This is a genomic window from Pseudoalteromonas peptidolytica, assembly GCF_012641745.1.
Classification (GTDB): Bacteria; Pseudomonadota; Gammaproteobacteria; order Enterobacterales; family Alteromonadaceae; genus Pseudoalteromonas; species Pseudoalteromonas peptidolytica.
Map to the genome: position 1 here is coordinate 1 of NZ_WEHZ01000026.1, position 57,671 is coordinate 57,671.

Consider the following 57,671-nt stretch of genomic DNA (forward strand, 5'->3'; position numbering starts at 1 on the left):
CTCAACTAACTTATTCATGCCTGTTCCTTACTGGGTCACTTTCTTTTTTGGTCGAAAGATCTGATCTTGGAACAGGCATATAGTTCCCTAGTTTTTAAATTCTTATCCCGAGCTGGGGTTAATTAAGAAAATTGGTATTATTTTGTCATAAGTTGACGAATATACTTCACCGGGGCACTGCCAAAGCTTAAAAACTCTTCATGAAACGCCTTAAGGTCGAATGCTTCACCAAGCTCCTTTTTCTGTGCTTCACGGAAGTCGTAAATCTCACGATAGCCAGAGTAATAGCTGGTCAGCTGTACTTGACTTAATGTTGCGCGACGCCATTTACCTTCCGCTTCAGCGCGCTCTTGGAAAGCACCATTCATTAACAGGTCTAAGCCCGCTTCTTTGTCTATGCCATTGACTTGAATGTCATAATCTAAAATAGTGTTACAGATAACGCGCAGATTCCATTTGTAGTACATTAACCACATTTCAGGCTCGAAATTGCCATAGCCTTCTTCTAACATCATTCGCTCAGTATAAACTGCCCAGCCTTCGACCATGGCACCATTACCTAAAAGGCTCTTGATCAAAGAAGGGGATTCGTTAGCGTAAACTAACTGAGTATAGTGACCCGGTATTGCCTCATGAATATTGAGGATCTGTAGGATCCAATGGTTGTACTCACGCAAGTATGACTCAGCTTGTTCTTCACTCATTGAGTCAAGGGGAGTGACGTTATAATAGGTGTTTTCTTTTTTGTCATACGGCCCTGGTGCACTGATCGAGGCGCCAGCATAACCACGCATATATTCTGGTGTTTCACGCACAACCAATGGCTTTTCAGGGTCGAGCGTGATTAAATCTTTTTCCTTCACGAACTGCTCAAGCTCTGGAATTTGTGCCTTAATTTCAGAGACAAAATCCTCACGTTTAACGTGTTTGACTGACAGATGTTTGATAAGGGTTGCAATGGCATCTCTGTCTGACTGTGGGCGAGGTGTATCGGCAAAATATTTCGACCACAACTGATCTGTGATCTGCACCATTTCCCCGGTAATGCGGGCTTTATCAGCAAGTGCTTTTTCATACATTTGTTTTGCTGTATACCCTGACTGTATATCAAATGCGAACTTTTCTTCGTATAACTTTTCACCAATTCTAAAGGAGCGCGCGTTGCCGCTTTCACTTAACTCTTTTTCAAGGTTAGTGAGGAAAGAAACATAGCCGTTGATCGCTGATTTGGCAGCTGCAAAGCGTTGTTTGAATAGTGCTTTATCTTCTGCGCTAAGCAATGAAGTCGCTAATTTATCAAGTAACTCATCATTTAATACGCTAAATGCTCCTTGGTTTTGTGAAATCGCAAGTTGGGTATATTCAAGGGTTGGATTATGAATATTACTCTGTGCAGCTTCATAATAGGCGGGAACATATTGAAGGCGCTTTAATACCAGCTTTAACTTTTCATCGTCACTCTTAAAGCGGCTGTTCAAAATAGTAGCAAAGCCATAGGAAACATTGTAAGAAGAAGGATTCCACTGCCAGCTTTTAAACGTTTCGATGTGCCAAATATCGCGCTGTAGGCGATTTTCAATCAAGTGATAGTCGATTTTTTGACTGTTGCTAAGCTGTGATAGGTCGAATTGCTGTAATTTTGCCAGCTGTGTTTTTGAAAACGCAGCATTGGCGTCGCGGCTAGCCTGTGTTGGTATGGTAATTAAGTCGTCATATTTACCGAAACCTGCCCACAAGGAGGCTTCAGGATATTGTTGCCAAAGTTCGTCAATAAACTGCTCTGAAAACTGAGCAAATTGTTGGTTTTTCACCACAGTTTGTTCTTCCGTGAGTGCTACTGTCTTTGTAGAAGAAGACGGCGCGGTGCAGCCAGCTAGGCCCATTGCCATGGCAAGTGCCATACACAAGGCAGTTTTTTTCATTGTTGTGTCCTATTTATTAGTTTTCGTTATCATAACAAGATTTCGCTTTATTTGCTTTGTCTGGCTCATCTAACCACACGGCACCATTGGCCTGTGTCGCAACAATATCGCCCGGGTTATAGATGGGGCAGGACTTCATCGATAAACAGCCACAACCAATACAGCCGTCCACATAGCTACGTAAGCGCTGCATATAGGCGATTTTTTCATCTAGTTTCATTTGCCATGCTGTTGATAATTTTGCCCAGTCTTCTTTGGTTGGTGTTCTTGAATCGGGCAAGGTATCTAACGTATCTTTTATTTCACCAAGGGTGATCCCCATTTTCTGCCCAGCTTTAATAATGGCAATACGACGTAGCACGTCTTTTTTGTAGCGACGTTGATTACCATTGTTACGCCAACTGCGGATCAATCCTTTGTTTTCGTAAAAATGTAATGCAGAAACGGCAACATCTGCTCTGGTTGCAACCTTACCAACACTCAAGTTTGGCTCATCTCTTAATAATTTTTCAGTTTTCATAAAATAGTACTTTACCTCAACTTAAGGTGAGGTTTTAAGGTAGCACCCAATTTATTAATAGTGCAACTGGAATTGAACATTATGAAAACAATCGTTATTTACTCAAGCTCAAACCCAAATGGAAATACTTACCAATCAGCAAAAGCGTTAGCAGAAGAAAAAAGTGCTGAGCTTATCTACCTAGACCGTTACAAAATAGGGGAGTATTGCTACAAACATTCTCACAGCGATGATGACTTTATAAACCTATTTAGATGGGTGCTCGGGTTTGATCATATTATTTTTGCATCACCTGTTTATTGGTATGCCGTAACGCCAAGGATGAAAGCATTTGTTGATAGGATCACGGACTTTATGGATATTGAAGCGCTTAAACCAGAATTAAGAGCCTTGCGCGAAAAACATTTTTCGATCTTATCAACTTCATGCCAAGCACAAGCGCCAGCACCATTTACTGAGATGCTGGTGGGCACATTTGAATATTTAGGTATGACACTACAAGAGCAGCGTCACGTGCATTACCCTTATGCTGATTAATTTTTGTAGATTTTGCTGGGCTAATAGTTTAATGACAGGTGTGTATATCAAGAAGTGTGAGGGTTTTTTAAAGATCGCTGCGTAAAGCAGCTTCTTTGGTGTGGATCTAATCCGATAATAGGCGGTTTATCCGCCGAGCCGTTTTTCTGATTGGGTATTTCATCACCGTGGTTGTGCTTTCGCAACAATGAGTTGGAACATTCCTTATCCAGACCTCAAGTTAAATTATTTTATGCGCGCAAGTGTGTGCTTCCGCGTATGTGGGCAGAGATCAAACTATACCTTAAATTCACTGACCATCTGCGATAGTCGCTGCGACATTTCGCTTAATTGTTGACTTGATGCTTTAGTATGCTCAGCGCCAAGAGCAGTTTGGTTTGCGATAGTTGCAATGCCGCTAATATTGGTTGTCATCTCATTGATGTCTTCAGATTGCTTTTCACTCCACTTGGCGATATCGAGGTTAATATCATTTACGGTTGCGATAGAGTGGTTTATTTGCTCTAGTGCTTGCTTACATTCCAAACTGACTTTAAGGCTTTTCTCGGAAGCTGTACGACAGTTTTGCATCTCTTCAACGGTCGTGGCGACGCCATGGTGTAGACTATTTATAATGGCTTGAATATCATCGGTAGATTGTTGTGTCCGTTGAGCGAGTGTTCTTACCTCATCAGCAACCACGGCAAAACCACGGCCTTGTTCTCCGGCTCTTGCTGCTTCTATGGCTGCGTTTAATGCCAATAAATTGGTTTGTTCTGCTACTTTTTTAATGACATCAAGTACCACACCTATCTCCGTTGATGAGCGCTGCAGGTCTAGCACTGCTTGTTGTGCTGAGTCGACGCTCTGAGAGGCATGGTCTATGACTGATACGTTTTCGTCTACATGCGCCAGTCCTTTAGTGGTAAGTTCTGTTGTTGCCATTACTTTATCAAGGGCGCGTTTAGATTCATGATTGACCGATTGGGCTACCTGATTCAAAGAAAGCATCTGATTTTGTACCGATTCTGTTTCAGTATTTTGCTGGGCAATTCCGGCTTGGATTTGCTCGGTAATACAGGATAATTCCTCTGCTTGAGAGGCTAAAGAGTGCGTATTTCCATTAATATCGTGAAGCACATCACGAAAGTGTGCATTCATGTGGTTAAATGCAATGGCCATTTGTGTAAGTTCATCTCTGCCTTCACTTTTAAGTAAAATTGTCAGATCTTTTTGTGACGAAATGATCCCCATAGTACGGGTAAGCTTGTCCAAAGGCTTGGTAATATTTTTGCTTATCAAGCTAGAGAGGAAAATAAGCAATATAGCGTAGCCGAGGGTTTCCGCGGTCATGGAAATAAGCTGGTCATGAAACTGTGCTTCGACGTCTTCAAGGTAAATGCCAGTGCCGATAGCCCAGTTATAGTGGTTTAGATTAGCAATAAAAGAAAGCTTACTCTCCAGCTTTTGAGTCCCCGGTTTTGGCCATTTATATTGTGCAAACCCCTGTTTGTTTTGATTAGCAATCACAACAAACTGACTAAATGCTTCGCGAATAAAACTCTTGTCATGCCGTACCATCGATGCACCATTGAGTGTTGGCTTGATAGGATGCGTCACCATGTTGCCATGTAGGTCAAACAAGAAAAAGTAACCTGAGTCACCATAGCGCGCTGCATTAATGAGCTTTTTGATTTTTTCTTTTCTTTGTGTTTCGCTAAGAGTTGTCTCAGTGGCAACCATATTAAGTTGCGAAATGGTATTCTCTATTAGATTTTTTGCATGAGTACGTCGTTCTTCAGTTAAACTATCTCGTAAAGCAAGCGCTGAAGAAAGTTTAACGAGGGCAATGATGACAACAGATAAAATTAGGCTAAGCCTGAGTTTACTGGGCACTTTCATTAAACCTAATAATTTATTCATCTGCTTCATGAGATCCCCTAATAACAATGGTTTGATAGTTTTGACAGCGATGTCAATTGGTGGCCGATCATACTGAGAGCAGCGCAAAAATAAATACTCTGAGTAAAGAAGTAATAATCTATCCAGTCACAGAGGTGACTATCTATTTGATAGATAGCTCAAATGTTAACAATGATTTTTTGTAAAGGATTGTGAATGTTGACTGTTGCGAAAATTGGTATAAAGGGGGTTGTTAAGTTTATTCAATAAAAAACTGAGCAGTGAGCTAAAGCAGGATAAATTGATGTAGATCATTGCATAAAGCGCTTGAATCACATTTCGACTTTGTTATACTTCGACGCGAATTTTCAGTTTAAACTGAAAGTTCAAAACTAACTAAGCCCAATTAAAGATCAGGACTATCCGTGCCCTCACACAGCTTTGCTACAGATAAACCAGTCGTTAGTGATACTGCCGTTTCAGGAAGTACCACGTCGCGTGTTTGGTTATTTGGGCGTGTTGCTGCGGTACTTAGCCTGTTAATGGTAGCCAACTCAGTATTATTATTCAGTGGTATGTTAGGTGATGTAGCTGAATTAGAAGCATTATTTGCAGATAATTCGTTACCAGACTCTCTTGTGGTGATGCTCGGAGCGTTTTTGGCTCAGCCTATTTTATCATTACACTTGCTGGTTGGTATTTATTGGTTAGTTTTCCATACTATTTTGCCTACACGCGCTGGCATCGTGCTACGCAAAATGGTATTCGCCTCTACAGAGGCTATACACCCTCAACCGGCGCCCAGCGCACATGGTTGTCGTGCTCCTCCTTTTAGATACCGCTGTCTGTTTGCGTAATCGCAATATTTATACCAATTAGACTTAATACTTGCTCAATTTGAAAGCATAAATCTGACGCCTACAGCGTAAAATTTCTTATTTAGAACAACTAAATAGTAAAATTTTTGCCTTGCCTATATGGATGTAGGTACCTTAGCGACAGCAGGACGCGGTAGCTGAGTTATGGACAAGATTTTCTCGCTTAAAAATAGACCACTTAATCAAGATAATTGGTATTAGATCCAATGTGCTTAATATCAATTTGTCTTAACGCTTGTTCAATTTGAACGAGGACTCCTGACGCTAATTGCGTTAAAAATTGTTTATTTAGAACAACTAAATAGCAAATTTTTTGCGGTGTTATCGACAAAGTGCTCTCGTCTCTAAATCGATCACTTAATTAATCAAATTGGAACAATTTGCACTTTGCAGATCAGCAGTCAGCAATTCACTTTCAATTACATTAATCGGCTACTTATCGTCCTTTTAGAGCGAGTTGTAGGCTTGGTTATGTGATTGTCCGTTTACTGTATCAATCAATTATTTGGTAAATAGGTTAGTGACTGGTATCAACGAAGCGTTTCCCTTCACTAATATATTTCCTAATAGATACAGTGCAATTCGAACTTGTGCAGCGTAGCTCGCACAAATAGATACTCAGCGTGCTTTATAAATAAGCCGCAGCTTATCGTTGAAGGGTAATCAATTGAATAAACGTAGTGTCGTGAATTATGCGCTCGCTTCATTGGGGCTAATGCTCACCGGTTGTAATGGTGGCATTTTGGATCCCAAGGGGCAAATTGGCATGGATGAGAAGTCCTTGATCATCATTGCCACTGTACTGATGTTACTCGTTGTAGTACCAGTTATTATTCTTACCTTATATTTTGCGTGGAAGTACCGAGATGGTCGTGACCACGAAATCTATGCACCTAAATGGGCCCACTCTAACAAAATAGAAGCCGTGGTTTGGACCATTCCGATTGTGATTATTATTGTACTTGGGGTGATCACCTGGCGTTCTACACAATCGCTTGATCCATACAAGCCGTTGGAGGGCAAAGGAGAACATCTCACCGTTCAAGTGGTATCGCTAAACTGGAAGTGGTTATTTATCTATCCAGAGCAAGGCATCGCCAGCGTGAATGAACTGGTGTTTCCAGCGAATGTCCCGGTGGAGTACAAAATCACTTCCGAAAGCACCATGAACTCTTTCTTTATTCCGCAGCTTGGTAGTCAAATCTACTCGATGGCAGGGATGGAAACGCAGCTTCACCTGATTGCTAACGAGCCGGGAACGTTCAACGGTTTTTCTGCCAACTACAGTGGGGCGGGTTTTTCTGGAATGAAGTTCAAAGCCATTGCCACCAAAGACAAAGCAGATTTTGATAACTGGGTTGCCGATGTTAAAGCAAACGGCGACGCCTTAACCGCAGATCGTTACGCGCAGTTGGCAGAGCCTTCAGAATATCACCCCGTTGAGTATTTTGGCTCGGTAGAGCAGGGCTTATTTCACACCATAGTTATGAAGTACATGCAGGGTCATGGCGAAATGAACTATTACGCCAAACCAGAGCATGCTGCGCATTCACATCACGGCAAGGCTGAGGAGTAATTATGTCGTTGTTTGGTAAATTATCCATCGAGGCAATCCCCTATCACGAACCCATCATTATGGTGACGTTAGCCGTGGTGGCGATTGTTGGTCTAATCGTGGCGGCAATGATCACAAAATACAAAAAATGGGGCGTGCTGTGGCACGATTGGATCACTTCAATCGATCATAAACGCCTAGGCGTGATGTACATTATCTTGGCATTAATTATGTTACTGCGTGGTTTTGCCGACGCCATCATGATGCGTACACAGCTGGCCATGGCCACAAGCGGCGCAACCGGTTATCTGCCTCCAGAGCATTATGACCAGATCTTTACCGCACATGGGGTGATCATGATCATCTTTATGGCGATGCCATTTATGATTGGTTTAATGAATATCATCTTGCCACTGCAAATTGGTGCTAGAGATGTTGCCTTTCCGTTTTTGAATAACCTTAGCTTTTGGTTGACAGCGGGTGGGGCTATTTTGATCAATTTATCATTGGCATTTGGTGAGTTTGCAAAAACCGGTTGGGTGGCATATCCGCCCTTGTCGGAGTTGTCGTTTAGTCCGGGTGTTGGGGTTGATTACTATATTTGGGCACTGCAAATATCCGGGCTTGGGACATTGCTCACCGCCGTGAACTTCTTGGTAACCGTATTTAAGATGCGTGCACCTGGCATGACGCTAATGAAAATGCCTATTTTTACTTGGACTTGTACTTGGGCAAATATTCTAGTTGCGGCGTCTTTCCCAATCCTTACTGCATTGCTTGCGATGCTAACGCTTGACCGTTATATGGACTTCCATTTCTTCACCAATGAAGCCGGTGGTAATGCCATGATGTATATCAACCTGTTCTGGGCATGGGGTCACCCTGAAGTGTATATCTTGATCTTGCCTGCGTTTGGGATTTTCTCAGAGGTTATTTCGACTTTTACAGGTAAACGCTTGTTTGGCTATAAGTCGATGGTGTATGCCAGCGGTGCGATTTCTATTTTGGGCTTTATTGTTTGGCTACATCACTTCTTTACTATGGGTTCAAGCGCCAATGTTAATGCTTTCTTTGGGGTCATGACGATGGTCATTGCGGTGCCAACGGGAGTAAAACTCTTTAACTGGCTATTTACCATGTATCGCGGTCGGTTACGGATCACAGTGCCTGTCCTTTGGACGTTAGGGTTTATGGTGACTTTTACCGTAGGTGGGATGACTGGCGTACTGCTTGCAATTCCTGGCGCGGACTATGTGCTGCACAACAGTCTTTTCCTAATTGCACATTTCCATAACACCATTATCGGTGGGGCAGTGTTTGGTTATCTGGCGGGATTTGCTTACTGGTTCCCTAAAGTAATGGGTTACAAGCTTGATGAGCGTTGGGGTAAAGCCTCATTTTGGTGCTGGCTAGTTGGCTTTTTTGTGGCCTTTATGCCGCTTTATGTGCTTGGCTTCTTAGGCATGACACGTCGCCTTAATCATACCAACACGCCAGAGTGGAACATTTGGCTATACATCGCGTGCATTGGTGCCTTTATCATTATGTTTGGGATAGTTTTCCAAGTGGTACAGCTAGTGGTGAGCTACAAAAACCGCGAGCAATTGCAAGACACCACAGGCGATCCGTGGAATGGGCATACGCTTGAGTGGTCTACGGACTCTCCCCCACAGTACTACAACTTCGCGACAACTCCTGTGGTTGACGATATTGACGCTTGGACAGAAATGAAAGAGCAGGAACAGGCATACCAAAAACCTGCACACTATCAGCCTATTCACATGCCAAAAAATACCCCCGCAGGAGTGCTTATCAGTGCGTCATTGACCGCGTTTTGCTTTGCCATGATTTGGCATATTTGGTGGTTAGCGGCGGTGGGATTAGTCAGTGCTATCGCGGTATTTATTAAACGTTGTTACACCCGCGACGTTGATTATTATGTTCAGGTTGACGAGATTGAGCAGATTGAGTCTGCCCACCTTTCTCGTGCATTACAGGAGGGTTAATTCATGAGTGCTATTACTCCCGCTACGCTGCATGCGTTAGAAGATGCTCACGAGCATGCAGACCATGACACAGGTTCAAATACCGTATTTGGTTTTTGGCTATATCTGATGACGGATTGTTTGTTGTTTGCTTCCTTCTTTGCCACTTACGCTGTGTTGTACATGAACACCGCAGGTGGCGTATCTGGCAAAGATATCTTTGAGCTGGGTTTTGTTGCAGTTGAAACCGCAGCCTTACTGTTAAGTAGTATTACTTTTGGTTTTGCCATGATAGCGGCAAACAAACAGAAAAAGTCGCAAACCTTATCTTGGCTTGCGGTGACATTTGCCTTTGGTGCGGTGTTCATTGGCATGGAAGTATATGAATTTCATCACTTAATAGTACACGGTCATGGACCGCAAAATAGTGCTTTTCTGACTTCTTTCTTCTCATTAGTGGGTCTGCACGGCATGCACGTGACGGCAGGCTTGATTTGGATGAGTGTAATGATGATTGAAGTGACACGTCGTGGTCTTAAGCCACAAACGGTAACACGTTTGAGCTGCTTAAGCTTGTTCTGGCACTTTTTAGACATTGTTTGGATCTGTGTATTTACTGTTGTTTATTTAATGGGGGCAATGTAATGAGCCATAGTGGATCTCAAGCGTTAGCACAGACTGATGTTCATAAGCATGAACACGACAGCCACGGTAGTGTGAAGTCGTATCTAATTGGTTTTGTGCTATCCGTTATGTTGACAGCCATTCCTTTTGCTGCCGTGATGAGTGGCAGCTTGTCATCTAGCACGACATTTTGGACGTTAGTGACAGCGGCGTTAGTGCAAATTTGGGTGCATCTAAAGTACTTTTTACACCTGAATTTTGTTACCGAAGAAGGCAAGGCAAGCACGCTTTCCTTTATCTTTAGTGCGTTGATTATTGTGATGGTAGTGGGGCTGTCGGTCTGGATCATCTACGAATCGAACGCCATGATGATGTATTAACAGGAGAGTAGTCATGCTGCGTCGTTATTTTCAGGTGACAAAACCTGGGATCATTATGGGAAACTTGATTTCAGTCGCAGGAGGCTTTTTATTGGCCTCTCGAGGTGAAGTTGATTGGCTGCTATTTACATTGACTCTGCTAGGGCTATCTTTAGTCGTTGCGTCAGGTTGTGTAGTTAACAATGTCATCGACAGGGATATCGATGCGGCAATGGCTCGCACTAAAACTCGCGTGACAGTAACTGGGGAAATTTCCTCAGTTGCTGCACTGTCACATAGTCTGGTACTCGGATTATCTGGCTTTGGGCTCTTAGCCTATTTCACCAATTGGATTGCGCTGGGTTTTGCCGCATTTGGGTTTTTTATTTATGTCGGTGTTTACAGCTTATACATGAAGCGAAACTCAGTGTATGGCACTGTGGTTGGTAGCCTGTCAGGGGCAGTGCCTCCTGTGGTTGGTTACTGCGCAGTAAGCGGGGTATTTGACTCTGGCGCTGCCATTTTATTATTGATGTTTTGTCTTTGGCAAATGCCGCACTCTTACGCCATTGCGATTTTCCGTTTTGACGATTACCGAGCCGCGAATATTCCGGTGCTGCCAGTCGCGCAAGGTGTTGAAAAGGCCAAGCATCATATTGTTTTGTATATCGCCATTTATGCACTGGTGGTGATGTTACTACTGCTTAGCGGCTACACCGGTGTAGCATTTATGGCGGTGGCCTGTACAGCCAGTTTTTGGTGGTTATTGATGGCGCTAAAAGGGTACCAAAGAGACTCAGATTTACATGGTTGGGCGAGGCAAGTATTTGCATTCTCAATAGTCAATATCACAGTCCTAAGTATCGCGATGGCGATTGATAATCACAGCACAGTTTCTGCGATGCTGTACTGATCGCAGATTATCCCAAAGTAACTAAAACCCAAAGGCCCGCAGGGCCTTTTTTCGTTCTTATTTGTTTTACGTCGCTTGCTTTTTACCCATTTTATCTCCATATCAAGCTTATTGAATAGATGAGAAGATAATAATGGATTTAGGGATAGCTGAGGTATTGTTGTTATTTATGGCGATTTTTATCGCGTCCTTTTTACTTTTTAAGGTCGTGCTATGGGCCAAAAAAATGCCAAAAGGCGCCTATTTATTTTTGGCATTGATGCCGCTGATTTCTCTTTTTCCTATTCCACCACCTGTTTTTAAAAATGTCGCGAAAGCCAAACAAGAACAACGTAAAAAAGCCCCCAAATCAGGCGATAAACCTGAGCAATAAGCATAAAGTGGAACCTTCAAATAGCACGCTGTTTAGCTCGTGAATTCTGCTGCCCGCTTGGCCACGCTAGCATCGTGACAGGTATACGCCGTTGAAATAATCCCTTCGCCCAATAGAAACAGGCGCTCGACAGCGGCATCATCAGCGTCGTTGAGCGATTGTTTGAGTAACGCTTTTACCGCAAGTTTGTGCCGCTGGCATAGTTGATTAATTGGACTGGTAAGCTCACCAAATTCTGCCGCTGTGTTAATAAAGTAACAACCACGGAATTCGCCCAGTACCTCCACCTTATTATTAATCCACTGATCTAGCGCCAAGAACAGTTGCTTTTCGAGCATTTCGCTGGTCTGGACATCTTCAAGGCAACCAGATAACCAAGATATAAATTGGTGATGTCGCTGCTCAAGTGTTGCAAGCACCAACGCATCTTTACTCTCAAAATGGTTATACAGAGTCTTTTTAGCGATACCAGATGACTTTAATACTTCGTTAATGCCAATGGCATGAATGCCATGTTGATAGAACAGTTCCATTGCGCAATCGATCAGTTGTTGTCTTTTTGTACTCATCAGTCAGCCATGTTTATTACCGTGATTATAGGTTGACAGAAGTAGACCAACTTGTCTATCATTTGAGAAGTAGACAGATTTGTCTACTTCTTTGAAAGGGAACGTATACAATGAGAGAAATACAACTTGCTTTAATTGCTGGAGCGGGCGCGTTTATCGCCATTGCAATATTGGCGTTTAGTCAAACGATAAGTGCTGAGTATATTTTTTTAATGGCACCTTTAGGCGCTACTGCAGTGCTGGTGTTCGGTGTGCCAAAAAGCCCACTAGCGCAGCCTAAAAACGTTATTTTTGGACATATTATTACTGCAACAATTGGAATTATTTTTGCGCAATATATTGGTGTAAATGAACTCACCTTGGCAGCTGCAACAGGCGTTGGAGTATTTGGTATGTTGGCAACAAAAACGACGCATCCGCCAGCTGGGGCAAATCCCATATTGATAATGCTAGCAATGGAAGGGTGGAGTTTTTTATTTACGCCAGTCATCACTGGTGCTGTGATCTTAGTGCTGGTAGGCAAAGCGACTTTACTATTCACAAATAAGCTTAACGTAGCAACTTGACGCGAATTAAACTCAGTAGCACTTTAATCGACGTGCGGGGTTATGATAGCCTGCAGTTTTTATAATAGTTCGTTTACTGCATACAATTGGTATAGACTACACCTAAGAAAACGTCTCAATAATTCAAGTAACTTTTAGTTATTTGATACTAAACGAACAGTTGATGTTTGTTGGTAATAATAACAATAATAAACCTTACATGGAGTAGATGTAGTTTGGAGCGAATTCAATTTGGTCAATTTCTGTTTGATACGGGGTCATATGAGTTAACGTGCGAGGGTGAAGTGATTGTACTTGATCCCAGAACGGTATCATTATTGCTATTTCTGCTAGACAACCCCAAGCGGATAATCACACGCGATGAACTACAAACGGTGATTTGGCAGGGTGTAATTGTGACCGATAATGCCATCAATAAATTAGTCGCTAACTTACGCAAAACACTCAATGATGACCCTAAATCCCCACAGTATATTCAAACCGTACCCAAGCAAGGCTATCGTTTTATTGCTGAGGCGTCTGTACTTAAAGATGTAAAATCCCACCTCGATACTGATCAAAAAAGCGTTAAGTCAAACTACGTAGTTAAGGGGCTTGCCAGCTTATTAGTTTGTTTGTTGGCTGTTGTATTGGTGATGCTGAACAGCCGAGCATCTTCAGAGCTAAATTATAATGAAAATAATGTGTTAACTAGAGTAATGGGGGCTAAACGGAGTCTGGTCGTAGCACCTAGTGGGGAGTCAGTTAGTTTTCTCAATGACACTCGAGGTAAGGGGAATACACTTTGGGTCAAGCGCCTCAATGATCAGTATGATGATGTCGGTACACAGGTTGCAAGTGGCGCATACTATATTGATGCTTTAGTTGCACAGACTTCTACTCACCTGATTTTTACGGGATACCAAGAAGAGCAATGCGGTTGGTTCAAAGTCCCCTTTGCTGAGGGAACGCGAACTCTCGCCGCTGGCAAGGCACAACTGCTTGGTTGTAATAAATTAGTGTCTCATCAATTTACTTATGATACGCGGCAGGACGTGATCTGGCTGCTAGGGCACCCGAAGCAACACGAACATCAAAACACGTTATTCAAGGTTGACTTCACGACAGGGTTAGAACCTATTAATGTAACATTGCCTAAAGGATGGCAGTTTATTTCTCTTGACCTTAAAGCTGACTCGAGTGAGCTACTACTTATAGCTCACAACAGTCAAGGAATAAGTCAGTTCTTTACGTTTGATACCACTTCTCACACATTAACCGCATTGGGGAGCACTCATCAGCAAATTGAGTTTGGTATATGGGGACATGAGAGTGACCAAGTGATTGTGGTTTCTGCATCAAAGCCAACTCAACTGCAATCTATTAATGTACAAAAAGGTTCTGAACGTACGCTCGCGAGTTTAACGGATCGAATTTGCTGTGAGCTAGCACGCCATCCAAATAATAAAGATTATGTGTACTCAACATACGACAAAAACATAGACCTTAATTGGCGACTTACCGGTTTTGAATTAGACAATAGTAACGGCAACGAGAGACTTCCTGCGTTCGCTAATAAGCAAATAGGGATCTACTTTACTTCGAACCGTGCCGGTGGCAACCATATTTATTTCCAAGCACCAGCACAACGTGCGGCGCAAGTGATTATGATGGATGAGCATATGCGGCTGCGAGAGTTGGCAGTATCTCCAGATGATAAGTTATTGCTGGTGAATCATAATAATCATCAGCTATGGATAGTGGATAGCGAACGAAAAAATGTGCTCCATCAGACCTCTTTAGATGGTTATGGTTTTGCTCAGTCTTGGATTAATAACACTTTATTTGCTGTTACGGTAAAACAGAAAACGTCCCGCAGTGTGCGAGTATATAATCGGCAGTTACAGCTGGTGGCAGAGTTGCCACCATCGTGGATGCGTATTATGCCAGATAGAGCAAATAGAGAAGTTATATATGTCTATAATCAAGACAAAAACGTATACCGCTTTACATTGGCTGATTTACTCAATGGGCAAATGCAAAAAGGGGTTCAGCTTGGAGAAGTTGAGCATTTTCATCAAGGTATAGTCGAAGATAGCGTGTTATATGCAAGCGACCACATAGAGGCAGAATTAACAATTTATAAACTCAATGACCGTCACCTACAATTTTTAAGTCAAAACCCATTTGATGGGTATTATGGTTTCGATGTAAAGGACGGTCAGTTAATTTATGCGAGCACTCGGGTGTTTAGTAGCGACTTATATACCACTCAAGCGCGTTAGCGAGTCTGCTCTTACCATCTATAGGTATATGCTAATTTGATTGCGGTTTCATCCGTATTTTCAGTACGTTCATGCCAGCCATCTTCTATGTTATAACCTCGGTTGATACTGGCTATATAAACTTCGTCTGGTGATGGCTCGAAGCGTATGCGACTGAAAATAGAGAAGTTATTGGTCTGATCATTGTGCTGTAATAATGTATTCCAAGACCATTCTCTGTTAAAGGCTAGATTAACACTAAGTCTGGTATTAAAAAGTTGGTCATTGATGCCATCTTTTTGATAATAATACATATTGCGACTTACATTTAAAAATAGATGCTTATTTGGACGATAATTCAAATCTAGGCTAATGCGTTCAAACTCGGCATCATAAAAACTCCCTGTTAAAAATCGTGAAGTTACATAAAGGGGCCTGTTATTGGCACTTCTGATGTACAGTTCATTTTGAATATAATCATATTCTTGCGGCATAAAAGTGAGCTTATCCGTAAACCTGAATGGTTTTGTTAAGATCCTTTGATAGCGGTTATGACTGAAAAAGAAGTGATCATTATTTTTTAAATCAATTTGCAGTGGTCGTAAAAAAAGGCTTTGCCCTTGTCGGTTGCCTTGGGTGTCTTCCCAAAGATAATAAAATCCAGTAAATTGGTAGTAGTTAATGTTATCTGCTAACCACCCCGACTGTGGCCTTATTCGATAGTGGTTTATCGCCTCGTAAAATTGAAGATCCTTCCTATTTACAAAGCCTAAAGCAGGGTTAAAATCTTTACCTATATATTGATACCGACTACGAAGATAAAATGTGTCATTTGGCAGCTCTATTGATCCCCCGTAAGACTTGTTATCCTCATTGGTTATCTCCTCTGTTGAAACGGCTTCCGTTTCTTGATAGTAAGCGTGAGTGACGAAGGGGTATTGATCAAGCATATTGCCTTGGACGCGATAGTCTGCGCCTACTAATCTTCTTTGGGCTTGGCCATCAGGGCTACCATTGGTTACAATAGCACCAATTTGATGCTGCTGTGCAATTTGCTGTGTCACACGGGCGACACTAAGCTGTGTTTCTTCGGATTGATTACCATCTTGTTCTTGATTTACGCTTAAAATACCTAAGCGAGTATTACCAATCTGCCCTGTTAATTTGGTGCCCCAATTGATATCTAGAATACCTGATTGTCGGCCCTGTCCGATACGTCGTGAGTAAAAAGGCATACCATTGGCGTGGCTATCTCCCATACCACCAAATCGAAAAATTTGACTGTCCTGTAGAAAGAAATCGCGTTTTTCAGTGAAGTACTGAGAGTATTGAGTCATATTGAGCGGTACTTGATCTACCTCTGTGCCTGAGAAGTCAGTATTGAGTGTCAGCATCGCAGAGAGATTTGGTGTCACTTTGTAGAGTATGTCCAACGCTGGTGTGAGTTTACTGTCATCGTCATTGCCTTTTAGTGCCAAGCTCGGTTTTACCTCTACTCCCAAGCCTTGCTTTAAGCCTTCAAGCCCTTCAATGGGGGCGAGCTGGTTAGTATGCCAAGCGAAGTTACTCGGGTTATTAAGGTTCCAATAAATTTGTGTATTAGGGTTGGCTACGCGGTGCCTGAGCTGCAAGCCCCATTGTTTAGCACCTTGCTCAAACGAAATTGATTGCATTGGAATAGCAATTTCTACAGACCATTTATCTTCTTCGATGTGTGTTTTAGCAAACCAAAGAGTTTTCCATTGGGCAATATAATTGGTACCGTCAACTAAACCATCTTCTTTAACACCTGAAGGAGTGACATGGAATAGATAAGCGTCTGCTCTGTCAAAATTAGTGTCTAGAATAAGTCCAAAATAATCCTCATCCCACATGTATTCGCCTTGCGTCAACACTCGGTCGGTTAACGAGGCTTTAGGCTGATAAATCGTCGCCGCAACGTAGAAGTAATCACTATCGTAGCTGATATAAGCCTCAATATTATGATCTGGGGTATTGCCGACATTGGGTCTAAACACAACGAAGTCATTGATGTGTTGTGCCTCCTGCCATTCATGTTCTGAAAGCTTACCGTCAATGGTGGGTTTTTTTGTAACCTTTGGGATAAAGGTTGGGGGTTGAGTAAATTGCTGCCAATTCGCTTGGACGTTAAACGAGCTAAAGACTGATAGCAGGGTGATTATGGCAACACATTGTTTAGCATTAACTAGATTTATCATTGTTATTTTCTCTGATCACAATATCTATTCATCATGCTGCAGCCTTTGTAAAAAGAAGTGATTAAGCAGCGAAATAAGATGACAAAGTAGTGATTTTTTATGATGAAAATATGCCTAGCGTATTGAAAATATTAAAAATAATTAAAGGCATGTAAAAGTAGAGAGCTACAGCTCGACGGGGTGATTAGGTGCTACTAATCTTGACCTTAAATTTGAATTTGCTGTAATTTCATTCCCTTACACGTTTAAAGCTCGGTAAAAGCTTCTCTTTCTCTCGTCAGCGCGTTTGAGTGGGTACTATTTCGTATTTTTTTATTCATAGCTTAGCTAAGGGCTATAAATTACGCATCGCGGACTTATTGAGCGTTCGTTAATCAATCTAAAACGAACCGTGGGAGTTAAAATAAAAGTATATAAAACAGCAGATTAATATTTTTCACGCTATATATGTGGCAACAGTAACGAAAGTGATGAAATTTCATTGAAAGAGAATTTGAGTTTCGTGCTAGCATGTGGGTAAGGGAGCTAACTTGTCTGATTTATCAATTGATTGCACTACATATTTTTAGCCGGTTGTTCCACGGGATCCGTGGCGCTAAATATTCAAAAGAGGGGGTGTTCCTCAGCGCAAAATCTGCACATACATCGGTGTTATTTCGTGATATGTGTCAGCCTCCAACTCTTAGTCGCCGTTGGTTATATCAAGAACTCAAAATACAGACTGAAACAGCGACGTATTTGATATTGATAAAACATCATGGTGCGAATGAGTTGATACAGACATTACAGCAACACTGGATTAGGCATCATGGTCACCACTTACATGCCAAAGTGAAAAAAATAGAAACGCTACTCAGTAGTCGCTATCTTAGCCAAAGCATACAAAAAGTAGTGTTTGATGTGGCTGGCTCATTATGGTGCAGTTGGAAAGAGGTTGATAAGGGAATATTACCCAAAGCGCTTGAACCCATGGTGGCGACGATACGTGAAATTGCATCGTGGACTGAGAATGATATTGCTGAGTTTCAGTTTGCATTTGTCGCGTACTACTTGGGGCAAGATGTGCTCTATTTTGACCAAGTTGAATCCAACCCTTTGACTCTCGCACAGCGTAAAGCCTGCATTATTCAAGATGACAGGCAACTATTATTGGCTGCTGCAGGCACTGGAAAAACCAGTGTTATCAAGGCAAAATTGGGATATTTACTGCATCGAAAGCTAGCTAATGCAGATCAAGTGTTACTACTTGCTTATGGCAATGATGCTGCAACTGAAATGCGAGAACGTTGTAATGACATAGCGAATACTCTGAATTGTTCAACGTTTCACTCATTGAGTATGCAGATCATAGAAGCTGTAACAGGAACAAAACCCGTGTTATCAACGCTAGCAACAGATAAGGCGCAGTTTAAGCTATTTATCTCTGATGCTATCCAGTCTTTGCGACAAGAAACACACTTTGAACAAGCCTTTCATCAATTTTTGGATGGTCAAGGTATAAAGCAAGCCCAACATGTCATTGAACTACTCAGCCAAATGTTGCCGTTGATAAAGCAGGCGCAAATAATGGGAGAAGTAGAGTCATTAATTATGCGATTTAATCATCAAATGACGGTCCCGCTGGCAGTACTTGCTGAATATCAGTTGTATCTAACCAATGAGGCCTGTATCGATTTTGATGATATGCTAGAACGTGCTATCCATTATGTTGAAAATGACAAATTTAGAGTGCCTTGGCGTTATATTTTGGTTGATGAGTTTCAAGATATTTCTCGTGTCAGAGCAAAGCTAGTTCAAGCGTTATTGGATAAAAAAACTGGCAGCCAATTATTTGCGGTAGGTGATGATTGGCAAGCAATATACCGCTTTAGTGGTGGTGATATACGGCTGACTACAGAATTTGCCAAACATTTTGGAAAGTCTACAACTACCTATTTAGATAAAACTTTTCGCTATCCACAAAGTATTCTGGATACAGCTTGCGAGTTTATATGTCGAAATCCTGAGCAAATAGCCAAAGATCTCAGTTCAAACCAACTAGGTATCAAAGGGCAAGGAGTTATAAAAGTCCCCAGTGGTGACGAAATAATGGATGCTCAACAACTCCTTAATTTGATTGAGCAACGTAACGAAGGTGCGGTATCAGTTTTGTTACTTGCTCGAAACCATAAGGGTTTACCTGATAAAGCGCAGGTGGATAACTGGCGTCGACTATTTCCGCAGCTGGCGATCAGTACCAATACATTTCATGGCGCTAAAGGGACAGAAGCCGACTTCACGATAGTGTTTGGCCTTAAAGCACGCCTATTCCCATCAAAAATAAAAGTACCAGAGATAATAGAGGCGTTACTTCCAGCAAAAGGAAATTATGCAGATGCAGAAGAGAGGCGGTTATTTTATGTCGCGTTAACTCGAGCAAGAAAGCAGTGTTTTCTTTTGGAGCCTGATGAGTCACCGTCTTATTTTCTACAAGAAATTGCGTGATTAAGGTTTATCCACTCTTGATCTTTTATGACATTACACGCATACCATTATTATCACACTAACAATGTTGAGGTGAGGATGAGCACAGATCTATTAAAAGACGCGTTAAAAAGAGTAAACACAATCGTAGAGAAAACAGGGATAGAGCAGTCAACGTATCAAGCGCTTGCTCAACCCCAAAGAACCTTGTCTAGTAATATCTCTATCCGCAGAGATAACGGTAAGTTGGACTACTTTGAGGCACATCGATGTCAATATAATGACCTCCTTGGGCCAACCAAAGGTGGGATCCGCTTTCATCAAGACACCAACGTCAGCGAAGTCCAAGCATTAGCACTGTGGATGACACTCAAGTGCGCGGCGGTCGGTGTTCCGTTTGGAGGTGCAAAAGGTGCTGTAACCGTTGATCCTAAAACCTTGAGTCCAATGGAGTTAGAGCGCCTAGCACGTGCCTATATTAGGGCTAATGCCGATTTCATTGGCCCGGAGCAAGATATTCCAGCACCTGATGTTTATACCAATGCAAGAATTATGGGCTGGATGATGGATGAATATGAGAAAATTGCAAGGCAGAAAAGTCCAGCGGTGATCACCGGAAAGCCCCTTATTTTTGGTGGAAGCGCGGGACGAGAATCAGCAACAGGTCGTGGCGCATTTTTAATCATTGAACAGTTAAGTAATAAAAATAACTGGGATAACTCGGACAAAACAGTGGCAATTCAGGGGTTTGGTAATGGTGGCTATCATTGTGCGCGACTGTTACAGCAATCTGGATACAAAGTGGTTGCAGTGAGTGACTCTAAGGGAGGAATTTACTGTAAGGAAGGCTTGGATATCGAAAGTGTTTATCAAGAAAAGCAGCGCAGTAAATCGCTCAAAGCGGTTTATTGTAAAGACTCTGTGTGTGAAAGTGTTGAACATGATGTCATTAGTAACGATGAATTGCTGAGCTTGAATGTTGACATTCTTGTTCCAGCAGCATTAGCAGGCGCTATAACAAAAGAAAATGCTGACTCCATTGCTGCAAATTATATTGTTGAAATTGCAAATGGTCCGGTAGAAGCAGATGCTGATCCCATTTTAAATGATCGCGGCATTATGGTGATCCCTGACATTTTGGCGAATGCTGGAGGGGTAATTGTGAGCTACTTTGAGTGGTGCCAAAATCGCCAAGGAGAAGCATGGGATGAACAAGTTGTGAACGATAAACTGGCCAATTACATGCAGGATGCTTTTGATAAAGCATGGGAGCTAAACCGAGAGGAAGGGCTCGACATTAGAGACGCTGTGTATAAGCTTGCATTACAGCGAATACAAAGCGCATTACAGGCACATGGGACACAGTCTTACTTCGAAAATCGAGAGTAGTTTTTTAGATTGTGTCGATAAATTTTTTTTGCTGTACTGTTTTTAGGTGAATCCACATAATCGCGCTTTTGTTTATAGGGCGATAGCACTTACTGTCAAGCAGTGTTTTTACATTATATTGTAGATGTCGCTCTGGTTATCTGTTTTTCAAGGGGTAATTTGTATGCGCGGTTGGATCATCTATAAAGACTCTGCCAATTTAGTGAAACCTGAAATCTACGAGATAGGTTGATGGCGGTAGCAAAAGAAGAAGGTATCGATCTTCAAGTGTATTCACCGGATCGGTTTGATCTTCTGGTTACTAGGGAAGACGAAGAAAGCATTCTTATCGATGGGCAACCTGTTGCATTGCCTGACTTTGTGCTACCCAGAATGGGTGCTGGCACCACATACTTTACCCTTGCTATTATTCGTCACCTTGAGCGTTTGGGTGTGCACTGCTTTAATTCGTCACAATCAATTGAAACCGTTAAAGATAAATTATATGCCCAACAGATATTAGCTGAACAGAATCTACCTACGCCAAAAACCATGTTGGTTAAGTTTCCAGTTAATATAGAGCTAGTCGAGAAGCAAATCGGTTTCCCGGTGGTGATCAAAACATTATCTGGCTCTCAGGGCAGTGGGGTGTTTTTGTCCAAATCAAGAGGTGAATTTGACGATTTGATGCAGCAGATTGAGGCGACTAACCCTAAGGCGAATATCATTTTACAACGCTTCATCAAATCGAGCCATGGTAGAGACTTACGAGTATTAACTATTGGTGGCCGCGCTGTGGCATATATGGAGAGAAATTCAGGTGGTAAAAATTTCAAAGCCAATGTGAGCCTCGGCGCCACTGGAAGCCCTCATCCTATTACTCCAGAAATAGAGTGGCTAGCGACGCAGACGGCTAATATCCTAAACTTAGACGTAGCGGGTATTGACTTATTGTTTGATGAAGAGCACTTCAAAATATGCGAGGCAAACTCAAGTCCAGGTTTTGAAGGGCTTGAGCAGGCTGTTGACATAGATGTTGCAAGAGAGATTTTGCACTTTATTCGTATTCGACTTGGCATCTTCAACCGCTCAGGCCAAGTATCGAAAAATAACAATGGCGTGAAAAAAGCCTCTGCAACTCACGCAAAAAGTGAACAATTAACTGTTTAGATGTGTTTCGAGAAACACGATGAAATCAATCACCGTGTTTCTTCTGTGCTCACAGCTTTAACTGCTGTTAATGCCGTTTTTAGCGCGTCAATTTGGATTGGTTTGGATAAAAAACTGTCCATGCCCGCATCTAGACATGCTCGCTTATCCGACTCTGATGTATTGGCTGTCAAAGCGATAATGTGCGGTATTGATTGTGTGTTACTATTGAGTTTACGTATGGCTCTAGTTGCGTCAAAGCCATCCATATTGGGCATAATGCAATCCATAAAAACAATATCAAAGTGATTTTTACGGCACGCCTCTACAGCTTTCACACCATCATATGCCATGTCAATTTGAGCCGCACCAAATTGTTGCAATAACTTTTCCATCACTAATACATTAATCTGATTGTCATCAACCAGTAAGATCTTACATCCGGCTAAGGAAATATTAGCTGTCGATACAGGACAAGGCTCGGTATCATCGTTCTCGCGCTGCTTTGCAAAATCGACGGGAAAAGTAACGGTGAACGTACTGCCTTTGTCGACTTCACTTGAGACTTGTATATCGCCGTCAAATAGATTGCAAAGCTCAAACACAATGGATAAACCAAGCCCTGTACCACCAAAGCGGCGACTAATACTGGGGTCACCTTGGCTAAAAGGCTGGAAAAGCAAACTTTGGTTCTCATCGGAAATCCCAATACCAGTATCGCAGACACGTAATTGAAGCACGGGTTGTTCGTTTTCTGTTAAGACGTCGGCATAGATATCAACACATCCGACTTGGGTGAATTTTATTGCGTTACTGACCAAATTCGCGAGAATTTGTTTTATTCTGGTAGGATCAGAGTACAGCCAAAGGTTAGCTAGCTTGTTCATGTGTACATTGATGGCCAGCCCTTTTTCTTGGCTAGCTGGATGATATAAGCCAACAACTTGGGTAACCAGTTGCGTTAAGTCAAACGGCATATTGTCCAGCGTTAAGTTATTGCTATTAAGCTTACTAAAGTCCAATACATCATTGATCAGGGTGATCAACATATCCGCGCTATTTCGGGCAATTGTTAAGTTACTTTGTATCGCATCAATATCATTTTCCTTGTGGCATGCTTGAAGCATGCCTACAAGTCCATTCAACGGAGTACGCAATTCATGGCTTATCTTAGCAATAAAGTCACTACGAGTTTTAAGTAGCTGCTCAGCTTCTTTTCTTTGTTGATCCAAGGCTAAACGTAGTTTAACTTGCTCATCAATGTCTTGAATTGCACCAAAAACTCTAACGCATTCACCATTTTCATATTCCCCCTGCCCATGAGAGGCAACCCACTTTTCATTACCGTGTGCGTCTATGATAATTGACTCAATATCCCACTTTGTTCGAGAGGAAATTGCGTCATTAATCGCTTGCTTTATATCGTTTTGATGGGAGCCCGGTTTATAAAAAGCAATGGCATTATCCAGCGTCGGTACAAACTCTTCTGATACGCCGTGAATGGCTCGGGTTTGTTGACTCCAGTAGACTTTATTTTTTTTAAAATCTACTTCCCAAGAGCCAATATCTGCTAATCGACTCATTGCTGCAAGTGCTTCAGAGCGATGCTGTAGTTGTCTTAATGTTTTTTGACGTGAAATCTCAACGCCAATCCACTGTCCTAACAAGCTGACGTAATCTAAATGCTCCTGAGTGAAACTATCTGGTTTAGCATCAGGGGAAGAAAAGTTCACTGTACCATATCGATTTCCATCAACAATGATGGGAGCGCCAATGTAACTTTCTAGGCCAAAGTGTATATAGCAGGGGTGTGTTGCGATCTGGCTGTTTCCTGCATGAGAGAAAGCCAGCGCACTATCTGCTTTGAAAGTGTGCCAACAATAGGTATCTGAAAAATCAAATGTGGTACCAACAGACAGACTATTATCCGGCGTAATAACATGTTTTACTGTGTAAATATTGGCGTTTATTTCACTTACGATAGCAATGTCGAGCTGGAATACATCAAGCCCTAGACTGAGCAGTGCGGTAACTTTTTCATCGAATGTGGTTTCTTGGCTTGTTGTGATCAGATGTAGCCTTTTTAAAATACTCACAAATTTCACATCGTTGGTGTAATTAAGGTAATCTTTTAACTTTAACTGCTCTTTGCTAACTTGCCAACAATAAATCTTGCTACTTTGTCGAGATAACTTCCGTTTTTCAATAGATTATGAATAAAATAAGCGATGCGGGATTATCACTACTATTTAGGTGAATAGATGAAATTTATCAGTATAGCTTTTTTATTTATGGCGTCGTTTGCGAGTGCTCAAACGCTTCGGGTGGCAACTTTCAATGTCAGCATGGAAGCGACGAACTATCAACAGCAAGGTGAACCCCTTGATCCAGAGAAACTAAGCAAGTTACTTCAAGACGGTCAACATCAGCAAATAAAAAACATCGCAGAGATCATTCAACGTGTTCGTCCAGATATCATTCTGCTTAATGAGTTTGACTACATTGCTGAACCAGAGAAGGGCGTGCTGGCATTTATGAACAACTACTTGGACAAAAGTCAGCATGGTCAGCAGCCGATATCATATCCATACTTTTATATCGCACCGGTTAACACAGGCTTACCAACACGATTTGATTTAGACAACGATGGTAAAAAGTCGCGTTATGCTGGAGATGCGCAGGGCTTTGGCCTTTATGAAGGGCAATACGGTATGGTTGTGTTGTCTAAGTATCCTATAAAAAATAGCCAAGTGCGGACACTGCAAAATTTCCTTTGGAAGGATATGCCCAATTATAAAAAAGCCATAGATCCAAAAAGCAACTCACCTTTTTATCATGCTGACGAGTGGCAAGTCTTAAGATTAAGCTCGAAGTCACATTGGGATCTGCCAATTGACGTAAATGGAAAGGTATTTCATTTCCTTGCTATGCACCCAACCCCTCCAGTATTTGATGGTGAAGAAGACCGTAATGGCAACAGAAATCACGATGAAATTAGACTGATGGCGGACTATATAGACCCAAAACGGAGTGAATATATTTATGATGATAGTGGTGTAAATGGTGGCCTAAAAGCGAAAACACGATTTGTGATTGCGGGCGATTTAAATGCTGCAGATCAAGGCGATAAACATCGTCCTGGTGTAATCGAACAGCTATTAGAAAGTCACTATGTGTTCTCTGCTTTTGAGCCGGTGAGTAAAGGGGGCAAGCAGCATAGTGAAGCGCAATATAGTCGCAGTTACACTGCTCATTGGGGAGCTCGGGTCGACTATGTTTTACCTTCAAAATATGGCGTTCGTGTTTTAGACAGCGGCGTGTTTTGGCCTAGTAGCACGGATCCACTATATCGATTAGTTGAAAGCCGCCATGCTAGCTCAGATCATCGCTTGGTGTGGCTTGACCTTGAATTAAAGTAACAATCACTTTTACAACCAGGTGTTTATCAAACTAAATAGAAAGCAAACACGTTCTTACTGAGCGGTTGCTGGGCGAGTATTGGTATCGTTATGATCTGGATACTCGCTTTACGGCTTTCTTGTGTCCTTGTTATGTGAAGATTGACTGTCCTTTTCAGGCGACGTTGGCTCAAATGGTTTTAGCTGATCATCGATCTTTTTTTTCATTTCAAACTTTGCCGAGTATTTGAGTAAAGCGATATTGCTCCAAATGACGCCCAGCACACCGACGATAATTAACACAACTTGCCAAGTCTCGAGCTGTTCACCCATGGTAACTCCTTAAAAATAGTAAATTTTCAAATTTGTTTTGAAATAGGTGGGCATTTTACCTCGACTGTTGATATTATTCACCACCTAGTCATTTCGCGATAATTATGCTGCATATATTTACATTCTGAGGATAATAGCGCATTCATGGAACAAGTGTTAATTTGGCCTGCCCAATACCCTATGTTACTGAAAGGGTTAATCGAACAAAACGGTGCTTACATTCTAGATGCCATAGAGGCATGGCCGAATTGCCAACAAATAAAAGACGAGCAAGGGGTAACCACTACGATACTTCCTCCGCTGTTTTATCTTGCCTGGCTCAGGCCGTTGGAACCTTTTGAAGCTTGCTACTTTCAACATATTGACGATTATGACGACAAGCAACGCCAATATGTTAATAGTGTAACGCGACATATCGAAGAAAACGGTGTTGAACAAGATGAATTAATCAAGACACTTATCCAGCGCTTAGGACAGTATTCAAATATCCAAATGCAGCTCCAAAACCAGAGCTTGTCTTTTATTGAATTGCTGTGCGAAAAGCAATTTGAAAAAACACTGATATGGTTGATAGAAGTGGGTATTCAGTTTGTACCAGAAGAAGTTGTATCTCTTTGGTGTAACAGTGAAGAAGCAATTCATGCTACTTTGCTTGATAATTTAGAAACCTGTGTATGTGACCGTGATGAGACAGCGAAGCTTGCGACAGATGGTTTATTAGATGGCCGTCAAACATTCGAGTTACTATGCGCTATGTGCGACCAAGATGAAGTGGCAAAGCAATTGGAGCAAGCACTGTTATTTCAGCTCACACAGCAGCAAGTTAAACAATCCGCTATTCTCACGCTGGTTAATCAAGGAGCAAAAGGGGTAGCAAAAGATAGCAAAGGGCGCTCAGCAATTATGCTGGCTATTGAAAATGGTTTTGTAAGTGCTGTTGAGCCGATGCTGACATACCATAATGTCAATGAACTTGATGAGTGTGGACGAAACTTTATGCACTATGCCGCAGCATCTAACTCAACGGCTATGATAGAGATGATTTTTGATCATGGAGACGATCCTACATTAGCCGATATTTACGGTGATACCCCATATCGAGTTGCAATGAAACAACAGGCGCTAACGTCAAAGCAAACGTTTGAGCAACGTGGGATCATCGAACTATCCAATGATGCAAAGTATCAAAAAATCAAAACGGTTCACATGCTCTATGCCTTTGCTGCAATTTTGTTACCGTTGCAATTATTTCTCTTTTTTACCGATGAGGTCGATGAAAAAACCATTGCGACTTTGGTAACTACGGCAGCATCGATTGGGATATTTGCAATAGCAAGACGAAAGCGCAGCAATCCTTTATATCCAAATAACTCGACGCCTTGGTCGTTACTTGGCGTAAACGCACTGGCTTGGGTGAGTATTGGAATACAAGTTTTATTCTCTGTTTTGGTATTAATCGCAGTGCTCTCTTTGCGATAATGGCATAGTCACAATTTTACCTTCTTATACCGACTTAATACTTGTCAGCATTGAGCAAGTATTAAGTCAGTCATGGGGCTGGGCTTAAGTGATGAGTTCAGCCTCAAAAAATATATCACTGATCTTGGCTATGTTCGTGCGCTGCTTTCTCATCCGCTAAATCTTCTTTTAACTTCCTGATTTTTAAGCCTAACTCTTGACCTCTGTGCCTTGCATAGTAAGTACAACCGATAAACATCGATGTTGCTAGCGCTATTTCTAGTAATACTAAAAGCAACTCATCGGGAGAGATCCACAAGAGTGTGAATCCGTGGATGAAGTAAAACATAACGATAAAATTAGCCCATGCGTATGTGTATGGTTTGTCTTGGAGTATCCCCTTGAGCGGAAGTAACAGCGGTAAAACGTAAACCGCGAAGACAAAAGCTATGCTATAACCTTCTCTTGGTGCGAGTACAAAAAGCCACAATGGCATCAAAATTAATAGCCCAAAGTAACCTATTAGCGCCAAGAGCTGAAAGCGTTTTGTGATAGGCTTTTTTGCAATAGTGTTCATTTCAACTTTTCCGCTACACGCAGTAACCGACAGGCAGCTGCGCGACAAATTTTAATTTCTGTTTGAGTAAGCACGGTACTATTCTGGCTCCCAGAAATATGTGTTGCACCATAGGGAGTACCGCCACTTTCTGTTGCTAATAACTCGGGTACATCATAGGGTACTCCAAGTAACATCATGCCATGATGCAGTAAAGGAAGTGATAGGTTGAGTAAAGTAGCTTCGTTGCCGCCGTGCATGCTGCTTGATGACGAAAAGACGCATGCGGGTTTATCGATTAACGCGCCTTTCAGCCACAAATCACTGGTCGTTTCCCAAAATGCTTTTGCTTGAGATGCCATCATTCCAAATCGAGTGGGGGTACCAAAGGCTAACGCATCACAGCTGACTAAATCTTGCTTGGAAACTACGACATCATGCTCTTGACGTTTTTCAAATACCCGCACCACAGCGTTGCCACCTTGGGCGACAATAGTGTCTACAAACTCATGAGCCATGTTTGCCACAGAGCCATGGCTGGAGTGATATAAAACGAGAATGGTAGCCATTAGAGAATTTCAAGTACCGACTCGGGTGGTCTACCAATCGCCGCTTTATTGTCATTAACAACAATTGGGCGCTCAATAAGTTTTGGGTTTTCAAGCATCGCTTTACGAAGTTGTGCCTCACCTGTTTCTTTAGACAACCCTAGCTCTTTGAATAACGTCTCTTTGCTACGCACCAATTGATGAGCAGAGCTAAAACCAAGCTTTGTAAGTAGCGCCGAGAGTGTTTCTTCATCTATAGGCGTTTTTAAGTATTCAATTACTGTGGGGCTAATGCCATTAGACTCTAGTAGCGCCAGAGTTTCACGTGATTTTGAACAACGTGGATTATGATATATTTCGATAGACATTATTTAAGCTCTATTTTAGTAATGTTGGACTCTGCCTGATCATAACGTAATGTCTAGTTGACGAAAAGCTAAGTAAAAGGAAATCGGCTTTAATTCTACAGTTTTAAAGCCGAGATGGTATGAAAGGCTGACAAGATTACAACTTGGCAATTTCTTTTTGCATATTTCTATATTGGCTCAGTAATGCCTTGAGTCGCGTCCGTTTAATGTCCTCATTATCTTGAACGTGGTTAAGCGCACGTTGTACTTCATCTGCTGCCTTACTAAATGCGCCATACTGTGAGTATACACTGGCTTTTGACTCATGATATGCCGCTTTGTTATCCAAAAACTCGTAGGCTTGTGTGAGAAGATCCCTTGCTAAAATATGCTCCGGTTTCTCTAACAGGAAAATTTTAAGCAGCTGCTCTGCCAGTTCATACTGTTTTACTTTAATTGCTGCGTTTGCATAGTTTAGCGTGATCACCTGATTGTTAGGTCGTAGTTGATGTTGAGCACTGAGCATTTCAACTGCTTTTTGCGGGGCATCGGTAGCGATAAGGTAATCGGTATACACATCTAAATAAAACAGGTTGTTCGGCTCTTTTGCCAACAACTCATCTAGCAGCTTACCTGACTCTTGATATTGCTTTGTGTCTAACAGCGCGATGGCAAGACCATATTTGATAGCACGTTTATCTAACTTTTGGGACTGCTGAAGTTGATTTTGAAAAAATGCAACGGCTGTGTCGTCATCATAATAATAGCGAGCCAGTACTCGACTCTTTGCAAGGGCATAGGAAAGACTTGAAGAATAATGTTTCTTTTCAAACTGCTGAGCCCTTAAGCGCACATCCGACACTCGGCTGTCAGGCAGTGGGTGGGTGAGTAAAAAAGCTGGAGGCTTATTTTTAAAGCGTATTTGGTCAGATAGTTTGGTTAAAAACTCGCTGGCTGCGTTAGGGTCAAAACCCGCTTTGTAGAGTGTGTTCATACCAAAGCGATCAGCTTCTTGCTCAGCTTTGCGGCTATGAGTTAGCTGGTTTAACGACGACTGTGTCTGACTTGCCGATAAAATTGCAATCCCCGCATCGGGAGCTACTACGGTTGCCAAGATACCGGTAATGAGTCCGGCGATTGTTAATGCGCTATTGTCTTGAGCATTTTGTACTCGTCGAGCTAAGTGGCGTTGAGTGACGTGTGCAATTTCGTGCCCAATGACGGAGGCCAGTTGACTCTCGTTATCAGACTGTGCAATTAGCCCTGTGTGTACTCCTACGTGACCACCATAAAATGCAAATGCGTTGATGTCTTTGTTGTTTATCCAAAAAAAGGTAAACGGGAAGCGGACATCGTTAGCATTGGCAACAAGGCGGTTGCCCAAGCTGGCCAAATACTCTTCCAGCACCGGATCGCCAACCACAGGAGAGCGAGAGCGAAGCTGCATCATCATCACTTCGCCTATTGCTTGTTCTTTTTCAATCGGCAACACTTGCAACGCGGAAGTGCCAAGATCGGGTAATTTTAATTCGGTTTGTGCAATACTTGAATGTGTCGTTACGAGTGCACATGCTAATAATATTGAGTTTAACAGGGGTCTAAACTGCATTCTAATCCCTTTTAAGGTCCTCTCCGAGCATTATTCTAGCGAGGTCAACTTCGTCATGGCATGCTCGAGCATCTTTTTCGCAAAGTTGGTAAAAGTCTTTTATTGAGACCCCGTCAACTCCTGTGATGTTCAATTCTTTTTGCAAAAAGCTAATGGTCATATGCAATACTTTGTGAGCATGCAGGATAAGGGCTTTGTCGGCAATGTCACCGCGTTCAAAATAAAATGCGATGAACTTATGTAATTGATTGATACGAAGCAAGTTTTTCATGGTATGAGGATCCCATACACGGAACTCTAAAAATCGATTATCTTTCACATAAGCGTCAATTTTAGTACCTTTTGCAATTGGATATGCCCAAAGTTCAAAACCACGGTCAGTAAACACTTGATGTAAAGCTATTTTTGGTTTGTTTTCACATTGAATAATCCCACTATCATCTTCGTATCCACCTAGTAGCTCAAGATTCCAATTTCGTTTGTCTAATAATCGCTTCACTGCATTATCAAAGCCATGATGGAGCAGTCCCTCACATTCGCTGACCGCAGAGGCTACAAGATGATAAAATGGTGGAAGCTCACCCCAATTTATTTGTTTTTTGTACCAATTTATTTCTTTTAATGTTGGATTGGCTGGCAATTGGGCCTTATTATTAACGCCTGGCATTAAGATTCCCAAAAAGTAGAATATGTTACTAAGAATAAACCATCAACGCCTTGAGGGCTACCGTATTGACTGAATTGTGTAGCGGTCCAGAGCCAAAATCTGTTCATGATCTTAGAGGGTTAACTTGTCCAGCCCTGTTTGTACAATTTAAGTGGCACCTGAAGCACCACAATTATACACTGGGCAGACTTAAATTATTGTTAAACCAAGCACAAGATTTAACAGATATTACCCATTATTTAGACGGAGTTGCTGTGAAGTACCAAATAATTGAATTGGAAAACGGCGAGATGTATTTGGAGATCGCGGATGTTTGAGTTAGTAAAAGCATGGTATATCAAAAAGTTTTCTGATCCGCACTCGGTGACACTGTTGCTGCTTTTAGTTGCAACTGTGGCGCTACTGTACTTTTTTGGTAGCTATGTGATGCCAGTATTGGTCGCCATTGTGATCGCATACTTATTAGAATGGCCGGTTAATAAACTTGCGCGGATCACTGGCAGCCGGTTGATATCTGTTATCTTAGTGATGGCAGCATTTGCCAGCATCGCTTTGGGGCTAGTATTTGGTATCGTACCTGTGCTTTGGCAACAACTGAGTAATTTATTGCAAGAAAGTCCAACAATGATTGAAGAGGGGAAAGACTTCCTTTTACACTTACCGGAATATTACCCGGCGTTGATTTCTACGACTCAAGTACAAGCCATTGTGACATCAGTCGAGAATAAAATACTGGAATTAGGGGAGATCCTTGTTTCAGCCTCGCTTACTTCATTAAAGGATGTTGTGGCTTGGATGATATACCTAGTGCTTGTGCCTTTGCTTGCCTTCTTTATGCTCAAAGACAAAAAAGAGCTGACGTCTGGTATTTCACAAGTTATTCCCAAAGATCGCAAACTTATCTCACAAGTTTGGCATGAGATGGATCAGCAAATAATGAATTACATTCGCGGGAAAGTGTTTGAAATTATCATTGTAGGATTAGTTAGTTATGCCACCTTTTCGTTTTTAGACTTGCGTTATGCAGCGCTCTTGGGGGCGTTAGTTGGGCTCTCTGTTCTAATTCCATTTATCGGGGCCGCGTTAGTGACGCTGCCAGTTGCTGCAGTGGCATTATTCCAATTTGGTCTTGCTCCTGAATTTTGGACTATCGTGATAGCTTATGGTGTTATTCAGGCATTGGATGGCAATGTTTTAGTACCACTGTTATTCTCTGAGGCGGTAGATTTAAACCCAGTGTACATCATTGTTGCTGTGCTGTTTTTTGGTGGCCTTTGGGGTTTTTGGGGGGTGTTTTTCGCCATTCCTTTAGCGTCGCTAGTAAAAGCACTCATCAATGCTTGGTCAAGCAATAACCAAGGGCTGATAGCAAAGCAAGATTAATGGTGCCAAGTGGCGGAGCGGGATCTTCGTCACCAACCGAAAGTTTAATACCGTTCAACATCTGGGCGTACGTTGACACTGAATGAGTCAAAAGCGCCTTATCATGGGATTTGTCTGGCGCCTAAAAGTAGGCGCAAAACAAATCATATCGCATTTTAGCTATGCCAAGCTGTTACTGAACTACTCTGCCAGTACTTTCTCTGACTACCATATTTGGTGTAAACACGTGACAAATATCTTTGTCACTATTGCGGTGGCCTCTTGTTTTTGAAAACAGCAGTCGTGCAGCGTGCTCTGAAATGACATTATTTGCTTGGTGAGCTGTAGTGAGCTTGGGCCAAGTTTGGCGCGAGAATGGAGAGTCCTCGAAGCCACTGATCGAAAGTTGACTCGGGATCTCTATATTCATCAGGCGTGCGGCAAAAAGTGCGCCAGCAGCAACCTCATCATTACCTCCTAAAATTGCAGTGATGCTGTTTGGATTACCATCAGCAAGTAAAGATTTTGCACCTTGAACACCAGACTCAAACGAGTAAGTACCATGGTAGAGGAGGGAGTCATCTGGTTGTATCTTATGAGCCGCTAGGGCGTCTCTGTAGCCAGCTAAACGCTCGGCGGTTGATTTGTGCTCCTGATCGCCCAAAACAAAAGCTATTTTTTTGTGCCCTAAGCTAATCAAATGCTCTGTAATTTCATAAGCGGCCGCATAATCGTCCACAAAAATACAATTCTTGGCACTGCTTTGTGCTTCTTTTGCTCGACCAGAAAGCAGTCGTACGTAATGAATGCCAAGTTCATCTAGCAAGTCGATGATAGCTTGTTGCTCTGATAAAGGAGGCGTTAAAACAAGCCCTGCCAAGCGCGAGCGCTTGATCATTGTTACTAGTTCATCAGCCATATCTTCCGAGCTAAAACTGCAAGGATGTATTACCAGCTCGTAGCCTTCGTCTTTACAACGAGATAACACCCCATTCTGCATATCGATTACATAATATGCGTTGGGATTGTCGTACACTAACCCGATAGCAAATGAAGAAGTACCGGCTAAGTTTCTTGCAGCAATGTTTGGCTGATAGTTTAACTCTTTTACAGCCAGCATCACTTGGTCATAAGTCTTTTGTCTAACTGAAGGTTCTTTATTGATTACCCGCGATACTGTTTTCATTGATACGCCAGCTAATTTGGCGACATCGTTAATAGTGACTTTCATGTAGTTGTTCTTCTATTTACAGGAGTGTGTAGATCATTATTAAGCGCAGAGGAATAGTAGCGTTTTATGCAAGTTTAAGCTAGCGCACAGTATTCCATTGTAATTACTTATTCGCCATTACGTCTTAATAAAAGGATCATCTATTTTTCTTAGGCTATTTATTATATACAGAATTTAGCACTACATTTCGCAGAAATAAATGAATGATACCGGTGTCAAAAATTTAATTTTAGGTTATTATTCGCAATGTAAAATTGAAAAGAAGCAGTTTGACAGCGTTGTCATTTTGGCATAATGTGCTTAATTAAAAGTGTTTCTTTGTTGTTACTTCCTGAAATATAAGGAAGTAACACGCATCTTAGGGGAGTGTGTAATGAGTGGTCGTGTAGAATTGGATAGTTGGCAAAAGCTTCGTCAGTCGGTGCTGCGAGTTGAACAGCAGCATTTAAAAACGATGTTTGACAATGATACCCAACGATTTGATAAGTTTTCTCGTCAAATTGCCGGTGTATTGTTCGACTTCTCCAAGCAACGTGTTGATGACCAAACATTTTCTGAACTGATGCAGCTAGCAGACGAATGTGATGTTGCCGGTTGGCGAGAAAAAATGTTTTCTGGCCAAAAGATCAACATCACTGAAAATCGAGCCGTATTACATACCGCCCTGAGAAATAGAGCCAATACACCTGTTTATGTTGATGGCGTAAACGTCACAGAACAAGTAAATGCGGAATTAGAAAAACTAAAAGCGTTTAGTCAACGAGTTCGATCTGGTGAATGGGTAGGTTACACCGGTAAAGCGGTAAAAAATGTGGTTGCGATAGGGGTTGGTGGCTCAAACCTTGGCCCGCAAATGGTAACGGATGCACTGGCAGCTTATGCTGACGATACTCTCAATGTGCATTATGTCTCTAATGTGGATGGTGTGCAGATAGCGTCGGTACTCAAAGGACTAGATGCTGAAACAACGCTATTTGTGGTGTCTTCAAAAACCTTTACGACTTCTGAGACCATGACCAATGCAAAGACCGCTGTCGAGTGGTTTTTAGAGTCAGCGAATGATAAATCAGCCATAGCAAAGCATTTTGTTGCCGTAAGCACTAATCTCGATAAAACACGTGCATTTGGTATCAGCGATGAAAATGTATTTACCATGTGGGATTGGGTTGGTGGACGCTTTTCGCTTTGGAGTGCAATAGGCTTACCGATTGCGTTATATTTAGGTTTTGATGTGTTTGTTGAAGTGCTTGAAGGTGCATTTGAAGTGGATGAGCATTTTAAAAGTGCCAGTAATCAGGACAACATTCCGTTGCTGATGGCATTGTTAAGTGTTTGGAATACCAGCTTCTTAGGCTATCAAGCCCAAGCTATTTTACCATACGATCAGGCACTTCATATGCTGCCAGCATATTTGCAGCAAGGTGAGATGGAAAGTAATGGTAAACATGTTACTTTTGCAGGTGAGCAGGTTGATTACACCACAGTGCCTATTATATGGGGAATGACAGGGATTAATGGCCAACATGCGTTTTATCAGTGCCTGCATCAAGGTAATGTGATAGTGCCAGCTGACTTCATCGCATCAATTGAGCCTCAACAGCAAGTCGGAAAACATCATGAAATTTTGCTGTCAAACTTCTTTGCGCAAACTGAAGCTATGATGGCAGGTGTAAATGCAGAGCAAGTGCGAACAGATTTAGCTGCTAAAGGTAAATCAGAGTCTGAAATTGATGATTTGATCCCGCACAAAATTCATAAAGGCAACCGTCCAACCTCTTCGTTTATCCTTGATAAAATTGATGCCAAAGCGGTCGGTCGTCTAATAGCACTATATGAGCACAAAATTTTCTGTCAGGGCATTATTTTGAATGTGTGTTCATTTGACCAGTGGGGTGTTGAGCTGGGTAAAGGGTTAGCTTCAAATATAGAAGCCGAGTTAACGCAAGAAGGCATCACTCACCCTCACGATAGCTCTACAGCTGGATTAATGGCTTACTATAAGCAAAAAAGAAAAAATTAACACTTTAAGTGGAACTTAAAGTAAACAGAATACCTTTGAACGGGTAGCGCTGGAGTGCTTAGAGCCTGTATTTTTGTGAGAGGAAATACAGGCTTCTAAGGCTCATTTATACCAAAGCGCATTAAATATCTATTTTGAGACGCGGAGCTAGGCGAATGCTATACAGCTTAGTTATTTTAAACTGGGAACCTCTAATGCAATAAGCGTCGGGCCTCAGCCTCAAATTGAGTAGATATTAAGTAACATTGGTATTACAGTGCGTTGCAATCGAAACATCACCCGTTAGCTAAGTAATTTGGTAGGCTTTGGAGTAGCGCCAAATCGAATAAACAATGCGTGTAAAAAGCACGCGCCTAACCTATGAGAGTGAATTATGCTTAATCCTTTTGACATCGTAATTTTTGGTGGGGGGGGTGATTTAGCACTTCGTAAACTCCTACCAGCTTTGTATCGTGCATATCAAGAAGGTAACCTACCTGAGGGCACTCGCATTTTACCGACCGTTCGTGAGCAAAATAAACAACAAGAATTTATCGAAACGACTCATAGTGCGTTACAAACCCATCTCGGCAAAGGTGAATACAACAAAAAAGATTGGTCTGCATTTTCGCAATTTTTAGTTCCTGTTGTTGTGAATGTGACAGAAGAAGATGAATATTGGGATACACTAAAAAATATCTTGGCAGATGGTGAAGAAAAGTCTCGTGTATTCTATTTATCGCTGCCACCTGCGGTATATGGCCGTTGTTGTGAACTGTTGTCAGTTAAAGGATTAATCACTGAACACTCTCGTGTTGTGGTGGAAAAACCAATTGGCTATTGCGGCAAATCTGCTGAAGAGATTAACGCTAAAATTGGTGAGTTTTTTGCCGAAGAGCAAGTGTTTCGTATCGACCACTATTTAGGTAAAGAGACAGTACAAAACTTGATGGCGTTGAGGTTTTCAAATGCATTATTTGAAAACCTGTGGGATGCTAAAACGATTGATAATATTCAGATCAGTATTTCAGAAACTGTGGGCTTGGAGAGTCGAGCTGGCTTTTATGACAAAGCAGGTGCGCTTCGCGACATGGTACAAAACCATTTACTGCAATTACTATGTTTGGTTGCGATGGAGTCTCCTCATAAACTCAATGCCAATAGTATCCGTGCTGAAAAGTTGAAAGTGTTAGAAGCACTACGACCGCTGGTAGGTGAGCAGGTCGATGATAATGTGGTACGAGGTCAATATGTGCCAGGCGATTTGGAAGGTAAGTTAGTTCCTGGTTATCTTGAAGAGTTAGGTGAAGGTTCAAGTGAAACTGAGACCTTTGTAGCTATCCGCGCACATATAGATAACTGGCGTTGGTCAGGCGTGCCTTTTTATCTAAGAACCGGTAAACGCATGAAAAAACGCTGCGCTGAAATCGTGGTTGAGTATAAGCCGGTTTCTCACAATGTGTATGGTGACGCGGCAGGCCCTATTCAGCCAAACCGTTTGGTTATTCGATTGCAGCCAGAAGAAAGTATTCAGCTAACGTTGATGTCAAAACGTCTTGATAATCTTGAGATGCAACTTGAGCCTGTAACGCTCAATATTTCCTTAAGTGAAAAGTATAACAATGGTTACCACTCAGACGCATACAAGCGTCTAATGTTAGACGCAGCAGCGAATAATCCAGCACTGTTTATCCATCGTGATGAGGTGCGCCAAGCATGGCAATGGATAGATCCGATTGTTGAACGTTGGCAAGGTAAAGGTGCACCATCTCTTTATCGCGCTGGTTCATGGGGACCTGAGGATGCAGACGAATTACTAGAAGAAAATAAACATGTCTGGTTTAATGCAGGAGAGCATGCGTAATGGCTAGTATCACAGAAAGAGAATTTGCTTCTAAAGACGAAATGACAGCAGCGCTTACTGAATTGCTGCAAACAGCTCTCTCGGAGGGGATCGCAACAGATGGTAAAGCGGTGTTATTGGTTTCGGGTGGCTCTTCACCTGCACCAGCGTATCGTCACCTGAGTGGTGTCGAGCTAGGCTGGGACAAAATCACGGTTGCTATGGTTGATGAACGTTGGGTAGACGCTGAGCATGAAAAGTCTAACGAAGCATTTATCAAATCGACATTGTTACAAGACAAGGCGGCGGGCGCTCGATTTGTAACAATGAAGAATCGAGCTGCATCGGCAGAAGAGGGCGTGCAAGTGTGTGAGTCTGACTATGCTGCATTGAAACGGCCTTTTGATGTAACGATTCTTGGGATGGGACCTGATGGTCATACTGCGAGCTTATTTCCTAATGCCGATGGGTTAGAACATGCACTAACAACTACCGATACGGTGTGTGCAATCAATGCGCATCAAAGTGAAGTCACAGGTGAGATAACAGAGCGTATGAGTCTATCATTAGCAGGAATAGCTCATTCTAAAACCGTTGTATTATTGATCTCTGGTGAGGAGAAAAAGGCAGTGTATGAAGCTGCAAAGCAACCAGGCTCAGAGTATTCGGTTCCACTGCGTGCTGTATTAACTCATCCTGATATTGATTTGACTGTATTTTGGTGCCCTTAACTTCAAGCATACACAAATACATAGCTAGACTATAAGGTCGGCTCGAGAGCCGATTTTATAGTTTGATTTGTGGCTTGAATCTAAAAATTTAGTATCATTGGATATTTAGCAGATAAACGAAAACAATACTTCTTACTTCTTACTTCTTACTTCTTACTTCTTACTTCTTACTTCTTACTTCTTACTTCTTACTTCTTACTTCTTACGAGTAACAGCAATAGTTTTTACTTATTTAAAATTAAGCATTGAGCTTATCAGCAAGTCCCATAATGGGGTATTCTAATTTGTGCAAAAGAGAGCAATGACTTACGTGTCAATCGCAGAGTTTATGGGCATTTGTCATAAAAAATTCTCTTAAAATTACTAGACAGGAGTAACCCATAACACTATAATGACAGCGTTGTCATTGATATTTATTCTCATCTGTAGCTTCTGCCCAAGCTGAATGGGAAAATGAATACACATCCCCTTGTGTGTATTCACCATATTTTGACGTACCTATTTTGACGTCATTCCATCCTAAAAACCTACAGCAAAAAATTTTTTTGTGTTATTCTCAGCTTGTTTTTGTAACAAACCATATATTGGCCGTATTTAAATCTATATTTATCAACAAGATAAATTCTTATATGAATATTTTTTGAATAGCAGACCAAAAAAATTGTAGCGAATATGTAATTTACGGTGTATGGTTTGTTATTAGATGACAGCGTTGTCATCATCACTGGGCAGAAGTGATTTAAAAAACCAACAAAATGATTCAAGGGGAATCCTGTGTTAGCTAATAATTTCAAAAAAAGCTTACTTGCAGTTAACGTCAGCATCTCACTAGGTGCGGGCTTTTCAGGTGCTGTAGCTGCAGAAGAAAGTCAAAATCAAGTACAAGAAAACGTAGAAGTCATTGAAGTTCGCGGTATTCGCCGCTCTTTAGAAGCGTCAATGAACACAAAAAGATTTGCCAACTCCGTTGTTGATGCTGTATCAGCAGAAGACATTGGTGACTTCCCTGATAATAACCTTGCAGAGTCTTTAGGCCGTATTCCTGGTGTTACCGTTTCTAGACAGTTTGGTGAAGGCTCGGCTGTATCTATCCGTGGTGCATCAAATCAGCTAACCAAAACTTCATTGAATGGTCAAAATGTCGCTTCTACGGGTTGGTATACTGAGCAAGCAATTGATCGCTCATTCAACTATTCAATGCTTGCACCTGAAATGATTGCATCAATGGAAGTATACAAGTCTTCGCAAGCTGACATCGTTGAAGGTGGCGTAGGTGGTACAGTAATTGTGAATACTCGCCGTCCTTTAGATTTGGATGCTAATACGGTATTCGGTTCGTTGAAAGCTACAAGGTCTTCTATCTCAGATGAGACAGACCCTAATGCGTCAGCGTTATACAGCTGGAAAAATGAAGCTGAAACATTTGGTGTGTTAGGTGCAATTGCAAGATCTGAGTATTCGTTAGAGCGTTTGGGCGATGAAGGACTACCAGTTTGGGCCGGTCGTATTGCACCAACTAACTTTAAGCAAGAACGTGAAAGAACAGCAACCGATATTCAGCTTCAATATGCTCCAACCGATAGCTTAGATTTTGGCTTTCATTACATGAATTTAGAGCTAAAAGCGAATAATCTAAACACTCAAATCTGGATTCCTCAAAACCTCGAAAATTGCTCTACAAACGCACAAGGTGTTCCAGTCAAATGTACGTCTACTCAAGCTTGGGTAGATGAGACCGGTGGGGCACAGCCATACTACGATGTTAGACCACGTCAAGCAACGATGGAAACCGAATTATTTGCTTTTGATATGACTTATCAAGGTGAGCATGTAAAGATTGAATTCCAAATCGGTACAACTGAAGCTACTGGTGGTACCAACTTCGAAACTAACTATGCTGCCTTAACGGATGTTAGCGGCACTATAGGAACGATTGATGCTACAGGCGATAGAATCAAGTATGATATTGCTAACCCAAATTATGCGGTAAGTGAATTGGGTGTAGGTGCGAACTCAATTCTTAATGCGCCGAATATAGACGAAGAAGACTATACACAAGTCGATTTTACTTTCCCTCTAGAGGGAGATTTCTTCACATCATTAAAGACCGGCGTGCGATGGGTACACCATGAAGTAGAAAAGTCTGGTAACCGACCGCTTCTATCTAGTGCTGATCCTGTTTCTGGGCTGGTTACGGGTAAGTTCATTGATGCTGGCGAAGCTGGATTCCTAATTCCTGAGCCTGATGCTGGCGCGATGATCGCTCATACTAAGAGCTTGATATCTGATTGGGTAGAAGAGCGCGCAGCATACTCGTCAATTGTTGAAGATAACTTAGCCGCATATGTTATGGCTAACTTCTCGCACGAAAACGTGAGAGGTAATATTGGCTTAAGATATATTAGCACTGATATTTCTTCAGACGCATATGCATTATCTCCGGGTTTTGTTGACCCGATTATTGATAGAAATAATGGTTATTCAAACGAAATTGTAACTGAAGAGTCTAGTTATAATGAGTTACTACCAAGCTTTAACGTCGCTGTTGACGTAAGTGAAGATATTATCGTACGCTTCTCGGCCGCAACTGTAATCGCTAGACCTAATTATAATGACTTGTTTACAAGCTCATCGTTGAAAGGTTATGGTGATAATATTCCAACAAACCAATCGGTAGAAAAAGGCTCTGTAGCACTAAGCCCGTTTAAAGCGAATCAAGCTGACTTAGGTGTAGAATGGTACTACAACGCAAGTAGTTTGGTTGCAGTTTCATATTTCACCAAGCAAGTTGATACGTTCACAACTTTTGCAAGTATTCCTGGACAACAAATTGGTATCGTTGACCCTGACTCAGGTGAAGATAGCTGGACTGTTCAGTCATTTAAGGATGGCCAAGGTGGCGACATTAGCGGCGTAGAATTCCAATGGCAGCATACGTTTGAAAATGGGTTTGGTGGGGTATTTAACTATACCTACGCAGATGCAAAAGCAGATGCAAAGAACTACTCAGATAAAAACGATATCTTCTCTGATTCATCAAAGCACACGGTCAATGCAGTTGCGTTTTATGAGAATGATGATTTCTCAGCGCGTGCTGCATATTCATGGCGCTCTGATTACATGATCCGTGAAGTTGGTTTCTATGGTAACCGTGAACACCAAGACTTTGGTACGCTAGACTTGAGTTTTAGCTATAAAATCAACGAGAACTTTACGGTTGTTGCTGACGTAACAAACTTACTAGAAGAAGATAGTATCCAAGTAGGTCGTGACATTGGAGAGCTGCCTGTTGAACAAAGAACATCTTACGGCTACCCATCTTATAGTTATGAGGGTGAAGCGAGATACTCTTTAGGCCTTCAGTATCGCTTCTAATTTAATTGAAATTGTAAAAAGGCTCGGGTAACCGAGCCTTTTTATTTTTAAATAGATTCTTATTATTTCGGAAGATTTAATACCAATTAGTCTTAATACTTGCCCAATTTGAAGCCTACTGCATTAAAAATTTCTCACTTAGAACAACTAAATAGCAAAATGTTCGCCTTACCTGTATACAGCTAGGTATCTTTGCGATAGTAGGACGCGTAGTGGTGTTATCGACAAACTTTTTTTGCCTCAAAATAGCAAGCTTAATGAAGTGTATTGGTATAAGTTAATCCTAGATAGCTAGAAATATTTTGAGTTATGGTATGAAACTACAGAAAGTCATTATTTTAGGTGGTGGGACAGCTGGTTGGTTGGCCGCCAATCATTTAGCAAAAAGGTTGAATGCAGAGCTAAGTCTAGATATTCATATTGAGCTGATTGAGTCAGAGAGTATACCAGCAGTAGGAGTTGGCGAAGGTACTGTCCCTTTCATGAAGGAAACACTTAAGCATTTTGGTATTGACGAAGAATTGATATTTAAAAATGCGGAGGGGTCTTTTAAACATGGTATTAAATTTTCTGATTGGTTATATAACCCTGAAAGTAACAATGGTCATTATTACTATCATCCGTTTCAGCCATATCCCAGCGGCCACGAGCAATTAATACGGGCTTGGTTAAGTAACCCAAACCGTTGTAAGTTCGAACACTTTATGTCGACACAGGCCACGGTTGCGGAGTTGGGCTTAAGTCCCAAAGCAATCACTCAAAGAGAATATGATGGTGTATTTGATTATGCTTATCACTTTGATGCTGCTTTATTTACTAAGTTATTGAAAGACAATGCTGTTAATGAGCTTGGTGTACACGTGAGCTATAAAACTATTGATGATGTGGAAATTAGCCAAGATGGCAGTATCAAGGGTTTAATAGCAAATGGTGAGCGATTTGATGCAGATTTCTTTGTTGATTGCTCTGGGTTTGAAAGCCTTTTGCTTGGTAGAGCCATGAATGTTGGCTTTAAAAGCTTATCTAACACTCTGCTTGCCGACACGGCGTTAGCGGTCCAATCACCCTACCAGGATAATAGTACACCAATCAACCCGTATACTACTGCAACAGCTAAAGAACATGGCTGGATCTGGGATATTCAATTGCAATCAAGAAAGGGGGTTGGCTATGTTTATTCTAGTAATCATACATCGGACGATGATGCACAAAGGTGCTTAGCACTATATCTAGATGTTGAACCTCAGGAGCTCAATGTTAGAAAAATTGATATGCGTTGTGGCTATCGAGAGCAATTTTGGGTAAAAAATGTGGTTGCGTTGGGGCTTGCGCAAGGTTTTGTTGAGCCATTAGAAGCGACAGGGTTGTTAGTGTTCGACTTAACAGCTTCAATGCTTGCTCACGCACTGTCAAGTGGAGAGCTTAGCTTTGCGTTGGAATCTCAAAAGTTTAATAGAGATGTTGAGAGAATGTGGTTGAACATCAGTGACTTTATTAAGTTACATTATTGCTTGTCAAAGCGCACCGATTCATCTTTTTGGTTGGATAACTGCAGTACCGATACGATACCTGATTCACTTCAACAAAAGCTTGAAATGTGGAAAGTACGTGCACCACACAAATTTGACTTTACAGATAAGCTCGGGGTATTTGATATCTCGAATTACTTGTATGTGTTATACGGTATGGAGTTTTTACCTACTCAGGTTGTGACATCAGAAGCTTCTATGCAGATTTATAAAGGCTATCAGGAATATCAAACCAGTGTGCTAAAAGAGGTCAACAGTAATTTGAGACCACATAAAGAACTGCTAGAGAAGTTAAAGCTATATGGTATACAGCGTAATTAGTCGCTAGTCTAATTGTCGAATAAACTGAGCCGGGTTGCCTGCAAACATCGTGTTGGCAGGCACGTCCTTTGTTACAACACTTCCAGCTCCGATTACCGCATTGTCTCCAATTGTTACGCCTTTATTGATGATAGCTCCATAGCCTACCCAAACATTGTGACCGACTTTTACAGGTTTAACGATGAGTTTAGAGACTTCGTCTGGGGCGTTTCTGTTTGTTAGGGTGTGTCCATCACAGTCCATGATGACAACGTTTGGACCAAATAAAGCATTGTCGCCAATTTCAACACTTTGATAACTCACTATAGCCGTTCCTTGTAGGCAGGCATTATCACCAATACGTATTTTGCCGCAGGCGTAATCGGGGCGTTTTACCGCGGTAAGTTTTACAATATCATTGGGAAATGCGGCTGCACTACTGGAATCTAGTAGTGCGTCTTTGCCTATTTTAATCGAGTCGGTGAACGCTTCTACACTGATTTTTGAAGGAAGAGTAGCCGTATTCTCATATATTTCGACATAGCTAAACTTTGGTTTGCCCAAAATGTTGGGCTTCGAAGCAAATATTTGATTGCTATCATGTATAAGGTTGAGCCACAAGTGTGACTCCGTGCTCTGTGGAAAGGTATGGTTCAAAAATTTAGGCATTATGTGGTACTTCCTTTGATTTTGTAGCCTGATTAGCTATCGCTGATGAAACCTTGCCCATATTTCTAATTTTTGCTGAAGCTAAGCCAATAATACAGATGAGCGCTGTGGTTACTCCCAATAAGGTTGTGATCTGTGACACTTCAAATCTATCTAACAAAGTACCAAGCAACATTGAAGAAAGTGGGATCAAGCCATGGATAGCAAATAATACCAGAGCAATCGCACCTGATAGTTTCTCAATTGGGACATTTAGCTGATACCAAGTGGTACCAGCAACAACAGTAAAACCTGTGGCACAGCCAATGGCAACTAAGCTGATGCAAAGTAGTAGGAGTGAAGACTGAAAACCAAGCTGGATAAATACAATCGCAGTAAGCAAATCTAGTACTAAGATATATTTTCCTAAATTCTGCATATTTGGCTTACATATCGCAACTAAAGTGGCACCGATGAAGGTGCCGATCCCTTGGCTTGCCAATAAATAGCTTAATGCCGATTCATCCATATTTAAAGTTACCTTAACAAGGTAAGGAAGCATGATAAAAAGCGGCCCATGAATAAGGATGGAAATCAACATTAAATACAACAGAATAATTTTAAGATTTGGATGTGTGAAACTATATTGAAAGCTTTTGAGCATCGATCGAAAGACAGATGAGGATGTCATAGACTGCTCTTTATCTTGATAACGGATTTTTAATGTACAGCATGCCGCTAGTGTCACCAGTATGGCATCTAGAAAGAATGCCACAATAAGATGTTCGATATTTGTACGAAATAGCCCGTTAACTTCTAAATAAGATTTTATGCCTAGAAGGGAAAACCCCACTAATACAGGTGCACAGGCTTGGATCACAAAACTGCTACCCATTGTCAGTACGTTGGCTTTTAGAATATGTTCAGGTAATACGATACGAGGAATAAACGACTGATTTGCAGGAAAACCAAGGGCGGAAAAGCCTCCCGCAAAAAGTGCGAAAGAGATGAGTAACACGAGAGATGGTTCATATAGGTATAAGCATAGTGCAAACAGTAGTGTACTTAACGCAAAGCCAAAGCGTGATATCTTAATTACGAGCAGAGGAGAGTATTTGTCTGCGATTGATCCTCCCAACAATATAAATAAACTATGCGGTATACCAAAGCACGCCATGATCACAGCAAGGGTTGTTGGGTTGTTATTGGCAACAGACAAGGTTAACCATGGCAGGGCGATAAGCGTAAAATATGCACCTATCTGGGTTAGCATAACGCCAACCCAATGAAGGTGAAATTCACTATTTTTTGATAGTGACGGCATACTACTTTATGCTTCCTGATTGGCAAAAACCAACAAAGCGCCACACATCATATTGTTTTGATTTAGCGGGCACTTCATTACGAGTCCACCATTTTGCTTCAAATAACGCATGTTGATAAACCGCTTGCTGTTTCGCTCGGTAAACGTTGTTGCTTTGCCACGAGTTAATATTGTCACATTTTAGTGTAGTGCTCTGATCCCCAGTCCAGCTGGTTGAGATTTCAGGCCAAAATTGTAAGAACTCAATACTTGGAGCCGGGGTACGTGCCCGCTCTTTTTCTTCAGCTGTCCAACTGCGATTTTGTTCTTGATGGCATGTCTGGCAAGTCATCGTATTATCGCTCCATTGCCTATTCGTTCTGATGATCAAAGGTGTATCGTCAGACGGGTCGTCATTGTTCCACTGCGTATACAACTGCTCCATGTTTTGCTCTCTAAGTAGCCACTGTGCTTGACCTTGAGTCCACTCATGCCAATGAAAATCAGGCCAGAATTTTGCCCCTAGCAAGTTTCTTGCAGTATCAAAATCACCAGCTTTTATCGAATAGTCCATAACAGTCGTTAAAAAAACTAAGCGATTGAATGAAAATCTAGGATCATCTCCACAGCTTCTAAACAGCAGATCTTGGTTACAAATACCTAACCCTTGCATTAAATAGCCGTAGCCTTTGAAAAATCGAGGAGGCTCATTAAAGTAACTGGAGGCAAGCGTTATCGAATGGAATCCGGGGCTTACTGAAAACCACTGTTCATGCTCTTGATCTATCAATGAGCGGCTTAGCGTATCTTGATGTACCCCAGCTAACCAGCGCCTAGCTAAGGTAGTCCAGCCGCCAAGAATTGAAGAAAGTCGCATTGTTTTTTTGGTACTGGTTGGTTGTTTGGCTTGTAACTCTATTTCATGAGATAGCAAAATAGCTCTAGTACTGTAGAAGCCGGTAAGGATGAAATAATACAGTGTATTTGGATCAGAATATGATACCTCACTACCTAGCCAAAGCCTTGAGCTGGCGACAAGGGTCAGTGTCATTACATTGCCCGGATCTGTAATTAAACTTTCAACGAGTGCGTTGCCGGCGTCAACGCCTTGCTCTGGTTGGACATTAAACGCATGGTGGAACTGAGTATGCGATGCTAGCTGCTCATTTACATTAAGGCTATCGTAAGCAAGTACTTGATTTACTTGCCTGCCAAGCGTTTCACGTACCTGATGTGCCCAAGTATGAAGGGTAGCCACTTTTTCTAGGCGTTCAAGGTAATAGAGTGCAACTATGCTATGTTCTAGCGATGTTGGTGTTGGGGATTTGCTGGCGATAAGAGAGCTGGACAAGTATCTTATCGCAGCCAGTGCGATGGCGTTTTCAGCATGTGGGTTTTCTAAATAGGTAATTTGAATTGCATCATCAATGGTATGACTACTTTGCTGTGTTACAACAGCGCTCAGTTGTCTATTTACCGCATCAAACTGCGTTTTGGTTAGCCCTAATTGCTGATGATACAAGTCAGTGTCGTAAAATGCTTCTAGTTTGAACTCAGTACTGTTGCTACTTGCAAGTGCGAAATTGCAAAATGCAAATACCATTAAATAAATATATCTCATTGCTACATTCCTTTTAGATTGTTTATATATTTTTCTATAAGTGTTGTTATTTGTTGTTCGTTAAATAGCAGTGCGCTGTAACCGACAAATACATGTTGTTGGCCTTGCTCGAAATAAGTTGATATGTACAAACTGTAAGGGCTTGACATTGTTTCGTCAGATACAACAAATGGAATTGTGTGCTTGAGCTTGGTGTGCCAATCTTCTAGCTTGGTGACAGTATGGGGGTTACTTGAGGTGTTTAGTTCACCTTGGTAATTGAAACTAAAATCAGCAGGTTGTAATACTGGTAGTGCTGATTTGACTTTGTCATCTGGATTTAAGTGCGACAATGCGTAGTATCCAGTCGCGTTGTGAGGGGCAGATGCCAAAAAGGTATCGATATGCACAGCGGTACTGTGTATTGACTCGAATGCGCATGATTCAAGAAGCAAATTCACCGGTGAAATTAAGTAGCCCACGATAGCTTCGGCAGAAACACCAAGGTACTGGTTGAAGCGATTGAATTGAGAAAGCTCAATGGCAACTTCGTTAAGCTCGAAAGTTGTTTTCAGCGCGTTTGCCAGAGCGGCTGTGTGTATAGTGGATTGTGAAATTCCAAGTTGTTTCGCGCTAGCACTAATTTGTGCACTGAGCCCTTTAGGGAGCGTAGAGACAGTATGGCGCTGAGCATCTCCTTGATTGGCTTTCATCACTTGCTCTACAGGGAATAGCCTGTCGCTTTGCTGCTTTGCGCCCTGCTGCCAAAAGGCAATATCGGCTTGCCACTTACCCGAACTAAAGGGTTGACTAAAATAGTCATAATACGCATTAGCAAAGTCGATATAACGATCTTTTTGGAGCTGGCATGTTGTGGCTCCAGCTTTTAAAGCGGTGATAATACGTTCTAAGTGTCGTGCTAAAACCTCCATACTAAAGCCATCAAAAATCAAATGATGTAGTGACAGTGTAACAAATACACTGTTACCTTTCTTAACATAAAATAATCTTAATAAGCTTGATGTTAAACGGATTGTTTGTACTTCTTTTGTGATAAAGGCCGCGACTTGATCAAGCGCTAAATGGGATAGATCAAAGCAAATTCTTTGAGATAGGGTGGCCTTTACACTTTCAATATATTCGTTACTTTTTTTGACATCAAACCTTGTTCTAAATGCAGGGTGGTGGGAGATAAGTAGAGTAATTGCGCGATTGAGCAAATCAAAGGTTAGTTTGTTATCTTCATCCGCAAGTGCCATAGAGTGATTGACAACCCATAGGTGATGCTCTCCCCCCATCGCGAGTAAATATTGACGATTTGGTAAACTGGGGAGTGGGATAATTTCCTCATCTTGATAATGGTGCTCATCAAGGCGCAAATCTAGAGTCACTAAATGCTCAGACTGGGTTTGCTCGACAAGGCCGGCCATGTGATCTAAGCAAGGGTTTTGGATAAACGCTTTTATTGTAATAGAGATCCCTAGCGTATGATTGATGCTTGCAATTAAGTCAATCACTTGAATTGAGTTACCCCCAAGCTCAAAAAATGACTTAAACGGATCAAAAACATCAACGTTTAGCTTACGTTGCCAAAGCTGAACGAGCACTTTTGGATAGTGTTGAATCGTACCTTGTGTAGTTTGCTCGTGATTCACGTATTTACTTTGCTTGGTCAGAGCAAGTTTATCCGTTTTGCCGTTCGGGGTCAGTGGCAACTGAGGTAGTGTTGTGATTTCAGCAGGTTGCATAAAGTAGGGTAGTCGCTCTGCGATATATTGGCGTAACGCGACGAGGTTTATCTCTGTGTTTGGCTTCAAAACGATAAAAGCAGAAAGTTTTTCTGTTTGGCTTAACACGATAGCAGCCGCATCAATATCAGGGTATTGAGAAATCATATTCTCAATCTCTGAGATCTCTATTCTAAAACCATTTAGCTTAATTTGTTGGTCGATACGTCCTTGATATATTAATCTGTCGCAGCTATCTATCTTGACTAAATCTCCTGTTTTGTAGGCACTAATGTGACCCTGATCGTGAGCAAATGAGATAAACTTATCAGAGGTTTGCTGAGCTTGGTTCAAATAGCCATTAGCGAGACCATCACCAGCAATCAATAATTCTCCGGTAACACCTCGTGGTACAAGCTGTAGCTGCTGATTAACAACATAGAATTGTGTATTGGCTATCGGTTTGCCTAGGTGGATGTCGTCATCATGACCTAATGATGCAACTGAAGACCACACCGTAGTTTCTGTCGGCCCGTACATATTCCACAAAGCAACAGCCTGTATGTTCAGGTACTGTTTTAACTCCAAGGGAAGTGCTTCTCCACCACTTAATACTGTCGTGTTTTCATGCAATTGCACATTAAAACTTTTAAGCATATTTAGTGAAGAAGGAGTCGCTTGAATAAAGTTAACCCCTGCACGATTGATTAGTGACTGTAGCTGCTGCGGATCTTTGCTTTGAGCGTTGGTGGCCAAGTGCACGGTACCACCTACGAGCAGTGGTAAATATAGTTCCAACACATGAATATCAAAGGAAATTGAAGTGATTGCTAGGGCTGATGTTTGTTCATCAAGCGCAAATGTTTCTTGCATTGCGTATAAAAAATTTCGTAATGCAAAATGAGATATTGTTACGCCTTTTGGTTTGCCAGTAGAGCCTGAGGTATAGATGATATATGCGAGAGAGTTGGCCGTAATACGTACTGCAGGCAGGTTTTTTTCAGTATTGACATCAAAATTTGCCTGCAAGCATTGCACGGTGACATCGAATGATTGGCAATGTTCTAACAATACGGGATCGCACAAGATGAGTTGCGTATCCGAATCGTCTACCATATGGGCAATTCTGGCAGTGGGGTAGTTAGGGTCTAATGGTAGATACGCATGACCGCTATGTAAAATGGCCAACATGGCAGCAACCATGTGTACTGAACGATGACAATATACACCAATAAAGCAGTTTGCCTCGAGCGACTGGGTTTGGATAAGTGCTGAATATTGCTTAACAAGCGCTTGCAGCATTTGATAACTGTATGTTCCAGATTGGTCGACTATGGCTATTTTATCTTTGTGGCGAGCAAAGGATTGCTGTAGCGCAAAAGGTAAAATATCGCGGTGGCTATAATCTCGCTGTACACCTTGCCAAGCCTGTTGCAGAGTTGCTTGCTGCTGCGGCGCGATAAGTGTGATAGCAGACATAGGTTGCGTCGCGTTTTGAAGTAAAGTATCTAAAACATTAGAAAAATTCTCGGCGAGCCGTTTGATGGTTTGATGATGATATAAATCACACGCATATTCCCATTCCAACAGCAAAGAATCTGGCTGCTCAAAAATATCCAATGTTAAGTCAAATTTTGCTTTGCGAAATTGTGTCTTTGTTGGGGTGATTTCTATATTTTTTAGCGTGGGCACAATCGGCTTCATATTGTGCATAGCAAGGAAAACATTAAATAGAGGAGGCTGATTGTGATGCCTAGTAATGGGTAGCTTCTCCAATAACACTTCAAATGGCAGGTGGGCGTGTTCAAAAGCATCTGTGGTCTGAAGTTTTGCTTCCTCCACCAACTCAGCAAAACATTTATTAAAGTCAATATGCTGTCTCATGACAACTGTATTGGCGATAAACCCAATGAGTGTTTGTAATTGAGCATGATCGCGATTGGCAACGGGTGTACCGATGACAATATCGGACTCGTTACTGTAAAACGCCAGTAGCACATTAAATACGCTATAAACCACGGTAAATGGCGTACAAGCATGTGCTTTGGCAAATGCTTTTATACTTGAAAGCTGACTTCTCTTTATTGAGCTGGTATAAAAATGTGCGCGAAGATCAGAGTGAAGTGGCCGACTGTTATCGCAAGGAAAAGTGACATTCGTGGCACAGCCTTCAAGCTTTTTTTGCCACCACTGGCTAAGTAAGTCTAACTGCTTTGGTGTTAATATCGCTCGCTGCCACCTTGCATAGTCAATGTAGCTGATTGACTCCGGCTGTGGCTTGTAAGCTGTCCCATCAATTAATTGTTCGTATCGTTTTGCTACTTGCTGACAAAATAGTGCAATAGACCAACCATCAGCAGCAATATGGTGGATCACAAACACAAAGTAATAGGCGTGAGGAGCTTTTTGAAAAACTTCGACACGAATAGGGCTTTGGTGGCGCAAATCAAAGGGGGTCTCTACACGCTGTTGAATTGCGCTAAATATTGCCTCTTCGCTTAATTTTGTACACAAGTGCAGGCGATAGACGTCAGCACTGGCAGGTGCTTGACGTTGCACTATGGTATTCTCTGTTTTTTCATATTGTGTCGTGAGCGCACTATTACAATCAATAACTTGCCTCAGCGCCTGTTCAAAAGCTACTTGGTTCAGCGCGCCTTTGAGCGCAAATATTTTAGTAAGATGATACTCAGTAGCGCCTTCGCGCAGGGAGTCTGCCAGCCACATACGCTGTTGCTGAAACGACACCTCAGCTTGTTTAACAGCATGGTTTGACGAGATAGGCTGCGCCAGCTGTTGTATCAGTTGTTTTAGCTTATTACGCTTAATTAGTGAGATAAGGTTTTGCTTCTCAGCCTTTATTTCGTCAATGAGTGCGGCGCTTGGTTGAGTTTTGGCGTGTAACTCAAGTTGCTCATCAGCACTTAGCGAAAATGAAATCCCAAGTGTACGGCATTTTTCAATTAACTGTTCCATTACAACATGACCTTTACAACTTGCTCATCGGTAACGGTATCGATAGCTGACAGCTGCTCATTGTAAAGCGTGGTAATAAAGTTGGTCAGTTTTGCCACCGAGTCATGCTTCATAACTAAAGAAGCGGGTAACGGATCATCACAAAGTGCTTGTAATCTTTGCTTAAGTTCGATTGCCATTAACGAGTTAAGACCGTAGTCGAACACGCTAGCACTACTCTCAATGTTATTTGCGTCTTGTAGCCCAAGTACAGTAGCTAAATCACACTTTATCCGACTTTCAATTAATGTTTGTCGAGCCGCTGAATTTGCAGCGTGTAATTGGGTTTTGATGGGATCTTCGTTTTGTTCTGGTGTTGATGTCTGAAAGTGTGAAAACACTGTGCTGCCAGTCGCCAGTTTGGCATCTTGCCAATCAACTTTAAAAATACCAATTTGCGACATCGCACTGGATATTGTGCGTTCTAGCTCTTCGAGCCCTTCTTTTGAGGTGAGTGGATACATGCCAGCTTGTTGCATTGCTTGCTGTTCTAATTCAGAAAGTTGTGCCGCCATTCCCGCCTCTAACCAAGGACCCCAGTTTAAGCTAAGCGCAGACTTTCCTTGCTGTCTTCTTGCGATACACAAGCCATCCATAAAGGCATTCGCAGCCGCATAGTTTGCTTGTCCCGCCCAGCCAACAATAGCAGCGATAGAAGAAAAACAAACAAAGTAGTCTAATGACAGGGCGTGAGTGGCAAGGTGTAAATACCATGCACCATTAACTTTTGGTGCCAGCACTGAATACATGTGTTCTGCACTTTGGGATGAAAATGTTGCATCTTTTAAGACACCAGCGGCATGGAAAACTCCTTTTAGTGGCGCACCTGAATGCGCAATATGCTCGATGACTTTTACGACATCGTCGTACTGGCTAATATCAGCTTGAATGTATTGAATAATACACCCCGACAGTGCAGCTTTTTGGATTGTGTCGTTTAGGCTATCGCTAAGGGCGCTTCTACCAGAAACAAAAATATGCTTTGCCCCTTTTTCGTATAACCAGTTCACAATCTCAAGACCAATCCCTCCTTGCCCTCCAGTAACTAGATAACTGCCCTTATCAAATTGCTCTGACGGTGTATGCCGCTTACGTGCAAAAGTCGGTAATGTGTCGAACTTAACTGACAAATATTCCGCTGCTAGCTCAGTCGGCAGGGCATTAACAGAAATGCAGTCTGAGGGTTGTTTCAGTACTCGGTCATCATTGTTGAGCAATTCAACGATTTGTACTGTCAGTCCATGTAGTGCGTGGATAGATTGGCTGTTATCTAACTGTATGGTTGGCTTGATAAAAGTATAGTCATCATGACTTAACTGTGTTGTTGGTGGAGGAGTGATACAGATGATATGGGCACCATAACATAGTCTCGCCTGTATCGAATTTGGTATGCTCGTGGCCGGATCTAGTACTAAAGTTGCAATTGATTCAGTTGTCTCACTCTTGTCTGTGGAGTCAATAACATGCACAACGCGCCCTGCGATCTTTAAACAAGATATCGCGACAAAGCTTTCAATGGTGGACGGATTAAAAAAGCTGACAGCAGTGGTTTGTGTAAGCAGTGTTTGCACTAACGCCAAAGCTCGGTGTAATACAGCTAAGTGCTCAGTTAACCATGTCGCACTTATGTCAGGCAGTGACACAAACGGCAAAGCGTCATCGATATAATTGGTTACACCAGCATTGGCGAATACAAGCTTAGGTTTTGTGTGATCCGCAAGCTGATAAATAAAGCAGCTTGGTCTATTGCTTAATGCTGCTCGACTAATTGATACCGCACGGACGGGGGTGATGGCTTTGTCATCATTCTTTTGTGCATAAGCCACCCAACAGTTGTCATCCATGAGCCACTGGTAATGGCCGGTGGGCGTTGTGGAAATGGTGAAATCTTTTGACTCAGTGCAGGCCTCGGAGCTTAAGTGGGCAAGTTTTTGTACGAAAACATCGCCATGACGGATAGCCATTTCCGTATCGTTCAGTTGTTGTGCGAGGAGCAGTTGCTTAAGTGTTTCAGCACTAGAAGGCTTAGCGTCAATATCGAGTAAGGTTACTTTAAATTGTTGGTTTTCTGTAGAAAATACTCTCAGCATACCCCATATTGCGCTTTGCAGCGGGTTAATTTCTGTGTCTCCAGCACCTTGTGAATGTTTGGTGATAATCACGATTTCTAATGACTTACCCCAATTGACAGCTTGGATAGCTTGAAAATAATGAAGTGGCGCAACTAAAGCACGTTCAATAACCGTTTGTGAGAGGCTACCATGGCGCATTTCTATATTTGCTAAATGACGAACATCAACAATCAAGCGCTCAGTGTGACTGAGATAGGGTTGTAGTTTTTCAATGAGTGACGCTGAGTCATCATCTGACGTGATATGCACCACTGAGTTATTTTTAAGAACGTGAAGAGCCGAGAAATCAGTATTTTCAGCTAAAATACTCACGGTATTTGGCTGAGTATCTCCTGCATCCTGCGTTACTGGAGCGTGTTGCCAATTGTAATGATATTTGAGCTCCTTTAATGAGTCTAATTGATGTTGAGTATTAGGTTTTAACTCAATCCCTTTAATGGCAACACAGAGCTGGCCGTCCAAAGTATAAATATGGAGATCGCCAATGCAAATTGGATCGCTGAGAAGGGTAATGTCAAGCACTGAAAAGCAACGATTTGTGGGCTTTTTGTAAAAGGTAAACTCGCTGATTTTAACCGGTAAGTAGGACTTATTAACAAGTTGAAAAAAGCTCTGAAAAGCGCCATCAAGTAACATTGGGCTTAGCATAACTTGTGAGTCATCTTGAGACTCACAGTGTATTTCGACGATGACTTGTGATGATGACTTCCAGCACTGTAGTACACTTTGAAATTGCGCTTGGTAATTCATATCAAGCTGGTGGCAATGGGCGTAGAAGTCGGCCTTACTTATGGCTTGTGGAAATTGTTGTATAGTGTCGCTTAAAGTGTCACCTTGATGGCAGCCTCTTTCATGCGTATCTAAGGTAAAGCGGGATTGTTGATGCCAAGTATCAGCCTCTAAACTAGACAATGAAATTGTCCCGTTTTGAGTATGGTAGCGAGTCTCTATGGTAATATCTTCATCGCCAAGATACAGAGGCCGATTAAATTCAATGTCGCAGAGCGTGAACTGAGCATGTGGCTCTGGCTGTTGCGTGCGGGCAAATTGTAGTGCCGCTTCAACATAGGCTGCACCAGGATAAATCACCTCAGTACCAACTTGGTGACCTGACCAATATGGCTGTTTTTTCACGTTAACTTTGGTTTGGAAAATGGGTTGATGACTGAGTAACTGTTGACCCAGTGTGGGTAAACAGAGGTCAGAAAAAGCATCGCGTTTTTGTTTGTTTTCAACCCGTGCGAGTTGAACATCAGGATGTTCAAGCCAGTATGATTGGTGCTGCCATTGATAATTAGGAAGCTTGATAGTGTGATTTGGAAAGCAGTTTATTGCGTTGAGTGCCAGCTTAGGAGCTAACAAACCAGATACCGCTAATGCGCCTAATGCGGCTGCAAACTGGACTTCATCGTCTTCATTTCGAAGGATAAGCGGTGTGGTGAACACAGAAAGGTCTGAAGCAACTTGCTTGATCACGTTACAGAGCACGGCGTGAGGGCTTATTTCAATAAAGTTTCTTACTCCGTTATCAAGCAGTGTATTTATCGCTTTTTCAAAATAAACAGGTTCGCGGACGTTCTTCGGCCAGTACTCAGCGTGCCAATCTTGCTGTTGGGTAAGTGAGCCTGTCACTGTGGAATACAGTGCAATGCTCGGCTCAGATGGAGACAGAAGGGCTAAAGCATCTAACAACGGTTGCTCTAGCTTATCCATAACAGGGCTATGATAGGGCACGTCAACATTGAGAAACTTTGCAAACTCGCCCTCGGCATCTAACTGTGCTGCAATTTCACTAAGTGTGTCGGTATCACCAGCAAGTGTGACGGCGGTGCTACTATTGATAGCTGCGATAGAGACTTTGTTTGGATATTCGTTACAAAGCGTTTGTGCTTGTGCTTGCGAAATCCCAACTGCCAGCATCTTTCCCTCACCTGTGGTCGTTTGCTGTAGCCGACTACGATGGTAGATGATGCGAATAGCGTCTTCGAAGCTGTACACTCCAGCGCAATAGCTTGCGGCAACTTCACCGGCGCTATGGCCAACGATGGCATCGGCTTTGATACCGTATGAAGTTAACAATTGAAACAAAGCGATTTGACAGGCAAATATTGCAGGTTGTGCATACTGGGTTTCATGGATCTCGTCACCGCCATTGTGCATTTTATCGATCAATGACCACGACACATAGTGCTGCAATGCGCTATCAACTTTATCTATCTCTTGTTTAAATATTTTGCTGCTGCAATACAGGGCTTTGCCCATCGTTTGCCAAGTAGTTCCCATACCGGAAAAAACCAAAGCAGTAGGAGATGATGCGCTCTGCTGAGAAGTTGCACTTTGAAAGACTTTATTGGGGCGCTCGAAAATGAAGTCTTCAAGTTGTGCCATCAAAGTCTGCTTATCTTTGGCTGTGAATACCACTCTGTTTTTAAAAGCGGTGCGCAATAGTACCGAGTTACGGCAGAAGTCGGGGAGCTCATGAGTTGCTAAAGGCGCTAAATAGTCTAAATACGCTGAGACTTGCGCTGTCAATGCCGCTGCCGACTTTGCACTAACAAAAAGTTGTAGCACACCTGCATGATCGGGGTTTGAGGTAGGGGTTAGAGTTGCTTGCTCTACCACTACATTTGCATTTGTTCCACCAAATCCAAATGAATTCACAATTGCACGCCGAGGTGTATCGTCGGCTCTATCAGGCCAAGGCGTATTTTCCGTGACTACTTTTATATTTAACTGTGCCTCATTGATGGCTGGATTTATGGTGTGACAGTGCAGTGTTTTTGGGATTACACCGCTATTCATTGCATTAATTGTTTTAATTAAGCCAGCTAATCCTGCGGTGGGCTCTGTATGGCCGATATTACTTTTAACTGAACCTATTAGGCATGGCATTAACTTGTTATCTCGAATGCCCAAAACACTACCCAAAGCATTGACCTCGATAGGATCACCCACAGCTGTGCCAGTGCCATGTGCTTCGGCATAATCAATATCCTGGCCACTCAAACCTGCAAATTCTAATGTTTTTGATAACAAACGCTGCTGCGCTAGACCATTTGGTACTGTGATCCCATTTGTTTGCCCGTCTTGATTCGTGCCACTTGCCTTAATAACAGCTAGGATTGGATCATGATCATTGATTGCATCCGCGAGTTTTTTTAATACCACGACTGCAACGCCTTCACTTCGAACATAGCCATTCGCGTCACTCGAAAAACTTTTACATAAGCCATCAGGTGAAAGCATAGAAGCTTTGCAAATAGACATTGTCATTTCAGGTCTAAGCAGCAGATTGACGCCACCGGCAAGTGCTATACGGCTATCTCCGTTTAGGATTGCCTTACATGCTAAATCAAGCGCTACGAGTGATGAGGAGCAGGCGGTATCGAGAGTTAAGCTAGTACCATGGAAATCAAAACAATAAGACACTCGGTTTGCCGTCAGCGTCATCGATGAGCCCGTTGCTGAGTGACTTGAAACGTAATCATGTGCGCAGCTTGCAGTTTGCAGTTGCTCAAAGTCGTGCATAAATTGCCCCATGAATACGCTGGTGTCACTGCCTTTTAATTGTTCGATGTCTAGCCCTGCGTTTTCTAGCGCTTCGTAAGTTGCTTCAAGTACCCAGCGTTGTTGAGGGTCAATATATGGGGCTTCTTTTGGTGAAATGCCAAAAAATGGGGCGTCGAATAATGATAAACCAGATAAGAATCCACCATTTTTTACATACATTTTCCCTGACTTTTCACGATCGCTGTCATAATAGGCACTAATATCCCAGCGCTCTTTTGGTATTTCGGTGATGCCATTACCGCCAGCCAATAAAAACTGGTGAAAGT

Annotated in this window: 38 protein-coding genes and 1 pseudogene (1 of these 39 running past the window's edge); 21 read left to right on the forward strand and 18 right to left on the reverse strand. The window is 42.1% G+C overall.

Annotated features, from left to right (window positions below; genetic code table 11):
• Positions 1 to 137 precede the first annotated feature (137 nt).
• The gene (locus F9Y84_RS15825) at positions 138 to 1,922 is read right to left on the reverse strand and encodes a DUF885 domain-containing protein (RefSeq protein WP_147391354.1); all 1,785 of its coding nucleotides are present in this window, start codon (positions 1,920 to 1,922) and stop codon (positions 138 to 140) included.
• A 16-nt stretch (positions 1,923 to 1,938) separates the two neighbouring features.
• Positions 1,939 to 2,442 (reverse strand): redox-sensitive transcriptional activator SoxR, encoded by a 504-nt coding sequence (gene soxR / locus F9Y84_RS15830; RefSeq protein ID WP_147391355.1) that lies wholly within the window; start codon positions 2,440 to 2,442, stop codon positions 1,939 to 1,941.
• An 81-nt stretch (positions 2,443 to 2,523) separates the two neighbouring features.
• Here soxR and F9Y84_RS15835 point away from each other — a divergent pair, with 81 nt between their 5' ends.
• On the forward strand, positions 2,524 to 2,979 hold the full coding sequence (locus tag F9Y84_RS15835; RefSeq protein WP_125253819.1) for a flavodoxin family protein: 456 nt from the start codon (positions 2,524 to 2,526) through the stop codon (positions 2,977 to 2,979).
• Positions 2,980 to 3,255: 276 nt separating this feature from the next.
• Here F9Y84_RS15835 and F9Y84_RS15840 read toward each other — a convergent pair whose 3' ends face one another.
• Positions 3,256 to 4,890 (reverse strand): methyl-accepting chemotaxis protein, encoded by a 1,635-nt coding sequence (locus F9Y84_RS15840; RefSeq protein ID WP_147391356.1) that lies wholly within the window; start codon positions 4,888 to 4,890, stop codon positions 3,256 to 3,258.
• A gap of 395 nt (positions 4,891 to 5,285) precedes the next feature.
• Here F9Y84_RS15840 and F9Y84_RS15845 point away from each other — a divergent pair, with 395 nt between their 5' ends.
• From F9Y84_RS15845 to F9Y84_RS15875, 7 genes are all read left to right on the forward strand, one after another.
• Positions 5,286 to 5,717: a hypothetical protein gene (locus tag F9Y84_RS15845; RefSeq protein ID WP_225740695.1), complete on the forward strand. Its 432-nt coding sequence runs from the start codon at positions 5,286 to 5,288 to the stop codon at positions 5,715 to 5,717.
• A 736-nt stretch (positions 5,718 to 6,453) separates the two neighbouring features.
• On the forward strand, positions 6,454 to 7,314 hold the full coding sequence (gene cyoA, locus F9Y84_RS15850) for a ubiquinol oxidase subunit II (RefSeq protein ID WP_373865576.1): 861 nt from the start codon (positions 6,454 to 6,456) through the stop codon (positions 7,312 to 7,314).
• Between the two features lie 2 nt (positions 7,315 to 7,316).
• Positions 7,317 to 9,299, forward strand: coding sequence for a cytochrome o ubiquinol oxidase subunit I (gene cyoB / locus F9Y84_RS15855; RefSeq protein ID WP_147389093.1), 1,983 nt, complete (start codon positions 7,317 to 7,319; stop codon positions 9,297 to 9,299).
• A gap of 3 nt (positions 9,300 to 9,302) precedes the next feature.
• The gene (gene cyoC / locus F9Y84_RS15860; protein WP_128732181.1) at positions 9,303 to 9,923 is read left to right on the forward strand and encodes a cytochrome o ubiquinol oxidase subunit III; all 621 of its coding nucleotides are present in this window, start codon (positions 9,303 to 9,305) and stop codon (positions 9,921 to 9,923) included.
• The gene (gene cyoD / locus F9Y84_RS15865; protein ID WP_128732182.1) at positions 9,923 to 10,282 is read left to right on the forward strand and encodes a cytochrome o ubiquinol oxidase subunit IV; all 360 of its coding nucleotides are present in this window, start codon (positions 9,923 to 9,925) and stop codon (positions 10,280 to 10,282) included. The genes cyoC and cyoD overlap by 1 nt, the downstream gene beginning before the upstream one ends.
• 13 nt (positions 10,283 to 10,295) lie before the next feature.
• Entirely contained in the window at positions 10,296 to 11,174 is an 879-nt protein-coding gene (gene cyoE, locus F9Y84_RS15870; protein WP_147389094.1) for a heme o synthase, read from the forward strand.
• A gap of 133 nt (positions 11,175 to 11,307) precedes the next feature.
• A complete protein-coding gene (locus F9Y84_RS15875) occupies positions 11,308 to 11,547 on the forward strand; it encodes a hypothetical protein (protein WP_125253825.1) in 240 nt (79 codons plus the stop codon).
• 32 nt (positions 11,548 to 11,579) lie between these two features.
• Here F9Y84_RS15875 and F9Y84_RS15880 read toward each other — a convergent pair whose 3' ends face one another.
• Entirely contained in the window at positions 11,580 to 12,116 is a 537-nt protein-coding gene (locus F9Y84_RS15880) for a TetR/AcrR family transcriptional regulator (RefSeq protein ID WP_147389095.1), read from the reverse strand.
• A 110-nt stretch (positions 12,117 to 12,226) separates the two neighbouring features.
• On the opposite strand from F9Y84_RS15880, the gene F9Y84_RS15885 reads away from it, so the two are divergent.
• Both F9Y84_RS15885 and F9Y84_RS15890 read left to right on the forward strand, forming a co-directional pair.
• The gene (locus F9Y84_RS15885) at positions 12,227 to 12,682 is read left to right on the forward strand and encodes an HPP family protein (protein WP_147389096.1); all 456 of its coding nucleotides are present in this window, start codon (positions 12,227 to 12,229) and stop codon (positions 12,680 to 12,682) included.
• 215 nt (positions 12,683 to 12,897) lie between these two features.
• The gene (locus F9Y84_RS15890; RefSeq protein ID WP_167508222.1) at positions 12,898 to 14,946 is read left to right on the forward strand and encodes a winged helix-turn-helix domain-containing protein; all 2,049 of its coding nucleotides are present in this window, start codon (positions 12,898 to 12,900) and stop codon (positions 14,944 to 14,946) included.
• Positions 14,947 to 14,957: 11 nt separating this feature from the next.
• Here the strand turns inward: F9Y84_RS15890 and F9Y84_RS15895 are convergent, their stop codons facing one another.
• Positions 14,958 to 17,144, reverse strand: a complete 2,187-nt coding sequence (locus tag F9Y84_RS15895; protein ID WP_147389098.1) for a carbohydrate binding family 9 domain-containing protein — start codon at positions 17,142 to 17,144, stop codon at positions 14,958 to 14,960.
• A 510-nt stretch (positions 17,145 to 17,654) separates the two neighbouring features.
• Between F9Y84_RS15895 and F9Y84_RS15900 the strand changes: the two genes are divergently transcribed.
• The 3 genes and pseudogenes from F9Y84_RS15900 (at position 17,655) to F9Y84_RS15910 (ending at position 22,145) form a co-directional block, all read left to right on the forward strand.
• On the forward strand, positions 17,655 to 19,628 hold the full coding sequence (locus F9Y84_RS15900) for a UvrD-helicase domain-containing protein (RefSeq protein WP_147389099.1): 1,974 nt from the start codon (positions 17,655 to 17,657) through the stop codon (positions 19,626 to 19,628).
• A gap of 78 nt (positions 19,629 to 19,706) precedes the next feature.
• The gene (locus F9Y84_RS15905; RefSeq protein WP_147389100.1) at positions 19,707 to 20,996 is read left to right on the forward strand and encodes a Glu/Leu/Phe/Val family dehydrogenase; all 1,290 of its coding nucleotides are present in this window, start codon (positions 19,707 to 19,709) and stop codon (positions 20,994 to 20,996) included.
• A 163-nt stretch (positions 20,997 to 21,159) separates the two neighbouring features.
• A pseudogene (locus F9Y84_RS15910) lies at positions 21,160 to 22,145 on the forward strand (ATP-grasp domain-containing protein).
• A 29-nt stretch (positions 22,146 to 22,174) separates the two neighbouring features.
• Here the strand turns inward: F9Y84_RS15910 and F9Y84_RS15915 are convergent.
• Positions 22,175 to 24,220: a response regulator gene (locus F9Y84_RS15915; RefSeq protein WP_147389101.1), complete on the reverse strand. Its 2,046-nt coding sequence runs from the start codon at positions 24,218 to 24,220 to the stop codon at positions 22,175 to 22,177.
• A 165-nt stretch (positions 24,221 to 24,385) separates the two neighbouring features.
• Here F9Y84_RS15915 and F9Y84_RS15920 point away from each other — a divergent pair, with 165 nt between their 5' ends.
• The gene (locus F9Y84_RS15920) at positions 24,386 to 25,543 is read left to right on the forward strand and encodes an endonuclease/exonuclease/phosphatase family protein (RefSeq protein ID WP_147389102.1); all 1,158 of its coding nucleotides are present in this window, start codon (positions 24,386 to 24,388) and stop codon (positions 25,541 to 25,543) included.
• A gap of 108 nt (positions 25,544 to 25,651) precedes the next feature.
• Here the strand turns inward: F9Y84_RS15920 and F9Y84_RS15925 are convergent, their stop codons facing one another.
• Entirely contained in the window at positions 25,652 to 25,855 is a 204-nt protein-coding gene (locus tag F9Y84_RS15925; protein ID WP_125253834.1) for a DUF2897 family protein, read from the reverse strand.
• A 144-nt stretch (positions 25,856 to 25,999) separates the two neighbouring features.
• Between F9Y84_RS15925 and F9Y84_RS15930 the strand changes: the two genes are divergently transcribed.
• Positions 26,000 to 27,334 carry an ankyrin repeat domain-containing protein gene (locus tag F9Y84_RS15930; protein WP_147389103.1) on the forward strand — a complete coding sequence of 445 codons (1,335 nt, stop codon included), beginning with the start codon at positions 26,000 to 26,002 and terminating at the stop codon, positions 27,332 to 27,334.
• A 115-nt stretch (positions 27,335 to 27,449) separates the two neighbouring features.
• On the opposite strand, the gene F9Y84_RS15935 is transcribed toward F9Y84_RS15930, so the two are convergent.
• The 5 genes from F9Y84_RS15935 to F9Y84_RS15955 all read right to left on the reverse strand — a co-directional run bounded on the left by F9Y84_RS15935 (position 27,450) and on the right by F9Y84_RS15955 (position 31,040).
• Positions 27,450 to 27,890, reverse strand: a complete 441-nt coding sequence (locus F9Y84_RS15935) for a DUF2069 domain-containing protein (RefSeq protein WP_147389104.1) — start codon at positions 27,888 to 27,890, stop codon at positions 27,450 to 27,452.
• Complete coding sequence (gene wrbA / locus F9Y84_RS15940) at positions 27,887 to 28,438, reverse strand: NAD(P)H:quinone oxidoreductase (RefSeq protein ID WP_147389105.1); 552 nt, start codon at positions 28,436 to 28,438, stop codon at positions 27,887 to 27,889. Before wrbA ends, F9Y84_RS15935 begins: the two co-directional genes overlap by 4 nt.
• Positions 28,438 to 28,785 carry an arsenate reductase (glutaredoxin) gene (gene arsC / locus F9Y84_RS15945; RefSeq protein ID WP_147389106.1) on the reverse strand — a complete coding sequence of 116 codons (348 nt, stop codon included), beginning with the start codon at positions 28,783 to 28,785 and terminating at the stop codon, positions 28,438 to 28,440. The genes wrbA and arsC overlap by 1 nt, the downstream gene beginning before the upstream one ends.
• Positions 28,786 to 28,921: 136 nt before the next feature.
• The gene (bepA, locus tag F9Y84_RS15950) at positions 28,922 to 30,373 is read right to left on the reverse strand and encodes a beta-barrel assembly-enhancing protease (RefSeq protein WP_147389107.1); all 1,452 of its coding nucleotides are present in this window, start codon (positions 30,371 to 30,373) and stop codon (positions 28,922 to 28,924) included.
• A 1-nt stretch (position 30,374) separates the two neighbouring features.
• Positions 30,375 to 31,040, reverse strand: coding sequence for a hypothetical protein (locus F9Y84_RS15955; RefSeq protein ID WP_128729926.1), 666 nt, complete (start codon positions 31,038 to 31,040; stop codon positions 30,375 to 30,377).
• A 309-nt stretch (positions 31,041 to 31,349) separates the two neighbouring features.
• Between F9Y84_RS15955 and F9Y84_RS15960 the strand changes: the two genes are divergently transcribed.
• Positions 31,350 to 32,423, forward strand: a complete 1,074-nt coding sequence (locus tag F9Y84_RS15960) for an AI-2E family transporter (RefSeq protein WP_147389109.1) — start codon at positions 31,350 to 31,352, stop codon at positions 32,421 to 32,423.
• Positions 32,424 to 32,595: 172 nt separating this feature from the next.
• Here F9Y84_RS15960 and F9Y84_RS15965 read toward each other — a convergent pair whose 3' ends face one another.
• The gene (locus F9Y84_RS15965; RefSeq protein ID WP_128729923.1) at positions 32,596 to 33,633 is read right to left on the reverse strand and encodes a LacI family DNA-binding transcriptional regulator; all 1,038 of its coding nucleotides are present in this window, start codon (positions 33,631 to 33,633) and stop codon (positions 32,596 to 32,598) included.
• Between the two features lie 373 nt (positions 33,634 to 34,006).
• Here F9Y84_RS15965 and pgi point away from each other — a divergent pair, with 373 nt between their 5' ends.
• The 5 genes from pgi (at position 34,007) to F9Y84_RS15990 (ending at position 43,431) form a co-directional block, all read left to right on the forward strand.
• Positions 34,007 to 35,653, forward strand: a complete 1,647-nt coding sequence (gene pgi / locus F9Y84_RS15970) for a glucose-6-phosphate isomerase (RefSeq protein ID WP_147389110.1) — start codon at positions 34,007 to 34,009, stop codon at positions 35,651 to 35,653.
• A 373-nt stretch (positions 35,654 to 36,026) separates the two neighbouring features.
• Positions 36,027 to 37,496: a glucose-6-phosphate dehydrogenase gene (gene zwf, locus F9Y84_RS15975; protein ID WP_147389111.1), complete on the forward strand. Its 1,470-nt coding sequence runs from the start codon at positions 36,027 to 36,029 to the stop codon at positions 37,494 to 37,496.
• Entirely contained in the window at positions 37,496 to 38,206 is a 711-nt protein-coding gene (gene pgl, locus F9Y84_RS15980; protein ID WP_147389112.1) for a 6-phosphogluconolactonase, read from the forward strand. Before zwf ends, pgl begins: the two co-directional genes overlap by 1 nt.
• A 774-nt stretch (positions 38,207 to 38,980) precedes the next feature.
• Positions 38,981 to 41,581, forward strand: coding sequence for a TonB-dependent receptor (locus tag F9Y84_RS15985; protein ID WP_147389113.1), 2,601 nt, complete (start codon positions 38,981 to 38,983; stop codon positions 41,579 to 41,581).
• Positions 41,582 to 41,895: 314 nt separating this feature from the next.
• On the forward strand, positions 41,896 to 43,431 hold the full coding sequence (locus F9Y84_RS15990; RefSeq protein ID WP_147389114.1) for a tryptophan halogenase family protein: 1,536 nt from the start codon (positions 41,896 to 41,898) through the stop codon (positions 43,429 to 43,431).
• A 3-nt stretch (positions 43,432 to 43,434) separates the two neighbouring features.
• Here the strand turns inward: F9Y84_RS15990 and F9Y84_RS15995 are convergent, their stop codons facing one another.
• The 5 genes in view from F9Y84_RS15995 to F9Y84_RS16015 are tightly spaced (at most 2 nt apart) and all read right to left on the reverse strand, a layout consistent with a single transcriptional unit that may run on beyond the window.
• Positions 43,435 to 44,079: an acyltransferase gene (locus F9Y84_RS15995; RefSeq protein WP_128732714.1), complete on the reverse strand. Its 645-nt coding sequence runs from the start codon at positions 44,077 to 44,079 to the stop codon at positions 43,435 to 43,437.
• The gene (locus F9Y84_RS16000) at positions 44,072 to 45,382 is read right to left on the reverse strand and encodes an MFS transporter (protein WP_147389115.1); all 1,311 of its coding nucleotides are present in this window, start codon (positions 45,380 to 45,382) and stop codon (positions 44,072 to 44,074) included. The genes F9Y84_RS15995 and F9Y84_RS16000 overlap by 8 nt, the downstream gene beginning before the upstream one ends.
• Before the next feature lies 1 nt (position 45,383).
• The gene (locus tag F9Y84_RS16005; RefSeq protein ID WP_147389116.1) at positions 45,384 to 46,982 is read right to left on the reverse strand and encodes a hypothetical protein; all 1,599 of its coding nucleotides are present in this window, start codon (positions 46,980 to 46,982) and stop codon (positions 45,384 to 45,386) included.
• Positions 46,983 to 46,984: 2 nt separating this feature from the next.
• Positions 46,985 to 51,664: a non-ribosomal peptide synthetase gene (locus F9Y84_RS16010; protein ID WP_147389117.1), complete on the reverse strand. Its 4,680-nt coding sequence runs from the start codon at positions 51,662 to 51,664 to the stop codon at positions 46,985 to 46,987.
• Positions 51,664 to 57,671, reverse strand: the 3' portion of a protein-coding gene (locus F9Y84_RS16015) for a type I polyketide synthase (RefSeq protein ID WP_147389118.1). Its footprint extends 94 nt past the window's final position; 6,008 of the gene's 6,102 nt are visible here — the last part of the coding sequence; its start codon lies off the right edge, out of view; its stop codon occupies positions 51,664 to 51,666. The genes F9Y84_RS16010 and F9Y84_RS16015 overlap by 1 nt, the downstream gene beginning before the upstream one ends.

Excerpts from the sequence above, each read along its gene's own strand:
- F9Y84_RS15960 (WP_147389109.1), top strand. The coding sequence starts at position 31,350 with ATGTTTGAGTTAGTAAAAGCATGGTATATCAAAAAGTTTTCTGATCCG.
- F9Y84_RS15925 (WP_125253834.1), bottom strand. The coding sequence starts at position 25,855 with ATGGGTGAACAGCTCGAGACTTGGCAAGTTGTGTTAATTATCGTCGGT.
- F9Y84_RS15965 (WP_128729923.1), bottom strand. The coding sequence starts at position 33,633 with ATGAAAGTCACTATTAACGATGTCGCCAAATTAGCTGGCGTATCAATG.
- wrbA (WP_147389105.1), bottom strand. The coding sequence starts at position 28,438 with ATGGCTACCATTCTCGTTTTATATCACTCCAGCCATGGCTCTGTGGCA.
- F9Y84_RS15825 (WP_147391354.1), bottom strand. The coding sequence starts at position 1,922 with ATGAAAAAAACTGCCTTGTGTATGGCACTTGCCATGGCAATGGGCCTA.
- cyoC (WP_128732181.1), top strand. The coding sequence starts at position 9,303 with ATGAGTGCTATTACTCCCGCTACGCTGCATGCGTTAGAAGATGCTCAC.
- F9Y84_RS15900 (WP_147389099.1), top strand. The coding sequence starts at position 17,655 with ATGTGGGTAAGGGAGCTAACTTGTCTGATTTATCAATTGATTGCACTA.
- bepA (WP_147389107.1), bottom strand. The coding sequence starts at position 30,373 with ATGCAGTTTAGACCCCTGTTAAACTCAATATTATTAGCATGTGCACTC.
- F9Y84_RS15930 (WP_147389103.1), top strand. The coding sequence starts at position 26,000 with ATGGAACAAGTGTTAATTTGGCCTGCCCAATACCCTATGTTACTGAAA.
- F9Y84_RS15955 (WP_128729926.1), bottom strand. The coding sequence starts at position 31,040 with ATGCCAGGCGTTAATAATAAGGCCCAATTGCCAGCCAATCCAACATTA.
- cyoE (WP_147389094.1), top strand. The coding sequence starts at position 10,296 with ATGCTGCGTCGTTATTTTCAGGTGACAAAACCTGGGATCATTATGGGA.
- F9Y84_RS15880 (WP_147389095.1), bottom strand. The coding sequence starts at position 12,116 with ATGAGTACAAAAAGACAACAACTGATCGATTGCGCAATGGAACTGTTC.
- F9Y84_RS15875 (WP_125253825.1), top strand. The coding sequence starts at position 11,308 with ATGGATTTAGGGATAGCTGAGGTATTGTTGTTATTTATGGCGATTTTT.
- cyoA (WP_373865576.1), top strand. The coding sequence starts at position 6,454 with ATGCTCACCGGTTGTAATGGTGGCATTTTGGATCCCAAGGGGCAAATT.
- F9Y84_RS15835 (WP_125253819.1), top strand. The coding sequence starts at position 2,524 with ATGAAAACAATCGTTATTTACTCAAGCTCAAACCCAAATGGAAATACT.
- F9Y84_RS15885 (WP_147389096.1), top strand. The coding sequence starts at position 12,227 with ATGAGAGAAATACAACTTGCTTTAATTGCTGGAGCGGGCGCGTTTATC.
- zwf (WP_147389111.1), top strand. The coding sequence starts at position 36,027 with ATGCTTAATCCTTTTGACATCGTAATTTTTGGTGGGGGGGGTGATTTA.
- cyoB (WP_147389093.1), top strand. The coding sequence starts at position 7,317 with ATGTCGTTGTTTGGTAAATTATCCATCGAGGCAATCCCCTATCACGAA.
- F9Y84_RS16005 (WP_147389116.1), bottom strand. The coding sequence starts at position 46,982 with ATGAGATATATTTATTTAATGGTATTTGCATTTTGCAATTTCGCACTT.
- F9Y84_RS15995 (WP_128732714.1), bottom strand. The coding sequence starts at position 44,079 with ATGCCTAAATTTTTGAACCATACCTTTCCACAGAGCACGGAGTCACAC.
- F9Y84_RS16010 (WP_147389117.1), bottom strand. The coding sequence starts at position 51,664 with ATGGAACAGTTAATTGAAAAATGCCGTACACTTGGGATTTCATTTTCG.
- F9Y84_RS15920 (WP_147389102.1), top strand. The coding sequence starts at position 24,386 with ATGAAATTTATCAGTATAGCTTTTTTATTTATGGCGTCGTTTGCGAGT.
- soxR (WP_147391355.1), bottom strand. The coding sequence starts at position 2,442 with ATGAAAACTGAAAAATTATTAAGAGATGAGCCAAACTTGAGTGTTGGT.
- F9Y84_RS15905 (WP_147389100.1), top strand. The coding sequence starts at position 19,707 with ATGAGCACAGATCTATTAAAAGACGCGTTAAAAAGAGTAAACACAATC.
- F9Y84_RS15935 (WP_147389104.1), bottom strand. The coding sequence starts at position 27,890 with ATGAACACTATTGCAAAAAAGCCTATCACAAAACGCTTTCAGCTCTTG.
- pgi (WP_147389110.1), top strand. The coding sequence starts at position 34,007 with ATGAGTGGTCGTGTAGAATTGGATAGTTGGCAAAAGCTTCGTCAGTCG.
- F9Y84_RS16000 (WP_147389115.1), bottom strand. The coding sequence starts at position 45,382 with ATGCCGTCACTATCAAAAAATAGTGAATTTCACCTTCATTGGGTTGGC.
- arsC (WP_147389106.1), bottom strand. The coding sequence starts at position 28,785 with ATGTCTATCGAAATATATCATAATCCACGTTGTTCAAAATCACGTGAA.
- F9Y84_RS15990 (WP_147389114.1), top strand. The coding sequence starts at position 41,896 with ATGAAACTACAGAAAGTCATTATTTTAGGTGGTGGGACAGCTGGTTGG.
- cyoD (WP_128732182.1), top strand. The coding sequence starts at position 9,923 with ATGAGCCATAGTGGATCTCAAGCGTTAGCACAGACTGATGTTCATAAG.
- F9Y84_RS15840 (WP_147391356.1), bottom strand. The coding sequence starts at position 4,890 with ATGAAGCAGATGAATAAATTATTAGGTTTAATGAAAGTGCCCAGTAAA.
- pgl (WP_147389112.1), top strand. The coding sequence starts at position 37,496 with ATGGCTAGTATCACAGAAAGAGAATTTGCTTCTAAAGACGAAATGACA.
- F9Y84_RS15895 (WP_147389098.1), bottom strand. The coding sequence starts at position 17,144 with ATGATAAATCTAGTTAATGCTAAACAATGTGTTGCCATAATCACCCTG.